57 protein-coding genes and 1 tRNA gene (1 of these 58 running past the window's edge) are annotated in these 57671 nt (G+C 34.8%); 55 read left to right on the top strand and 3 right to left on the bottom strand.

The features are described 5' to 3' along the window. The 21 genes from ilvA to pgeF all read left to right on the top strand — a co-directional run. A protein-coding gene (ilvA, locus tag G634_RS0101220; protein WP_026503758.1) for a threonine ammonia-lyase crosses the window boundary here: on the top strand, window positions 1–536 show its 3' portion. It extends 691 nt beyond the left edge of the window; 536 of the gene's 1227 nt are visible here — the last part of the coding sequence; the start codon falls outside the window, past its left edge; the stop codon is at window positions 534–536. A 25-nt stretch (window positions 537–561) separates the two neighbouring features. Further along, window positions 562–1437 (top strand): YitT family protein, encoded by an 876-nt coding sequence (locus G634_RS0101215; RefSeq protein ID WP_026503757.1) that lies wholly within the window; start codon window positions 562–564, stop codon window positions 1435–1437. Next, a complete protein-coding gene (locus G634_RS19990) occupies window positions 1437–2516 on the top strand; it encodes a glycoside hydrolase family 25 protein (protein WP_051233610.1) in 1080 nt (359 codons plus the stop codon). The genes G634_RS0101215 and G634_RS19990 overlap by 1 nt, the downstream gene beginning before the upstream one ends. A 107-nt stretch (window positions 2517–2623) precedes the next feature. Beyond that, window positions 2624–3565: an AraC family transcriptional regulator gene (locus G634_RS17520; protein WP_051233609.1), complete on the top strand. Its 942-nt coding sequence runs from the start codon at window positions 2624–2626 to the stop codon at window positions 3563–3565. A 239-nt stretch (window positions 3566–3804) separates the two neighbouring features. After that, window positions 3805–4161: a YlxM family DNA-binding protein gene (gene ylxM / locus G634_RS0101195; protein ID WP_035798474.1), complete on the top strand. Its 357-nt coding sequence runs from the start codon at window positions 3805–3807 to the stop codon at window positions 4159–4161. A 24-nt stretch (window positions 4162–4185) separates the two neighbouring features. Further along, entirely contained in the window at window positions 4186–5565 is a 1380-nt protein-coding gene (ffh, locus tag G634_RS0101190; RefSeq protein ID WP_026503755.1) for a signal recognition particle protein, read from the top strand. Window positions 5566–5656: 91 nt separating this feature from the next. Then, complete coding sequence (gene rpsP / locus G634_RS0101185; RefSeq protein WP_026503754.1) at window positions 5657–5905, top strand: 30S ribosomal protein S16; 249 nt, start codon at window positions 5657–5659, stop codon at window positions 5903–5905. Window positions 5906–5978: 73 nt separating this feature from the next. Further along, window positions 5979–6206 (top strand): KH domain-containing protein, encoded by a 228-nt coding sequence (locus G634_RS0101180; protein ID WP_026503753.1) that lies wholly within the window; start codon window positions 5979–5981, stop codon window positions 6204–6206. 125 nt (window positions 6207–6331) lie between these two features. Continuing rightward, window positions 6332–7120: a tRNA (guanosine(37)-N1)-methyltransferase TrmD gene (gene trmD, locus G634_RS17515; RefSeq protein ID WP_051233608.1), complete on the top strand. Its 789-nt coding sequence runs from the start codon at window positions 6332–6334 to the stop codon at window positions 7118–7120. Next, window positions 7107–7628 carry a ribosome maturation factor RimM gene (gene rimM / locus G634_RS0101170; RefSeq protein ID WP_330364723.1) on the top strand — a complete coding sequence of 174 codons (522 nt, stop codon included), beginning with the start codon at window positions 7107–7109 and terminating at the stop codon, window positions 7626–7628. The genes trmD and rimM overlap by 14 nt, the downstream gene beginning before the upstream one ends. A 34-nt stretch (window positions 7629–7662) precedes the next feature. Next, entirely contained in the window at window positions 7663–8436 is a 774-nt protein-coding gene (gene udp / locus G634_RS0101165; protein WP_026503751.1) for a uridine phosphorylase, read from the top strand. 127 nt (window positions 8437–8563) lie between these two features. Further along, entirely contained in the window at window positions 8564–8908 is a 345-nt protein-coding gene (rplS, locus tag G634_RS0101160) for a 50S ribosomal protein L19 (RefSeq protein ID WP_026503750.1), read from the top strand. A gap of 253 nt (window positions 8909–9161) precedes the next feature. Continuing rightward, window positions 9162–9794 carry a signal peptidase I gene (gene lepB, locus G634_RS0101155; protein WP_242826742.1) on the top strand — a complete coding sequence of 211 codons (633 nt, stop codon included), beginning with the start codon at window positions 9162–9164 and terminating at the stop codon, window positions 9792–9794. 20 nt (window positions 9795–9814) lie between these two features. Then, on the top strand, window positions 9815–10693 hold the full coding sequence (gene ylqF / locus G634_RS0101150; RefSeq protein ID WP_026503748.1) for a ribosome biogenesis GTPase YlqF: 879 nt from the start codon (window positions 9815–9817) through the stop codon (window positions 10691–10693). 40 nt (window positions 10694–10733) lie between these two features. Next, on the top strand, window positions 10734–11330 hold the full coding sequence (gene lepB / locus G634_RS0101145) for a signal peptidase I (RefSeq protein WP_051233607.1): 597 nt from the start codon (window positions 10734–10736) through the stop codon (window positions 11328–11330). A 17-nt stretch (window positions 11331–11347) separates the two neighbouring features. After that, the gene (locus G634_RS0101140) at window positions 11348–12112 is read left to right on the top strand and encodes a ribonuclease HII (protein WP_035798472.1); all 765 of its coding nucleotides are present in this window, start codon (window positions 11348–11350) and stop codon (window positions 12110–12112) included. 30 nt (window positions 12113–12142) lie between these two features. Next, window positions 12143–14155 carry a flagellar hook-length control protein FliK gene (gene fliK / locus G634_RS0101135; protein ID WP_026503745.1) on the top strand — a complete coding sequence of 671 codons (2013 nt, stop codon included), beginning with the start codon at window positions 12143–12145 and terminating at the stop codon, window positions 14153–14155. Window positions 14156–14170: 15 nt separating this feature from the next. After that, window positions 14171–14491 (top strand): EscU/YscU/HrcU family type III secretion system export apparatus switch protein, encoded by a 321-nt coding sequence (locus G634_RS0101130; protein WP_026503744.1) that lies wholly within the window; start codon window positions 14171–14173, stop codon window positions 14489–14491. Beyond that, on the top strand, window positions 14488–14859 hold the full coding sequence (locus G634_RS0101125; protein ID WP_026503743.1) for a YraN family protein: 372 nt from the start codon (window positions 14488–14490) through the stop codon (window positions 14857–14859). The genes G634_RS0101130 and G634_RS0101125 overlap by 4 nt, the downstream gene beginning before the upstream one ends. 87 nt (window positions 14860–14946) lie before the next feature. After that, window positions 14947–15552 (top strand): 5'-deoxynucleotidase, encoded by a 606-nt coding sequence (gene yfbR / locus G634_RS0101120; protein ID WP_026503742.1) that lies wholly within the window; start codon window positions 14947–14949, stop codon window positions 15550–15552. 10 nt (window positions 15553–15562) lie between these two features. Next, window positions 15563–16504, top strand: coding sequence for a peptidoglycan editing factor PgeF (gene pgeF / locus G634_RS0101115; RefSeq protein WP_026503741.1), 942 nt, complete (start codon window positions 15563–15565; stop codon window positions 16502–16504). Window positions 16505–16694: 190 nt separating this feature from the next. Here pgeF and G634_RS17510 read toward each other — a convergent pair whose 3' ends face one another. After that, entirely contained in the window at window positions 16695–17894 is a 1200-nt protein-coding gene (locus G634_RS17510; protein ID WP_035798468.1) for a ribose-phosphate pyrophosphokinase, read from the bottom strand. Between the two features lie 198 nt (window positions 17895–18092). Here G634_RS17510 and G634_RS0101105 point away from each other — a divergent pair, with 198 nt between their 5' ends. The 34 genes from G634_RS0101105 (at window position 18093) to G634_RS0100930 (ending at window position 53918) form a co-directional block, all read left to right on the top strand. Further along, window positions 18093–19463, top strand: coding sequence for a DUF512 domain-containing protein (locus G634_RS0101105; protein ID WP_155830481.1), 1371 nt, complete (start codon window positions 18093–18095; stop codon window positions 19461–19463). Between the two features lie 19 nt (window positions 19464–19482). Then, window positions 19483–20835, top strand: a complete 1353-nt coding sequence (gene der / locus G634_RS0101100; RefSeq protein WP_026503739.1) for a ribosome biogenesis GTPase Der — start codon at window positions 19483–19485, stop codon at window positions 20833–20835. A gap of 29 nt (window positions 20836–20864) precedes the next feature. Then, the gene (gene plsY, locus G634_RS0101095) at window positions 20865–21521 is read left to right on the top strand and encodes a glycerol-3-phosphate 1-O-acyltransferase PlsY (protein ID WP_026503738.1); all 657 of its coding nucleotides are present in this window, start codon (window positions 20865–20867) and stop codon (window positions 21519–21521) included. Between the two features lie 29 nt (window positions 21522–21550). Then, window positions 21551–22582, top strand: a complete 1032-nt coding sequence (locus tag G634_RS0101090; RefSeq protein ID WP_026503737.1) for an NAD(P)H-dependent glycerol-3-phosphate dehydrogenase — start codon at window positions 21551–21553, stop codon at window positions 22580–22582. Window positions 22583–22695: 113 nt separating this feature from the next. After that, complete coding sequence (locus G634_RS0101085) at window positions 22696–23286, top strand: hypothetical protein (protein ID WP_026503736.1); 591 nt, start codon at window positions 22696–22698, stop codon at window positions 23284–23286. 39 nt (window positions 23287–23325) lie between these two features. After that, window positions 23326–24561 carry a tyrosine--tRNA ligase gene (gene tyrS / locus G634_RS0101080; protein WP_026503735.1) on the top strand — a complete coding sequence of 412 codons (1236 nt, stop codon included), beginning with the start codon at window positions 23326–23328 and terminating at the stop codon, window positions 24559–24561. Between the two features lie 253 nt (window positions 24562–24814). Then, window positions 24815–25954, top strand: coding sequence for an ROK family transcriptional regulator (locus G634_RS0101075; RefSeq protein ID WP_026503734.1), 1140 nt, complete (start codon window positions 24815–24817; stop codon window positions 25952–25954). Window positions 25955–26276: 322 nt separating this feature from the next. Then, window positions 26277–27749, top strand: coding sequence for a xylulokinase (gene xylB, locus G634_RS0101070; protein WP_026503733.1), 1473 nt, complete (start codon window positions 26277–26279; stop codon window positions 27747–27749). Between the two features lie 94 nt (window positions 27750–27843). Then, window positions 27844–29337 (top strand): L-fucose/L-arabinose isomerase family protein, encoded by a 1494-nt coding sequence (locus tag G634_RS0101065; RefSeq protein ID WP_026503732.1) that lies wholly within the window; start codon window positions 27844–27846, stop codon window positions 29335–29337. Between the two features lie 59 nt (window positions 29338–29396). Next, entirely contained in the window at window positions 29397–30038 is a 642-nt protein-coding gene (locus G634_RS0101060) for a DUF4867 family protein (RefSeq protein ID WP_026503731.1), read from the top strand. A gap of 270 nt (window positions 30039–30308) precedes the next feature. Then, entirely contained in the window at window positions 30309–31436 is a 1128-nt protein-coding gene (locus G634_RS0101055; protein ID WP_026503730.1) for a polysaccharide pyruvyl transferase family protein, read from the top strand. Window positions 31437–31507: 71 nt separating this feature from the next. After that, window positions 31508–32653: a Coenzyme F420 hydrogenase/dehydrogenase, beta subunit C-terminal domain gene (locus tag G634_RS17505; RefSeq protein ID WP_051233606.1), complete on the top strand. Its 1146-nt coding sequence runs from the start codon at window positions 31508–31510 to the stop codon at window positions 32651–32653. 38 nt (window positions 32654–32691) lie between these two features. Further along, entirely contained in the window at window positions 32692–33693 is a 1002-nt protein-coding gene (locus tag G634_RS0101045) for a glycosyltransferase family 2 protein (RefSeq protein WP_026503729.1), read from the top strand. A 124-nt stretch (window positions 33694–33817) separates the two neighbouring features. Further along, window positions 33818–34771 (top strand): glycosyltransferase family 2 protein, encoded by a 954-nt coding sequence (locus tag G634_RS17500; protein ID WP_051233605.1) that lies wholly within the window; start codon window positions 33818–33820, stop codon window positions 34769–34771. A 94-nt stretch (window positions 34772–34865) separates the two neighbouring features. After that, entirely contained in the window at window positions 34866–35876 is a 1011-nt protein-coding gene (locus G634_RS0101035) for a glycosyltransferase family 2 protein (RefSeq protein WP_026503728.1), read from the top strand. A gap of 104 nt (window positions 35877–35980) precedes the next feature. Then, on the top strand, window positions 35981–36937 hold the full coding sequence (locus G634_RS17495) for a glycosyltransferase family 2 protein (protein WP_051233604.1): 957 nt from the start codon (window positions 35981–35983) through the stop codon (window positions 36935–36937). Window positions 36938–36964: 27 nt separating this feature from the next. After that, window positions 36965–37615 (top strand): YczE/YyaS/YitT family protein, encoded by a 651-nt coding sequence (locus G634_RS17490; RefSeq protein WP_035798464.1) that lies wholly within the window; start codon window positions 36965–36967, stop codon window positions 37613–37615. A gap of 138 nt (window positions 37616–37753) precedes the next feature. Next, window positions 37754–38416, top strand: a complete 663-nt coding sequence (locus G634_RS0101020; RefSeq protein ID WP_026503727.1) for a YoaK family protein — start codon at window positions 37754–37756, stop codon at window positions 38414–38416. A 259-nt stretch (window positions 38417–38675) separates the two neighbouring features. Continuing rightward, window positions 38676–40526, top strand: a complete 1851-nt coding sequence (locus G634_RS17485; RefSeq protein ID WP_051233603.1) for a serine hydrolase domain-containing protein — start codon at window positions 38676–38678, stop codon at window positions 40524–40526. A 70-nt stretch (window positions 40527–40596) separates the two neighbouring features. Next, the gene (locus G634_RS0101010) at window positions 40597–42477 is read left to right on the top strand and encodes an ABC-F family ATP-binding cassette domain-containing protein (RefSeq protein ID WP_026503726.1); all 1881 of its coding nucleotides are present in this window, start codon (window positions 40597–40599) and stop codon (window positions 42475–42477) included. A 12-nt stretch (window positions 42478–42489) separates the two neighbouring features. Beyond that, complete coding sequence (locus G634_RS0101005) at window positions 42490–43347, top strand: purine-nucleoside phosphorylase (protein WP_026503725.1); 858 nt, start codon at window positions 42490–42492, stop codon at window positions 43345–43347. Beyond that, window positions 43332–45014 carry a MutS-related protein gene (locus G634_RS0101000; RefSeq protein WP_026503724.1) on the top strand — a complete coding sequence of 561 codons (1683 nt, stop codon included), beginning with the start codon at window positions 43332–43334 and terminating at the stop codon, window positions 45012–45014. Before G634_RS0101005 ends, G634_RS0101000 begins: the two co-directional genes overlap by 16 nt. Window positions 45015–45123: 109 nt before the next feature. Continuing rightward, a complete protein-coding gene (locus tag G634_RS0100995) occupies window positions 45124–45549 on the top strand; it encodes a MarR family winged helix-turn-helix transcriptional regulator (protein WP_035798460.1) in 426 nt (141 codons plus the stop codon). 52 nt (window positions 45550–45601) lie between these two features. Beyond that, window positions 45602–46957, top strand: a complete 1356-nt coding sequence (locus G634_RS0100990) for an MATE family efflux transporter (protein WP_035798458.1) — start codon at window positions 45602–45604, stop codon at window positions 46955–46957. Between the two features lie 90 nt (window positions 46958–47047). Then, window positions 47048–47118, top strand: a tRNA-Gly gene (locus G634_RS0100985). A gap of 269 nt (window positions 47119–47387) precedes the next feature. Next, complete coding sequence (locus G634_RS0100980) at window positions 47388–48509, top strand: phage head morphogenesis protein (protein ID WP_026503721.1); 1122 nt, start codon at window positions 47388–47390, stop codon at window positions 48507–48509. Further along, entirely contained in the window at window positions 48506–48667 is a 162-nt protein-coding gene (locus G634_RS21055; RefSeq protein ID WP_155830478.1) for a hypothetical protein, read from the top strand. The genes G634_RS0100980 and G634_RS21055 overlap by 4 nt, the downstream gene beginning before the upstream one ends. 76 nt (window positions 48668–48743) lie before the next feature. Beyond that, window positions 48744–49154, top strand: a complete 411-nt coding sequence (locus G634_RS0100970; protein WP_026503720.1) for an HK97-gp10 family putative phage morphogenesis protein — start codon at window positions 48744–48746, stop codon at window positions 49152–49154. 193 nt (window positions 49155–49347) lie between these two features. Next, a complete protein-coding gene (locus G634_RS0100965; protein ID WP_026503719.1) occupies window positions 49348–49776 on the top strand; it encodes a phage scaffolding protein in 429 nt (142 codons plus the stop codon). Further along, window positions 49769–50149 (top strand): hypothetical protein, encoded by a 381-nt coding sequence (locus G634_RS0100960; RefSeq protein WP_026503718.1) that lies wholly within the window; start codon window positions 49769–49771, stop codon window positions 50147–50149. The genes G634_RS0100965 and G634_RS0100960 overlap by 8 nt, the downstream gene beginning before the upstream one ends. Continuing rightward, window positions 50124–50348, top strand: a complete 225-nt coding sequence (locus tag G634_RS0100955; RefSeq protein WP_026503717.1) for a hypothetical protein — start codon at window positions 50124–50126, stop codon at window positions 50346–50348. Before G634_RS0100960 ends, G634_RS0100955 begins: the two co-directional genes overlap by 26 nt. 618 nt (window positions 50349–50966) lie before the next feature. Next, window positions 50967–52046: a lysozyme inhibitor LprI family protein gene (locus G634_RS17480; protein WP_026503716.1), complete on the top strand. Its 1080-nt coding sequence runs from the start codon at window positions 50967–50969 to the stop codon at window positions 52044–52046. A 169-nt stretch (window positions 52047–52215) separates the two neighbouring features. After that, window positions 52216–53280 carry a type IV pilus twitching motility protein PilT gene (locus tag G634_RS0100935; RefSeq protein ID WP_026503715.1) on the top strand — a complete coding sequence of 355 codons (1065 nt, stop codon included), beginning with the start codon at window positions 52216–52218 and terminating at the stop codon, window positions 53278–53280. Between the two features lie 59 nt (window positions 53281–53339). Then, window positions 53340–53918 carry a hypothetical protein gene (locus tag G634_RS0100930; RefSeq protein ID WP_026503714.1) on the top strand — a complete coding sequence of 193 codons (579 nt, stop codon included), beginning with the start codon at window positions 53340–53342 and terminating at the stop codon, window positions 53916–53918. A 486-nt stretch (window positions 53919–54404) separates the two neighbouring features. On the opposite strand, the gene dprA is transcribed toward G634_RS0100930, so the two are convergent. Then, complete coding sequence (gene dprA, locus G634_RS0100925; protein ID WP_035798454.1) at window positions 54405–55556, bottom strand: DNA-processing protein DprA; 1152 nt, start codon at window positions 55554–55556, stop codon at window positions 54405–54407. Further along, window positions 55553–57127 carry a YifB family Mg chelatase-like AAA ATPase gene (locus G634_RS0100920; RefSeq protein ID WP_035798450.1) on the bottom strand — a complete coding sequence of 525 codons (1575 nt, stop codon included), beginning with the start codon at window positions 57125–57127 and terminating at the stop codon, window positions 55553–55555. The genes dprA and G634_RS0100920 overlap by 4 nt, the downstream gene beginning before the upstream one ends. Window positions 57128–57671: the final 544 nt, after the last annotated feature.

Here is a 57671-nt window from a genome sequence, read left to right as displayed (position 1 = left end):
CAATTGCTGATGGTACTGCAGTAAAGACTCCTGGAGATAATATTTTCCCATATATTCAGAAGAATATAGACCAGATAATCAAGGTTGACGATGAGGATCTTGTAGTTGCATTTCTTGATATGGTCGAAAATCACAAAATGGTTGTTGAAAATTCTGGATTGTTGACAGTTGCTGCTTTAAAGCAGCTTCGTTGTAAAGATAAGAAGATTGTATGTGTGCTTTCTGGCGGAAATATGGATGTAATTACAATGTCTTCTGTCGTTCAGCAGGGTCTTATTAAGAGAGACAGAATTTTTACGGTTTCTGTTCTTTTGCCAGATAAGCCTGGTGAACTTGCCAGAGTAGCTGAAATAATAGCTACTATTGGCGGAAATGTTATCAAACTGGATCATAACCAGTTTGTATCTATCAATCGCAATGCTGCTGTAGAGCTGCGAATTACTCTTGAAGCATATGGAACTGAGCACAAAGCTCAGATTATCGATGCTCTTGAGAAAAAAGGATATTGTCCTAAGCTGGTTACAACCCAGATTTAAGTAATATGTTTGGGAAAGCTCTTTAATGTTAACCAGAAAAAAATTAACTAAGCTTTTATATAACTATGCGCTTATTACAGTTGGTGCCCTTCTCTACGGCATTGGCACCGCTGTATTTAGCGATCCGAATAACCTTGCGCCTGGGGGATTTACAGGTATTGCTATTGTTCTAAATCGTATTGTAAATATTGGAACAGGTAAATGGTTTATGATATTGAACATACCTGTTCTTGTAATAGGTACATGGAAATTCGGATTTCACTTTATTGTGTCTACTCTTTACGCAACCGGACTAATTTCGGTTTTTACAGATTTTATTGCTCACAATCTTCAGCAGTATTTTGTTACTGATATGATGCTTGCTGTGGCCTTTGGAGGATTTTTCATGGCAGCAGGAATCGGGCTTATTTTCAGGGCAGGTAGTACAAGCGGAGGTTCTGATATTATTATTAAACTCCTTAGAATACGCTATCCTCATATCAAAACGGGCATGATGCTGTTTATAACGGATTTGATAATAATATTTTTTGCAGGAATAGTAATGAGAGACTCTAATGCAGTTCTTTATTCTGTATTAGTGGTTCTTGTTACAGGATGGGTTTTGGACTTTGTTCTTTATGGTCGTGATGAAGCAAAGCTTTTGTATATTATTTCTGACAGAAATGAACTTATAACGGAGCGATTTTTGAAAGAACTTGATGTCGGTGTGACTAATATCTATGGTCAGGGAGCTTATAGTAGAACTGATAAAAAAGTGATAATGTGTGTAATGAAAAAAAGAATTTCTCCGCTTGCGGAGGAAATTGTTCGTCAGGAAGATCCAGATGCATTTATGATAATAACCAGCGCGTCAGAAATTTTTGGAGAAGGCTACAAGAACTATTTTGAGGATAAGATTTGATGAAAAAAAATAATAAAAATCGTATTCTCCATGTTGCTGTTACCACCCAAAATATTATTTCAGTTATTTTTTTGAGTCTTATTGCTATAATGACACTTACATTCTGCATTATAATTTTGCTTAGAAATGCATCTCTTCGCAAACAGAATGAGGCATATCAGCAACAACTTGGTATGCTTCAGGAGAAGGGATATTATAAAGTAGATCAAGTTGATTTGATGTTGGAGGAGGCCAAAAAGAATGCTTCTAAAGAAGCCAGGCAACAAGTGCTTGGTAATATAAAGTCAAAACTTGAAGCTGGAAACAGTACTGCTAGTGTTTTGAGAAATTTGTTCGAAGGACAGATTTTAGTTCAAAAAGATGGGAGATATTATTTTGTTCCAATTGATTCTTCACTTAAAATGAATAATTTTAAGGAAACTGATTTTACCAAAAATGATAAAGGTATTCTTGAATACCATGGAAATAGTGAAAAGGTGTCAGGAACTCTGGGAATTGATGTTTCGAGATTTCAGGAAGATATTGATTGGGAAAGTGTAGCAAAACAAGGGGTTTCATATGCTTTTATAAGAGTTGGAAATCGTGGAACATCTACAGGAAAACTTGTTGAAGATGAGAAATTTAAGCAGAACGTAGAAGGAGCTTTACAAAATGGGATTTCAGTAGGAGTTTATATTTTTTCTTCTGCAATAAATGAAGCTGAGATAAAAGAAGAAGCAGAACTTGTACTTGATGCTATTGAGCCATATGAGATTAAGTATCCTGTTGTTATTGACGTTGAAAGACCAAACTCTAAAGATTATCGTACTCAGGATTTGAGTAAAGATGATTATACTAAACTTGTAAAAAAATTCTGTAATATTATTTCAAAAGCTGGATATACACCTATGATTTATGGTAATATTGAGACTTTTTCGTTGATACTTGATATGAAAGAACTCGAAGGTATTCAGAAATGGATTGCATATTATAATATGCCTCAGTATTTTCCATATGATTTTACTTATTGGCAGTATAGTTCTAAAGGTACAATTGATGGTGTCAAAGGACAGGTCGATTTGAATATCATGGTGAAATAATAAATCAGATAAAAATTGATTATTAAAGTGTGATTAAGCACCAGACTTATTTGATTATTACGAAAATGGTCTGGTGCTATGTTGTGTAAAGGTATTAGGTAATATTTATGGATTTTAATCCGTCTCTTCCTTATGAGCAGAAAGGTTATCTTAATTGCGATTACAAATTTTTCCACATAAATGAGACAAAAAAAGTGCAGACTGATTGGCATTATCATGATTTTGATAAAATTGTGTTTTTTTTGCAAGGAAAAGCCGCGTATGCAATTGAAGGTCGTAAATATGATCTCAAACCATATGATATTGTTTTGGTTCCCAAAAATAATATTCACAGTGTTGAAGCATTAGATAGTTCAAAATACGAAAGATATATATTGTATTTGAAACCTGAAATATATGACCAAATAGAAGAATTTGGCGGAGGTGATAAAAAAACACACCTTTTAAAAAAGTGTTTTGAAATAGCTGCTTTAAAGAAAACAAATGTTGTTCATTTTGATGCGGCTACTTCGGCTTTTCTTCTTAAATGTTTCCAGGAGCTGGAAGAATGCTTAAACAGTTCCCAAAATTCGTGTAAAGAGCCTTTTGCACAGAGTTTAAAAAGTAAGATTATATTAGCAAGACTATTAATTATGCTTAATGAAGCGTGTGTTTCATGTAAGGATGCTTTTATGGAGAAAGCAAGATATAATCGAAAAGTAATTGATATTATTGATTACATAAGTGCTAATCTTGGAAATGATTTATCAATTGATCAGATAGCAGACAGGTTTTATATAAGTAAGTATCATATGATGCGTGTTTTTAAAAATGAAACAGGATATAGTGTCCATCAGTATATAATGGAAAAAAGAATTCTTCTTGCAAGAGATTTGATTATATCTGGAATGCCAGCAATGACAGCTTCACTTGAATCGGGATTTAGAGATTATTCTTCTTTTTGCAAGGCATTTCAGAAACAAACAGGACATCTTCCATCTGAATATGGAAATGAATGCGCAAACAGTTGTGAAAGAGTTTTTTTAGATAGAAAAGGTAATTATGTATGACTTCTTGCTGAGATTTAGGATAATCATCAGCAAGAATCCTGCTTCGCAGGACAAAATTTGTCTTAACGACAAATTTTGGTCTGGTACGGTTCTTGATTTTCCTGATGAAAACAAGAACCTATAACAATATTTGTAGGGGGTAAAGAAAAAATACTTGACACCAGATTGTAACTCGTGTAATATAACAAACGTGGGTTGAGTTTTCATTGCAACTAGGAAAGGTGCACGAGGTTGAACTAATGGAAAAAGTTGAGAAAATCGTTGCACAAGGACTTTTATATGACTTTTATGGGGAGCTTTTGACTAAGCACCAAAGAGAAGTATATGAAGACTTGGTTTATAATGATATGTCGTTAAGCGAGATTGCTGAAGAGTATGGAATCAGCAAACAGGGTGTACATGATCTTATAAAAAGGTGTACTAAGATTTTGGAAGGCTACGAAGACAAATTGCATATGGTTGCGAGATTTGAAGAAATTCGAAGCCGTACCAATGAGATAAAGCAAATACTGATTCAGCAAGAAGAATCTGATTTTGAGGAAAAAGATAAGATTATTTCTCTTACAGACAGTATTATGGAACAGTTGATTAGATAATAAATTAATTATAGGACAGAATATATGGCATTTGAGAGTTTATCAGATAAACTTCAGAACGTATTTAAAAAACTTCGAGGCAAGGGAAAGCTTACAGAAGATGATGTTAAGCTTGCACTTCGTGAAGTTAAAATGGCACTTCTTGAAGCAGATGTAAGCTTTAAAGTAGTTAAAAAGTTCGTTTCTTCAGTACAGGAAAGAGCAATTGGTGAAGATGTAATGAATGGTCTTAATCCTGGGCAAATGGTTATTAAGATTGTTAATGAAGAAATGATTAAGCTGATGGGTTCAGAGACCACTCAGATTCAGTTTAAACCTGGAAATGAAGTAACCGTTATTATGATGGCAGGTCTTCAAGGTGCTGGTAAGACTACAACAGCAGCAAAGATTGCAGGTAAATTAAAAAAAGCGGGTAAGTTCCCGTTGCTTGTAGCTTGTGACGTTTATCGTCCGGCTGCTATAGAGCAGTTACGTGTAAATGCTCAGAAGATGACTGTTGATTTCTTTGAAGAGGGAACAGAAAAGTCACCTGTTGAAATTGCCAGAGATGGTGTAAATTTTGCTAAGAATAATCACAAAAATGTGGTTATTATAGATACAGCCGGTCGCTTGCAGATTGACGATGCTATGATGAAAGAGCTTGTTCAGATTAAGAAGGAAGTTGATGTATATCAAACTCTTTTGGTAGTTGATGCTATGACCGGTCAGGAAGCAGTAAACGTTGCTTCTGAATTTAATGACAAAGTAGGTGTTGACGGAATCGTTTTATCCAAGATGGATGGCGATACAAGAGGTGGTGCTGCACTTTCTACAAGGCAGGTTACTGGTAAGCCTATTTTGTTCGTCGGCATGGGTGAGAAACTTTCTGATCTGGAACAGTTCTATCCCGATAGAATGGCTAATCGAATTCTTGGAATGGGTGATGTACTTACACTTATTGATAAAGCTGTGGAAGCTAACCAGGAAGTTGATTTAGAACAGAGTCAGGAAATGGCTCAAAGGCTTAAAAAGGGTAAATTTGATTTTGAAATGTACCTTGAGAGTATGAAACAGATGCGAAAGCTTGGTGGTCTTGGAAGTATATTATCAATGCTTCCAGGTATGAATAAGATTAGTGATGACCAGCTTCCAGACGAGAAAGAACTTGCCAGAATGGAAGCAATTGTTTTATCAATGACTGTTGAAGAGCGAAGAAATCCTAAGCTTATGAGTCCTACTAGAAAGAAGCGTATTGCAGATGGTTCAGGTAATGATATTGCAGTTGTAAACAGATTTATCAAAAACTTTGAACAAGCACAAAAGCTTATGAAGCAGATGGGCGGAATGAAAAAAGGCAAACGCGGCGGAATGGGTAATCTCATGAATATGAGCCGAATGTTTGGCGGAAATAATAAGTTCTTTTGATTATAAAGTTGTTAATGTTTGAAACAGCCAAATATGACTGATTTTCATAAAATTTTATATTTTTTAGTTTATCTATGGAGGATATTTTAAAATGGCAGTAAAGATTAGATTAAAGAGAATTGGTAAGAAGAAGACTCCTTTCTACAGAATCGTAGTAAGTGATTCTAAGTTCCCTATCGCTGGAAGATTCATCGATGAAATCGGAACATATGATCCAAACACTAACCCTTCTACAACACGTGTAGATGCTGAAAAGGCACAGAAGTGGCTTGCAAATGGTGCTCAGCCTACAGATACTGTTGCTAAGATCTTCAGACAGGCTGGTGTTCATAAGAACTAATTTGTCAGCATATAGCCACAAGATGACATTTAGTGCATGAGATTGTGGTAATTAGCCGGAGGTGGACATCAGTATGAAAGAATTGGTTGAAGTAATCGCAAAGGCTTTAGTCGATAATCCGGAAGAGGTTGTTGTAACTGAGGAAAACGATGGCCGAAATGTGACGATTGAATTACATGTGGCTGCTTCCGATATGGGAAAAGTAATTGGAAAACAGGGACGAATTGCTAAAGCGATTCGTTCGGTTGTTAAAGCTGCTTCCACACGAGAAGATAAGCATGTTGATGTGGAGATTGTTTAAAAGTACAATCCGCGCAGCTTCCGGGAGCTGATGCATAGACGTTATTATTCATATGAGTAGTAACTTGTATCCCGCAGGGTAAACCTGCGGGATATTTAAGTTTTTAGAGGATAGTGACAAAATATATGAATTTTTATGTAATGACTTTATTTCCTGAAATGATAGATCAGGGTCTTAATAATAGCATAATGGGCAGAGCTATTGATAAAGGCTTAATACAACTTGATGCTGTAAACATTAGAGATTATTCTAACGATTTACGACATAAAAAAGTAGATGATTATACATATGGTGGCGGTGCTGGAATGCTTATGCAGGCACAGCCTATTTATGATTGTTATAAAGCAATTGAAAAAAAGATAGAGGAATCTCATTCTGACAAGAAAAAACCAAGAGTAGTATATGTGACACCTCAAGGGCGTGTTTTCAATCAGCAGATGGCAAGAGATTTTGCAAAGGAAGAGGACCTTGTGTTCCTTTGCGGACATTATGAAGGTGTCGATGAAAGAGTATTAGAAGAAATAGTAACTGATTATGTTTCCATAGGGGATTATGTTTTAACTGGTGGTGAACTTCCTGCTATGGTTATGATAGATTGTATCTCAAGACTTGTTAAAGGAGTTTTGAATAATGATGTCTCATCAGAGACAGAGTCATTTAATGATGGACTTCTTGAATATCCTCAGTATTCAAGACCTGAAGAGTGGATGGGACGAAAAGTTCCGCCGATACTACTTTCGGGAAATCACAAGAAAGTTGATGAATGGAGACTTGAAAAAGCCATCGAAAGGACGAAGGAACGTCGCCCTGATATGTATGAGGAATGGATAAAATTACATCCAGTAAAGCCGCCTAAAAAGCGTAGAAGAAAACATCATGCAGATGAGAATGGAGATAAAAATGGCAATAACTGAGAGATTTCAGGTAGGAGTAATAGCTTCTACACATGGTATTGGTGGAGAACTTAATGTTTTTCCTACAACTGATGATCCACAGCGCTTTAAGAAACTTAAAGAAGTAACAATGGAGAGTGAACGTGGTGAATCGACACAGCTTCATATTGAAAAAGTAAAGTTTTCTAAGAAGTTTGTTATTGTTAAATTTAAAGAATTTGACGATATAAATCAAGTGGAGAGATTTAGAGGTAATAAACTCACTATTCCAAGAGCGGATGCTGTAAAACTTGAGCCTGGCAGATACTTTATACAGGATCTTCTTGGTATGGATATAATTGATGAAGATGGAAATAAGCTTGGTAAACTTGTAAATGTATTGCAAATGGCTGCCAATGATGTTTATGAAATGGAAAGGGCTGATGAAGGAAATAATGTAATGATTCCTGCTATAAAGCAATGCATTTTGGAAACTAATATTGAAGAAAATTACATGAAGATTCATGTTATGAAAGGTCTTATGGACTGAAAAACGCATTATAAATTAGGATTGGAGAGAAAAAATGGTTGATTACACAGAAGGAGCTGGCATCGAATATCACATTCATACAAACGCAGACATGGTCGGTGAGTATGTAATTTTACCTGGAGATCCTGGTAGGTGTGAGAAGATTGCTTCATATTTTACAGATGCAAAAATGGTTGCTAGCAATAGGGAGTTTACAACATATACTGGAATGCTTGAGGGAACAAAAGTTAGTGTGACTTCAACTGGTATTGGAGGTCCATCTGCAGCGATTGCTATGGAAGAACTTGTTCATTGCGGAGCAAAGAATTTCATAAGAGTTGGAACTTGTGGTGGTATGCAGACAAATGTCTTAGGTGGAGATATTATTATTGCCAGTGGTGCTGTTAGAATGGAAGGAACCAGCAAAGAATATGCGCCTATTGAATTTCCGGCAGTTGCTGACTTTAAGATAACTAAAGCATTAGTAGATGCGGCAGAAGCTAAAGAATTTCCGTATCATGTAGGTGTAGTAGAGTGTAAAGATTCTTTTTATGGACAGCATGAGCCTGATAAGAAACCAGTTTTTTATGAATTGGAAAATAAGTGGAAAGCATGGATGAGATGTGGTGTGCTTGGTTCCGAAATGGAATCAGCTGCGTTGTTTACTGTTGCAAGCACACTAAAAGTTCATTGCGGAACAGTTCTTTTAACAGTTGCTAATCAGGAAAGAGCAAAACTTGGTCTTCCAAATCCACAGGTTCATGATACTGGAAAAGCAATTGAAACAGCTGTTGAAGCTATTAAGATAATGATTAGAGAAACACATTGACGATTATAAGACAATATGATATTATTACAATGTTGTCAAAAATCAGACGGTCCTCTGTTGCTAGTCTCTAGTGTTATTAGAGCGAATACATGGCATTATAGAACGTCCAATTATAAGGAGAATTAAAATGAGCACAATTATTGCAGACATCGAGAAAGAGCAGCTTAATGCTAATGCACCTCAGTTCCAGACAGGTGATACAGTTCGTGTATATGGTAAGATCGTAGAAGGCGACCACACACGTGTACAGGTTTTCGAAGGAACTGTTAAGAAGATTCAGGGTGGTTCTAACCGCGCTACATTCACAGTTCGTAAGATTGCTTACGGTGTTGGAGTTGAGAAGACATGGCCTATGCACTCTCCACTCGTTGAGAAGGTTGAAGTAGTACGTAAAGGTAGAGTAAGACGTGCTAAGCTCAACTACCTTGTTGGTTTGACAGGTAAGAAGGCAAAGGTTAAGGAAGCAAGATAATTTATCTCGCATTTTTAAATTTGTCATTATTTTTTCAGTGAAAATGGCAATTACTATAGAACACTTAAATATTGTGTTCTTTTGTAATTGCCATTATTTTTTATAGTGAAGTTTTTGTCGCTGTGTTCCGAAAAACTACGCAAACCGGACAGTTAAAAAGGCTTCGCCTTGGATCAGTTTACAATTTGACGTTTGTTCTCACGAAACTCTAGTCAATAATAAAAAATAACACGCTATTAAAGGAGAGTTAATTATGAGACGTAAGTATAGAAGGCATAGAAAGATGGAATATCATCTTATAGATGATGATAAGAAGAAAATTACTCCAGAAATGGTTAGAGAAGCTTTTTCTTGGATTTTTTATACTATTATAGCTGTTGTAATTGCAGCCATGTTTTCTTTTGCATTTGGTAAAACGGTAAATGTGGTTGGTAATTCTATGGAACCAACTTTAAATAATGGTCAGACAGTTTTAATTAATCGCGTAAATGGTTATTTGAAAGGAACTTCAAGGGGAGATTTGGTTGCATTTCTGCCTAATGGCAATACAAATCTTCATTATTACATAAAAAGAGTTGTGGCTATCCCAGGTGAAACTGTGCAGATAAAAGGCGGAATTCTTTTTGTAAATGGTGTAGAACAGACAAAAGATGCAAAGGAATTTGACAAAATGGAAGATGCTGGAATTGCATCATCACCAATAAAACTTAAGGAAGATGAATATTTTGTCTTGGGAGATAGTCGAAATAGTTCAGAAGATAGTAGAAGTGCTAATGTTGGAGTTGTCAAAGCAAGCATGATTATAGGTAATGCATGGTATGTGTATGGTGGAAATTTTGAGAATAAAGGTTTTATACATAATAATTACCTGACAACTACAAAATGATTTATTGAATGGAGAGAATTATGAATTATCAATGGTATCCTGGTCATATGACAAAAGCTGTTCGAATGATGAAGGAGAACATCAATCTTGTTGATATGATTATTGAAGTTATAGATGCAAGAATTCCAGTTGCAAGTAGAAATCCTGATATTGATGAACTTGGTAAGGGGAAAGCCAGACTTTTAATTTTAAATAAGGCTGATTTATCTGATCCGGTTCAGAATAAGGCATGGACGGATTTTTATAAATCTCAAGGCTATCTTGTTATGGAGATGGATTCACGTACAGGAAAAAACATGAAAGATGTAAAAAAATGCATGACTCTTGCTTGTGCAGATAAGATTGAAAGAGATAGACAAAGGGGAATAAAAAATCGTCCGATTAGAGCTATGGTTGCAGGTATTCCTAATGTTGGAAAATCTACATTTATAAATCATCTTACAGGAAAATCATCTGCTAAAACCGGTAATAAACCTGGGGTTACCAAAGGAAAGCAGTGGATAATGCTAGGATCTTCATTGCAGTTATTAGATACACCGGGGATTTTGTGGCCGAAATTTGAAGATGAAGAAGTTGGTGCTCATCTTGCTATGATTGGTTCTATGAATGATGAAAAGATTGATAGTGGTGAGCTTGCAATTGATCTTCTTCGTACACTTGAAAAAAGCTATGCAGATATAGTCTTTAAGAAGTATAATATTAGTGATACTCAGGTCGAGGAAGAAGTAGAGAGTGAACAGCTTTTAAGTAGTTATGCAGGTATTCTTACATGTATAGCTAAGAATAGAAATCTTGTTTTATCTGGAAATAGAGTTGATTATACAAGAGCTGCTGATTTACTTTTGGATGATTTCCGATCTGGAAGACTTGGACGTATTACATTGGAAAGACCAGTGTAAATTTAATGTAATATAAAACATTCAAAAGGGAGATGACGGAATGAATGAACTACAGGAAAAAGAAATGTTAGAGAACACAAAAGAAGATACAAACAGAGAGAATCCTGTGAAAGAGTTTTTCTCATGGCTTTTATATGTGGCAGGTGTTATTCTTCTTACTTTTTTATTTATAACTTTTGTTGCTCAGAAAACAGAAGTAAGTGGTAGATCAATGCTTAATACCCTGCATGATAGAGATTCTCTTATTGTTTCGAAGATTTCTTATGAACTGGGTACTCCGAATCGTTTTGATATTGTTGTTTTTCCGCATATCAATAAGGCAACAAATGAGAAAACTTTTTTTATAAAAAGAATTATAGGTATGCCTGGTGAAACTGTTCAGATTGACTTTAACGGTAATATTTACATAAATGGTGAAGTTCTTGATGAACATTTTGGAAAAGAAACAATTCAGAATCCAGGAAATGCTATAAATCCTATTGTATTAGGTGAAGATGAGTATTTTGTCTTAGGTGATAATCGTAATGATTCATTAGATTCAAGATTTACTGACGTCGGTAAGATAAAAAGAGATGAACTTGTAGGAAAAGCTGTTTTCAGAATCTACCCTTTTGATACTTTTGGAAAGCTTAAATAATAAGGAATGACCAATTAATGAGTGAATCAATAGCTAATATTAAATCTTTATATAAAAATAAGACAATAGATGAACTTCCTCTTTTTATTGCAGAATTTGAAGCTGACGAAAGGGCTGGAGTTAAACAGATAGTTAATTCTGCTAAAAATAAGCTTCTTGCTCTTGAAAAAGAAAAAAAACGCGTAAAAATTATGCGAGAATATGACAATAAGGTTTGCCCGAGCGGATATTTGTGTGGTATAGATGAGGTTGGGCGTGGTCCTTTAGCTGGACCGGTATGCGCTGGCGCAGTCATTTTACCAAGAGATGAAGAAATATTATATCTCAATGATTCGAAACAATTATCCGAAAAAAAGAGAGAGGAACTATATGACATTATAATGGATAAAGCGATTTCTGTTTCTGTTTGCTTTAGGAGTCCTGAAAGAATTGATGAGATCAATATTTTAGAGGCAGATTATGAAGCAATGGAAGAAGCAGTTTCGAAGCTTACTGTGAAACCAGATATTTTACTTCTTGATGCAGTGCATGTTCCTCAGCTTGAGAGCTACGAGCAGGTTTCTGTTATAAAAGGTGATACTCTTAGTGCATCTATAGCAGCTGCGAGCATAGTAGCCAAGGTGGTTAGAGACAGGTATATGGTCGAAATGGATGCAAAATATCCTGAGTATGGCTTTGCTAGCAATAAAGGATATGGAAGTGCACAACACATTGCAGCATTAAAAAAATATGGCCCATGCGAAATCCATCGTAGATCATTTATAGGTAATTTTATAAAGTGACAGTTCATTTTATAAAAAATAGGTGTGAATATGGCTGGTTCGATTGGAATTTCACAAGATCCGTACCAAAGGCAAGTACAGATTCAAAATAATCGTCAAGTTGAGCAGCAGAGTGTTTCTAATGCAGATAAAGACACTCTGCGCTCTTTTCATGCAGGAGATACTATTAGTGGAAAAGTAGTTTCTATTTCGATGCAGCCGGATGGTCAGAGAACGGCTGAAATTGATATTAGCGGTAGGAATATAAGTGCTCGTTTGGATAATGGGATGCAATTATCGCAAGGTCAAAATATTTCTTTTCAAGTTCGAAGTACTGACTCAGGTACATTAACATTAAATCCATTATATGAAAATACGGCAGCGCTTAATCAAACAGCAGTTAAAGCGCTTAATGAGGCAAATATTTATCCATCTGATGATATGAAGCAGATGGTTACAGAGATGATGCGTAATGGAATTGGCATTGATAAAGACAATCTAACTCAAATGAGCCAGATTGTAAATGACAATCCGGGTAAGAACATCGGAATGTTAGTACAGCTTAAAAATATGGAAATTCCTGTTACGGATGGTAATATTAGTCAATTCCAAAATTATATGAATTATGAGCATCAGTTAGTTGCAGGTGCAAAAGCTATTATGGAGGAACTTCCTCAAGCTTTTGCAGATATGAGTGCTCAAGGTCAGCAAACTAAAGCATTAGATTTGTATGGAGATTTGATGAAGCTCTTTACAGCTGATATAACAGCCAAAGGGCAAGCCCCTTTAAATAGTGTTGTTTCATCCTCAGCAGGCGAAGGTGGTAATCAGAGTGGCCTTTTGAATTTTGACATAACACCACAGGTTCATCATACAAGTCAATCTGAAAATAATAGTTTGCAGCAGTTTATGGAAAGTAGCCAGGATAATTCCGATAATGCAGCTTTAAATAATATGTCTTCTTCTTTTTCAAATGCAATAACAGAAGCTGCAAATGATATGGGAGTAATGCCAGAAACAATTCAAAACTACTCTGGTGTGAATGCGGAAGAAGGTCTCAGAGAACAGATAAATGAAGCTAAACTAGCACAGCAAAATGCTGATGGTCAAAACACTGTTGAAGCAAATGCTATAGAACAACAGCAAAATGTTGAAACAGTTAACAGAGTTATTTCTGGAATAGGGACTGAAAATGTGGTCAAAGTGGATTCGAACATTGATTCTAATGCTACATATAATTCGCTTTCTCCTAATATGCAGGATATTGTGAAAGGATTAAAGGATATTGGGATATCTTCTCGCGATATAAGCAGGTTTTATACTGGAGATATGCAGGCAGAACCAGTAAGACTTATGAAAGAACTACTTAATCTTTATGAACAAAGTGCCCATACTTCTGCACAAATAGATAGAGGATGGAGTCAGCTTTTTTCATCAAAAGGCTTCACAGATCTTTTGAAGGAAACTATAGTTGCGCAGTGGTTATTACAGCCCCAGGATGTATCTGAAAAGAAAAATGTAGAAGATTTATATAGAAGGTTAAACGAGCAGTCTAAGCAGTTAACTTCATTGTTAGAAAATACGGTAGGTGATAAAAGCAGTGCTTTTCAAAGCTCTCAGAATATGTCTCAGAATCTTGATTTTATGAATCAAATGCAGCAGATGGCAAATTATATTCAGCTTCCGCTGAAAATGGCTGGAAACGAGGCACATGGCGATTTGTATGTTTATTCAAACAAGAAACATATGGCATCTTATGATGGAAGCGTGAGTGCATTACTTCATCTGGATATGGCGAATTTAGGACCTACAGATATTTATGTAAAATTGAAAGGACAAAAAGTAACAACGAATTTCTACATGGCTGATGCATCTTGTATAGATTTGATTGAAAAGCACATAAGTATTTTGTCAGAAAGACTTGAAAAACGTGGCTATTCTATGAAATGTGAAGTGTTACAGAGTGGTCAGGATGCATCTTTAGATGCTCCTGTTGATGAAATTCTTAGAAAAAGCGAGCGAATTAGTATAATTTCGCAGACATCATTTGATGCAAGAGCATAAGGATAGGTAGATGATATGTCAGAGTATTATAAGAACAGTAATAATAAAAAAGAAAAGATAAAGACTGCAGTTGCTCTAGGATACGATCCTAATAACGACAATGCACCAAAAGTTATAGCTTCAGGAAAAGGTTATCTTGCAGATAAAATAATAGAAGAGGCTAAAGAGAATAATATTCCTCTTCATTCTGATGGAAAGCTTGCTGATACATTATCAAGGCTTGACATAGGAGAAGCAATTCCACCAGAATTATATGAAGTTGTTGCAGAAATACTTGTTTTTGTTGATGCAATGGATAAAATCAAGGCAAAAGATAAAGGTAATAGTTTTAAATGAATAAACATGAAATTGGCATGCGAGGTGAAGACCTCGCATGCAATTATTTAGAGAAGCATAAATGTATCATTTTAGAGCGTAATTTTCGTTTTAAAGGTGGGGAAATAGATATAATAGCCAAAGATGGTGAGTATTTTGTATTTATTGAAGTAAAATATCGATCGTTATCTGCATTTGGAATGGCAAGCGAAGCTGTAAATTATCCCAAACAAAAAAAGATATGCAGAGGTTGTGATTTTTATAGAATGAAGCGGGGGCTAGGAGATTTCGCACCTATAAGGTTCGATGTTATAGCTCTTGATGTAAATTCTGCGACAGGAAAAACGCAGATACAGTGGATAAAAAATGCATTTGATTATGCAAGATGATATAATTATATAGAATTAAATTACTGTTTAGAAAGGATTTGTTGCCAGGTACAGAAGAAAAGCTGTAATTAGTAACGGGTGTTATTTATGTTAAAAGGTACACATACATTTTTTGCAACTGTTTCAAGAATGAAATATATTGAGAGATGGGCACTTATGAGAAATTCTCGTCCCGAAAATCTTTCAGAACATTCTTGTGAGGTGGCGATGATTGCTCATGTTCTTTGTACAATAGGGAATGTTAGATATGGAAGGAATTTAGATGCAGATAGAGCAGCAATGATAGGTCTTTATCACGATACTACAGAAATAATAACAGGCGATATGCCTACCCCAGTTAAGTATTATAATGAAACCATACAGAGTGCATATAAAGAAGTCGAAAAAATTGCAGAGGAAAAGCTTCTTGAAAGACTTCCAGAGGATTTAAGACCGACTTATGAACAGATTTATCATCCATCTAATTCAGTAGAAGATGATTACCTTCGTCAGTTGGTTAAGGCAGCAGATAAAATATCAGCTTTAATCAAATGCATTGAAGAAGAAAGAAGTGGAAATACAGAGTTCAGAACAGCGAAAGAGACTACTCAAAAATCAATTAATGAATTACAGGCAAAATATCCTGAAGTGCTAGATTTTGTTAATGAATTTTTGCCGTCTTACGGACGTACTCTGGATGAACTTAGCGATTGAGGAACAAGAGATGGATTTTAACAGAAAAACAAATAAGAGGATTCTTGAAGAAAAAACAGAATATCAAATGACTTATCTTTCGTTTCCAATGCTGGATGAGACTAATATTGTTAAAACTGCGTTTAGTACTAGAATGGGAGGAGCATCTAAAGGATGTTTTGGAGAAGCTAATTTTTCATATACTAGAGGAGATATAAAAGAAAACGTAGATGAAAATTATCGAATCATGTCAAAAATTTTCGGATACAAAGGCAGCTTAGATAATTTTGTGACTACTTATCAGACGCATACTGCAAATGTTAGACGTGTAACAGAAGATGACAGAGGAAAAGGTGTATGTAAGTTGCGTGATTATGTAGATGTTGATGGTCTTATAACTAATCTAAAAGATGTTATACTTGTTACTTTTCATGCTGATTGTCCACCTGTTTATTTTGTTGATCCGGTTAATAAAGCAATTGGTTTATCACATTCGGGATGGAAGGGGACTGTTTCAAGGATAGGAGCTAAAACTGTCCTGGCTATGGTTCAGGAATTTGGTACTAATCCTAAAGATTTATTATGTGCAATAGGCCCGTCCATTTGTGCAGATTGTTATGAAGTTAGTGTGGACGTTGCTGATAGATTTATAGAGGAATTTGGGTTAACCTATTCTAATGAAATGCTTTCAGAGGATCAAGTGTGTGATTGTAATAAAATATATCAATGCGAACAAGGTATTTCTTTGGAAAAGGGTGGTAGAAAGCATCAGATTTTATGGAAAAAGTCGGATGGAAAATTTCAATTAAACCTGTGGGCGGCTATTGAAAAAACTTTAATAGAAGCTGGCGTTTCAAAAGAAAATATTTTTACAACAGATATTTGCACAAAGTGCAATTCTGATTTATTGTTTTCTCATAGAGTAATGGGAGATAAACGAGGAAATCTTGCTGCTTTTATTGCTTTAAAATAATTATTGGTATTGTTATACTATAGGTTATTGTTTTCATCAGGAAAACAGGTAACCGTACCAGACCAAAATTTGTCGTTAAGACAAATTTTGTCCTGCGAAGCAGGATTCTTGCTGATGATTATCCTAAAATAAAAAACGTTCTTTAAAACCAATAGGCTTTAAGGAACGTTTTTTGAATTTCGAAAATTAATTATCCTCTTAGTTCTGTAAGTGTATGATCACCTTCATTGTATTTTTTAACAATCTCACGAATCTTAGATGTAGGAGTTAATATATTGACTGTTGAAGAATCGTGGTTAAAGAAATCAATAATAGTAGCAATGAATTTGCTCATGTCAGCTACAAGGTAATAAGGTCTCTTTACAAATTCAGGATTCTGATAAGTAAGGTTAGTAGAAATAATGTAGTCAAATTCTCTTCTGTCATATGCTTCATCAAATTTATCCATTCCATCTGTGAATAAACCAAAAGTACAGGCAATGAATACACGTTTGGCACCCATGGCTTTGAGCTGACGGCTGGTATCAATCATAGAAGCACCAGAGGAAATCATATCATCAACGATAATAACATCTTTTCCCTTGATATCAGAGCCAAGGAACTCATGAGCAACGATAGGATTAGTTCCGTTAACAACATGAGAGTAATCACGTCTTTTATAGAACATACCAGTATCTGCACCAAGTACATTTGCAAAGTATACAGCTCTGTCGAGCGCTCCTTCATCAGGACTTATAACTATAAGATGTTCCTTATCCACAATAAGGTCATCGATGTTGCAAAGAAGTTCCTTCATAAACTGATAGGTTGCCATGAAATTATCAAATCCGGTTAAAGGAGCTGAATTTGAAATTCTCGGATCATGAGCGTCAAAAGTAATGAAATTTGATACACCCATTTCGCTAAGTTCATGAAACATAACAGCGGCATCAAGGGATTCTCTTTGTGTACGACGATGCTGACGTCCTACATAGAGGAAAGGCATGATAACGTTTAATCTTTTTGCCTTACCATTTATTGCGGCAATTACACGCTTTAAGTCCTGGTAGTGATCATCAGGAGATTTATAGTTTATAAAACCATTCATTTTATAAGGACAATTGTAATTGACAACATCCAAAAGAATAAATGCATCTTTTCCACGACAGGTTTCTTTGAACATTGCTTTTCCTTCGCCGCTACCAAAACGTTCAATGCAGACATCTGTTAAATATGAATCTTCGCAGTATCCTTTGAAAGCAGGATCATTAGCAGGAGCTTGATGAAGATTATGACGAAAGTCAACAAGGTGACGATTAACAGCTTTACCAAGATCAGCAGCTGAATCTAAAGCGATAAGTGATAAAGGGGCAACAGGAATTGAAGCCTCAAGTTTGCGGAAATCAGGCATTTTTAATTCTCCAATCATGAAAATGATATTTGTTGTTACATTATAATTTGCATGCAAAACATATGCTTATTATGTTTTATCATTTGATAGGTGGCACGTCAAGATTATTCGTGTTAAAATAACTTTGTATGTGTAATTACTGTTCGAATGTAAAAATAATTATTTTACCTTTGAATGCATATTATAATAAGGATTTTTATGGATAAAAGAAAAGGACATTTAATAAAAGAAATTATACCTGGAAGTATTGCTGAAGAAATTGGTATTGAGCCAATGGACTATCTTCTTGCAATAAATGATCAGGAAATTAAAGATATTTTTGATTATCAATATCTTACTGAAAATGAAGAATGTAATATTTTAATAGAAAAGCCTGATGGTGAACCGTGGCTTTTGGAAGTTGAGAAAGATGAAGATGAAGACCTAGGAATTGTTTTTGATAATGGTCTTATGGATAGTTATCGTTCCTGCCATAACAAGTGCATCTTTTGCTTTATAGATCAGATGCCTAAGGGAATGAGAGAAACATTATATTTTAAAGACGATGATTCTCGGTTGTCTTTTTTACAGGGAAATTATGTGACACTTACCAATATGTCTGATGATGATGTTGATAGAATATTGAAATATCATCTTTCACCTATTAATGTTTCCATTCAGACGACAAATCCTGAACTTCGTAACATGATGCTGAACAATCGGTTTGCAGGCGCTGCTTTGGAGAAATTCAAGAGACTTTGTGATCCTGAGTATGGAATTAAGCTCAATGCACAGATTGTTTTATGTAAAAATGTTAATGACAAAGAAGAACTTCATAGAAGTCTTTCTGATTTGTATAAGTGCAGACCTAATCTGCAGAGTGTTTCAGTTGTACCTGTTGGGTTATCCAAATTTAGAGAGGGACTTTATCCTCTTGAACCTTTTGAAAAAGAGGATGCAAGAGACGTTGTTAAAGAACTAAGTTATTGGCAGGAGAAGAGTTTAAAAGAATATGGTGATCATTTTGTTCACGCAAGTGATGAATGGTTTATGATTGGTGACTTACCAATTCCTGAGGCTTCTATGTATGATGGCTATGGACAGCTTGAAAACGGAGTAGGTATGGTGCGCCTTCTTTTGGATGATTTTCATGAGTCATTGGAACATTTGAAACAAAAAGCTCAAAAAGATAAAAAAATATTTGATTATTTGAATAACTTTGAGTATCATTATTCCATTGCCACTGGAAGACTTATTTATCCATATATTTGCCAAATTATGGAAGAAGCGCAGAATTTCTGCAAAGGACTTAAAGTTGACGTGCATGGTATTGTAAATAATTTTTTTGGAGAACGTATAACTGTAACCGGACTATTGACCGGTCAAGACATTATCGAACAGTTAAAGGGCAAAGACCTTGGGAAAAGTCTGTTTTTGCCTATGAATGTTCTCAGAGCCGGAGAAAATTATTTGCTTGATGATGTAACAGTGCCTCAAATTGAAGAAGCACTGGGCGTTCCAATAGAAATAGTTAGCTGCGAGGGAGATGACCTTGTGGATAAACTATTTAGACTTTCCGAAATTGAATGAAGTAGTACAAGGAGTAATAATGAGTAGAAAGCAGATAGTTGCCGTTGTGGGCAGACCTAATGTGGGAAAATCTTCCCTATTTAATGCGCTTGCAGGAAAGCGTATTTCCATTGTTAAAGACACCCCAGGTGTAACAAGAGATAGAATTTATCAGGATGTTGAATGGCTAGGAAGAACATTTACAGTTATTGATACAGGCGGAATTGAACCAGATTCGAAAGATATTATTCTTTCGCAGATGAGAGAACAGGCTCAGATAGCGATTGATACCGCAGATGTAATTATATTTTTATGTGACTTGAAAACAGGTGTTACAGATGCAGATTCTCAGGTTGCTGATATGCTCAGAAAGAGTGGTAAACCAGTTGTTCTTACTGTAAATAAGGTTGATAACTTTAAACGAGACGAAATGGATATTTATGAATTCTATAACCTCGGAATTGGCGATCCAGTACCGATTTCAGCTGTTAACAGTCAGGGAATAGGTGATCTTCTTGAAGAAGTTGTTAAGTATTTTCCAGATGAAAAAGATGACACAGATGAAGATGATGACTCTATAAAAGTTGCTGTAATTGGAAAACCAAACGTTGGAAAATCCAGTATTATTAATAGATTGATTGGAAAGAACAGACTGATTGTATCAGATATAGCAGGTACAACAAGAGATGCTATTGACACCAAGATTGCATACAATGGACAGGAATACACCTTTATTGATACCGCAGGAATCAGAAGACAGAATAAGATTAAAGAAGAACTTGAACACTTTATGATTGTTAGAACTGTCGGAGCTGTTGAAAGAGCTGATGTGTGTGTAATTGTAATAAATGCCGATGAAGGCGTAACAGAACAGGATGCCAAGATTGCAGGAATAGCACATGAAAACGGTAAAGCTGTAATTGTAGCTGTCAATAAGTGGGACTTGATTGAAAAAGATAATAAGTCAGTGCAGGAGTTCACAAAAAAGGTTAGAAATACACTTTCTTTCATGCCTTATTGTGCTATTATTTTTATTTCCGCAAAGACAGGTCAAAGACTTACAAAGTTGTATGAACTTATCGATGCGGTTTATCAGAACCATTGTCTTAGAGTCGCAACAGGTGTACTTAATGAAGTACTCATGCGTGCTCTTGTTATGCAGCAGCCGCCAACAGATAAGGGACGTATGCTGAAAGTTTTCTATATGACACAGGTTTCTGTAAAACCACCAACCTTTGTTGTATTTGTTAATGAAAAGAAGCTTCTTCATTTTTCTTATCTTAGATACTTGGAGAATCAGCTTAGAGATGCCTTTGGATTTGCAGGTACGCCGATTAGGTTCATCGTAAGAGAGAGAAAAGGCGATAATTCAATAAAAGGCACTAATAAATAATAACAATTATAAAGGCGGAGGAGACAGAAATGATTAGGCTGATATGTATTTTAATCGGCTATTTGTTTGGAATGATTCAGACAGCTTACTTTTATGGGAAAATGAAAGGAATTGATATTCGCAAGTATGGAAGTGGCAATGCAGGGACCACTAATACTCTTAGAGTATTAGGACCAGAGGCTGGATTTATAGTACTTGCTGGAGATATGATAAAATGTGTGATTGCTGTTTGGCTTGTTAGTGCTATTTTTAAAGGAAGTTATGGTAATGAGATTTACCTTCTTAAGATATATACAGCTTTTGGGGCAATTTTAGGACATGATTTTCCTTTTTACATGAACTTTAAAGGTGGAAAGGGAATTGCTGCTACATGCGGTTTTATGATTGCATTCCATTGGACGTTTATTCCAATGTTTTTGATTGTTTTTCTTGTAATTTTTAATTTGACTCATTATGTATCGGTAGGTTCATTATCCTTATATGTAGGATTTGTACTTATGTTGATTTTCGAAGGGCAAAAAGGTTTGTTCGGATTTCATACTATGTCTCAAATTCAATTGTTTGAAACGTATAGCATTGCGATAATTATGACTTTGCTTGCTTTTTGGAAACATCGCAGTAATATTGTTAAACTAATTAACAAAGAAGAGCGTAAAACATATATTTTCAAAAAGAATAAACTTTGATTCAAATGATATGAGGGGGATTATATTTAATGAGTAAAGAAAAAGTGGGCATTATTGGTGCGGGAAGTTGGGGAATGGCACTTGCTTACCTGATGTCTAATAATGGACACGATGTGACAGTATGGTCTAGAACTAAAGAAAATGTTGAAATTCTTTCTAGAGAGCACGAGAACAAAGAAAAACTTCCTGGAGTTATCTTGCCGGATGATGTTAAGTTTACCTTTGATTTGATAGAAGCTATCAAAGATAAGAAAATCATAGTTCTAGTAGTTCCATCTGCTCACGTTAGGAAAACTGTTGAGCAGATGAAGCCATATCTTAAAGATGATCAGATAATAGTGAACTGCGCAAAAGGAATTGAAGAAAGTTCACTTCTTGTAATGAGTCAGGTCATACGAGATGTTCTTGGAAATGATTTCCCTAAGAAGAATATTGCTGTCTTGTCTGGCCCGTCACATGCTGAGGAAGTTGGTAAAGGACTTCCGACGTTAATCGTTATTGGAGCTTTTTCGGAGAGTGTTGCTAGGTTTCTTCAAAATGCTTTTATGAACAAGACATTTAGAGTTTACATCAGTCCTGATATGAAAGGAATAGAAATAGGGGCTGCGTTAAAAAATGTCATAGCTCTTGCATCTGGAATTGCTGATGGACTTGGATATGGTGATAATACAAAAGCAGCTATTATTACGCGAGGAATAGCTGAAATTACAAGGCTTGGACTTGCAGCAGGCGGGCAGCCTGAAACATTTTCTGGTTTGACAGGAATGGGAGATTTGATTGTTACTTGCGCTTCAATGCACAGCCGTAACAGGCGAGCCGGAATACTAATAGGACAAGGAAAGAGTTTAGAAGAAACTCAAAAAGAGGTTCACATGGTCGTAGAAGGAGCTTTTAGCGCTAAAGCTGCTCTTAAATTGGCAAAAGTTTATGATGTTGAAATGCCAATTGTCGAACAGGTTTGTGAAGTGTTATTTTACGGAAAAAAAGCTTCTGAAGCAGTGGAAGAATTAATGCTACGAGATAAAAAAATAGAAAGTCATTTGCTTAAATTTCAGGAATAATGATTCTTTTTCAAATAAATTTATATAAAGTCTTTCTAAATTTCTCGGTTTGTATTACAATAGTCTAATCTGCGATAAAAAGGGTGACCTTGTGAGGAGGGTTTTTATATATAATGATAGAGCATAGAGCTTTTTTATTTGATACGGACTTATTCGATCGGGAGTGCCGTGATTTGATTTTGAATAGCGGTGTAAAGGATGAGCCAGGGACGGTAAAAAAGTTTGTAGAAGACAATTCCAAAAGAATAAAATCTCCATATTGGGGAGACGATATCGATCAGGATTGGGAAGATGAGATGGAAACAAAAGACGTGCAGGAATACGCAGATTTTGCAATGACAGCCTATTACAATCCAAGTGATGATATCGGTCTCGAAGAGCAATGGGATATTGTTCTGGAAGCGCTTAACAGATTAGGTTTTGAACAAGCGCAGGAGGCTGTTTTGGGAAAAACAGTCAGTAAAGATGGATTTACTCTTGATCCTGGCCGATGTGGTTTTGGTATCTTAACTGCAGAGGAAGTGAGCAAGATTTTTTATAAACTTAAAGAACTTGAACCCAAAATTGATAAAGCTGATATTGAAGAAATGGATTTAATGTTGGATGACATGGATGAATCTGATTTGAGTGAGGCTTTTCAAAGGCTATTAGATATATATCGTTCTGCAAAGATTGAGAATAAAGGATTATTGCTGACTTTTTAAAGTAATATCTATAACGAAGTGTTTTGATGAGGTGCTAAGATGGAGATTTTTGAAGAATTAAGTGCAAGAGGACTTCTTGCACAGTTTACTAATGAAGAAAAGATAAAGGAAGTTATTAATAATGGTAAAGCAACTTTCTATATCGGCTTTGATCCTACAGCTGATTCACTTCACGTAGGTCATTTTATGGCACTTTGCCTTATGAAGCGCTTGCAGATGGCTGGCAACAAGCCAATTGCTCTTGTAGGCGGCGGAACTGGAATGATTGGAGATCCTTCAGGACGTTCTGATATGAGAAGTATGCTTACAAACGAGATTATTGATCATAACTGCGAGTGCTTCAAGAAACAGATGAGTAAATTCATCGAATTTGGTGAGAACAAAGCACGTATGGTTAATAATGCAGACTGGCTTCGTGATATGAATTTTATGGAATTCATGAGAGAAGTTGGTGTTCATTTTAATGTTAATAACATGCTTCGTGCAAGAGCTTATGAGAATCGTATGGCTCGTGAAGGTGGTCTGACATTTTTCGAAATGAGCTACATGCTTCTTCAGGGTTATGATTTCTATATGCTTTACAAAAAATATGGTTGTAACATGGAGTTTGGTGGTGATGACCAGTGGTCTAATATGCTTGCTGGTACTGATCTTATTCGTAAAAAGCTTGGAAAAGATGACGCATATGCAATGACAATAACTCTTCTTACAAACTCTGAGGGCAAGAAAATGGGAAAAACAGCCAAAGGAGCAGTATGGCTTGATCCTGATAAAACATCTCCATATGATTTCTATCAGTATTGGAGAAATGTTACGGATGCAGATGTTGATAAGTGCTTAAGAATGCTTACATTTATTCCTCTTGAACAGATTGAAGAGATGGAGAAGTGGGATGAGAGCAGAATTAATGAGCAGAAGGAAATTCTTGCTTATGATTTAACAAAACTTGTTCACGGTGAAGACGAGGCTAAGAAGGCACAGGTTGGTGCGAAGGTTCTCTTTGCAGGTGGTGGAGATGATATTTCTCAGGTTCCAGCAACTCCTCTTAAAGAAGAAGATTTCCGCGATGGCAAGGTTGACATTCTTCAGGTACTTGTCTCATCAGGTCTTGTTCAGACAAGAAGCGATGCTAGAAGAAATGTTCAGCAGGGCGGTGTTACTGTAGGAGATGAGAAAGTAACAGATCCTAAGACCCTTTATGATAAGGATTTTTTTGCTGGTGATGGTGTTATGGTTAAGCGTGGAAAGAAGGCATTTAAGAGAATCACATTTTAATGCTATCGTGTCATATGCTTAAAAGCTGTCATTAACTTCTGTGTTTATGATATAGTTGGTGGTAGATTAAGATAAATGTATAAAAGTTACTGTTTGCCAGTTTTACGGCAGGCGGTAACTTTTTGTTTTGAAAAAACAATTGACAATTTCATAAATGAATTATATAGTAAAAGTAGTTTTGTAAAATACATTTATAAAACTACTTTTGCTTACTAAGCAAATGTTGTTACTTGATGCAGAAGGGGAAAGTAATATGATGGAGCTTCAGAAACCGGTCACGGAGAGACGGCGTCAAACTAGAAACAGTATTTACAAATTCATTTATGACGCGCCGAAGCCGGTTAGTAAACAGGAAATATCAGAAAGTCTCGGATATAGTCTTCCGACAATTCATCAGAATATAACGGAATTATTAGCAGCAGGTCTCATAAGAGTTGGTGTTATAAAAGAATCTACTGGCGGACGTCCTCCTGTTGGATATGAAGCGGTAGGAAGTGTAAGATACGCTATCGGAATTGCTGTTTCAGCTAATTATCTTAGATTCTTGGTTTGTGATGTTAATCAGCAACAGCTCAATTATAAAAGGATACATATTGAAGCAAATCTTGCAGATGAGTTTGCTCGTCAGATACAGCGTGAATTGGATTTGTTTATGAGAGAGAATAAACTTGATTCATCACAGCTATTAGGGGTAGGACTTACAATTCCGGGTATTATTGATCATGAGAAAGATGAGATTATTCTTTCACCTACAATGAATATCCGTAAGATGAGTCTTGGCATTATTCGTAAACTTATCCCTTATCCATTATATTTTGAAAATGATTCACATTCAGCAGGTTACGCAGAATGGATTTGCAGTGAACAAAAGGAAAAAAACCGTAATATGGTTTATCTGCAGCTTGAAAATGGTATCGGAGGAACTGCATTTATTGGGGGACACCAGATTATGGGTAACAATAATAGATGTAGTGAATTCGGACATATGCGAGTAGAACCTGGTGGGCTTTCTTGCAGTTGCGGGCAGAAAGGCTGTCTTGAGGCATATTGTAGTGCTTTTAGATTTACAAGAGATTTAGGAATTCAAATTGAAGAATTTTTTGATGGATTATCTAAGGGAAATATTGAATATGCAAAACTTTGGGATGATGTATTGGAACATTTATCTATTGGGATTTGCAATCTAAGAATGGTTTATGATAGTGATATTGTTCTTGGTGGATTTGTTTCTGAATATTTAGAACCATATCTTCCTAGATTGAGACAAATGGTTGCTGAAAGAAGTCCGTTTGATGATGATGGAAGTTTTATATACATAGGTAAACATCCAAGAAATGCAGCTATGATGGGTGTCGCATGGCACTTTACAAGTGAATTTATAGAAAATGTTTAATAAAACAGGTTGGTTAATGATGTTTCTATATACATTTGCCAGCCTGTTTTTCTATTGTTAAAGCAAAAATATGTAGCACAAAAATATACTTATGACAAGTATATTTATAAAAAAACATTATCTTCATTGAATCTCACAAAAATGAGACTTTATTTCTGTACAAACTATCAAAATTGAACTTTTTATTATAAAAACAATTGACAGTTGCAGTACTAAAGACTATTATAAAGTTGCATTTGAAAAGTAATTTTATAAAAGTATGTTTCAAAACAGTTATTGCTTATAGAAATTGAGTATTGCAATAGACTTTTGGAGGAGAGAAATGTATTACATTGGAGTAGATCTTGGTACATCAGCCGTTAAATTACTGATGATGGATGAGAAGGGTAAGATTGAGAATATTGTTTCTCGTGAGTATCCTTTAGAGTTCCCTCAGCCAGGCTGGTCACAGCAGAAGCCTGAAGATTGGCTTAATGCTGTAATTGATGGAATTAAAGAACTTACAGAGGGCTTTGATCGTTCTAAAGTTGCAGGAATCGGCGCTGGTGGACAGATGCATGGTCTTGTGGTTCTTGATGAAAATGATAACGTACTTCGTCCTGCTATTCTTTGGAATGATGGACGTACACAGGCTGAGACCGATTATCTCAATAATGAAATCGGAAAAAAGAAACTTAGTGAACTTACAGGTAATATCGCATTTGCAGGTTTTACAGCTCCTAAGATTCTTTGGATGAAGAAGAATGAACCTGAACTTTTTGCAAAGATTGCAAAAATCATGCTTCCTAAGGATTATATCAACTATATGCTTAGTGGAGTTTTCTGCACAGATTATTCTGATGCTTCTGGTATGCTTCTTCTTGATGTTAAGAATAAATGTTGGAGCAAAGAAATGCTGGATATTTGTGGCGTTTCTGAGAGCCAGATGCCAAAGCTTTTTGAAAGCTATGAGGTTGTAGGAACACTTAAGGAAGAGATGGCCAAAAAGCTTGGTCTTTCAGCTTCTACAAAGATTGTTGCAGGTGCTGGTGATAATGCAGCAGCAGCAATTGGTACAGGAACAGTTGGAAATGGTGCATGTAACATTTCTCTTGGTACATCCGGTACAATTTTCATTTCCAGCGATTCTTTCAGCGTTGATGAAGGTAATGCAATGCATTCATTCGACCATGCTGATGGTGGATTCCATCTCATGGGATGTATGCTTTCTGCTGCATCTTGCAATAAGTGGTGGATGGATGAAATTCTTAAGACAACAGAATATGCAAAAGAGCAGGCTGATATTGATGAGTCTAAGCTTGGAAAAGGTCATGTTTATTATCTTCCATATCTTATGGGAGAGAGAGCACCTCACAATGATCCTCAGGCAAGAAGCTGCTTTATCGGAATGACAATGGATTCAACAAGAGCAGATATGACTCAGGCAGTTCTTGAAGGGGTAGCTTTTGGTATCCGTGATTCTCTTGAAGCTGCAAAGGCAATGGGAATCGATGTAAAGCGAAGCATGATTTGTGGTGGTGGTGCTAAGAGCCCATTATGGAAGAAGATTTTTGCAAATGTTCTTAACATTGAGCTTGACAGCCCAGAGACAGAACAGGGACCAGGATATGGCGGAGCTATTCTTGCTGCAGTAGCATGTGGAGAGTATGCATCAGTTAAGGATGCATGTGATGCTCTTATCAAGGTTACTTCTACTCAGAAACCTGATCCTGAAATTGCAGCCCTTTATGAGCAGCGTTATCAGGTTTATCGCAGCCTTTATCCAGCACTTAAGGATGCATTCCATAAGATGTAATTTTAATTTTGTATGCACAGTCTATAGATTTTTAAATCTGGACTTTAGCAGAATATATTTGGCAATCTTTTTTAGAGAAGGAGATTATAAGACAATGAATAACATTCCTGAAATGAAAGTTGGTATTGTCGCAGTTAGCCGTGACTGCTTCCCAGCTTCACTTGCACAAAACAGAAGAGAGGCACTTGTTAAAGCTTATACACAGAAGTATGATGCAAAAGATATCTATGAGTGCCCTATTACAATTATCGAGAGCGAAATCGATATGGTAAACGCTCTTGAAGATGTTAAGAAGAATGGTTGTAACGCTCTTTGCGTATACCTTGGAAACTTCGGACCTGAAATTTCTGAGACACTTCTTGCTAAGCACTTTGATGGACCTAAGATGTTCTGTGCAGCAGCAGAAGAGAGCCAGAAGGATCTTATGGACGGACGTGGAGATGCATATTGTGGTATGCTCAACGCTTCTTACAACCTTGCTCTTCGTAACACAAAGGCATATATTCCTGAGTATCCAGTAGGAACAGCTGATGAGTGTGCAGACATGATTCATGACTTCCTTCCTATCGCTCGTGTAGCATATGGTCTTGACAACCTCAAGATTATCAGCTTCGGACCACGTCCAGCAAACTTCCTTGCATGTAATGCTCCTATCAAGCAGCTTTACAACCTTGGAATTGAAATTGAAGAAGAGTCTGAGCTTGATCTTTTCGAAGCATACCAGAAGCACGAGAACGATGAGAGAATCGCTGAAGTAGCTGCTGATATGGCTAAGGAAATGAACTATGCTGATGGCAAGCAGCCTGAAATGCTCAAGAAGCTTGCTCAGTATGAGCTTACACTTCTTGATTGGGTTGAAGAACACAGAGGATATCGTAAGTATGTTGCTCTTACAACAAAGTGCTGGCCTGCATTCCAGGATATGTTCAAGTTTGTTCCATGCTATGTAAACAGCCGTTTAATGCGTAGAGGTATTCCAGTATCTTGTGAAGTAGATATCTATGGAACACTTTCTGAGTACATTGGTCTTTGCATCAGCGGATCTGAGACAACTCTCCTTGATATCAACAACAGCGTACCAGCTGATATGTACAAGGCAAGCATCGAAGGCAAGTTCGATTACAAGCACACAGATACATTCATGGCATTCCACTGTGGAAATACATGTTCTAACCTTCTGTGCAGCCCTCACCTTTCCTTCCAGAGAATTATGGCTCGTACACACCCACAGGATTGGTGCGAAGGAACAATCGAAGGCGATATCAAGCCAGGCGAAATCACATTCTACAGACTTCAGAGCACAGCTGATAACAAGCTTCGTGCATATGCTGCTGAAGGTGAAGTACTTCCTGTTGCTACACAGTCATTTGGTTCAATCGGTGTATTTGCAATTAAGGAAATGGGACGTTTCTATCGCTACTGGTTGATTGAAAAGAACTTCCCTCACCACGGTGCTGTTATGTTCGGTCACTATGGAAAGGCTCTTTACGAAGCACTTAAGTACATCGGTGTTGATGCATCTGAAATTGGATACAATCAGCCAGCTGGTGTTCGTTATGCTAACGAGAATCCATGGGGTGAAATCTAATTTTTAGATAAAATCTCATTGATTGTCACTAGATTAATTAGTGAAAAGGTGAATGACAGATGAAAATTTATAGCGTTTATGATCCTGAATTTAAAGAATTCGGACACGTTATTGATGGATATGAAAAAGAATGTGAAAAGATTGTTGAAGCTTTGAATGAATACACTCCACTTCCTGAAGGAGTAGATTATGTTCCAGAAGAAGCTGCTCTGCAGTCCCTTACAGAAGCAGAAGTTCTTTCTAGAACAATCTTTGGTGGCATTCCGGCTCAGTTTGGATGGTGCAATGGCCACAACACAAAGCTCAACTGCCTCGAGTATCATAGAAGTAGCGAGTTCAATCTTGGAACAGAAGATTTTGTTCTTATTCTTGCAAAACAGAGTGATATGGAAAACTTTAAGCTTGACTCTTCTAAGGCTATGGCTTTCCGTGTACCAAAGGGTGTATTAGTTGAGGTTTATGCTACATCTCTTCATTATGCTCCATGCCATACAGATCCTGATAAGGGCTTCCGTGTATTGGTTGCTCTTCCTAAGGGAACAAATGTTGGTACAACAAAGACTGAGAACAAAACAAGTGAGGATAAGCTTCTTTGGGCTAGCAACAAATGGCTCATTGCTCATCCTGAATCTTCAGAGGCTTCTCAGGGAGCTTTCGTTGGAATTACTGGAGAGAATCTTGATATTGCAAAAGATATCTAATCGGAAATTTTGATGAAAATGTTACTGTCTTGTTTTTATTTTATCTTCGAAATAAAAGCTTGTAGTAACACATTTGTAAAACTTTCACTGATATAAACATTTTTGATTATAGTTTTCTTTTTGGATAATATTAATTTGTACATGGTAAAATACACAGAGAAAAGAAAACATATTTGCATTATAAGCAAATATCAATTATAATCTTTAGATGTTGAGCCCTCGAAGTCTCACGAGTTCGGGGGCTCATTTTTTAGGAAGGTGGAGAAAAAAGTGAAAGTTGGAATAATGTCAATGCAGAGAATAGTCAATTATGGCTCTTTTTTGCAGTCTTACAGTTTAAAGAAGAATCTTGAAAAAATGGGGGCAGAGGTATGCATGGTAGATTATCATGTCGGGAAACCTCTGGTATCTGAGAATAGATCCAAAAAATCAATTATAAAAAAGAAAATTAAAAGTTTAAAGGATAAATACTTGTTTCCGCGCGAAAAAAGTATGGATGTTTATGATAAACATTGGAAAATGGAGTATAAGATCACATGTGATTTTATAAATGAAATACAGCCAATGATTGGTGTTACAAAAGAGAGAAATTACACTCCTGATCTTGATTTACTTATTGTTGGAAGTGATGAAGTTTTTAACTGTCTTCAGACAAATCCAGATGTTGGTTATTCAAAAGAATTATTTGGGTATGGGAATAAGGCAGATAAGATTATTACATATGCAGCTTCTTTTGGTAATACCAAGGAAGAAGGACTCAAGAAGTATGGAATATACGATGAAGTTAAAGATATGATTCTTAAATTCGATGATATTTCTGTTAGAGATGATAATTCTTCATTAATTATCAGTAACATGGGTGTAAATAATATCCATAAAAATGTTGATCCGGTTTTCCTGTATGATTACGAACAAGAAACTGATATAGAAGTTCCATATACTAATTACATTGTTGTTTATTCTTATAGCTGCAGAATTAGTAAAGAAGAAGCAAGGGCGATTAAAAAATTTGCTAAAAAGTATAATAAAAAGGTTATTTGTGTTGAAGGACATCAGAAATATTTTGATGAATATATTGCCATTAATCCTTTTGAGGTACTGGCTTATTTTCGTAAGGCAGATTTTATAGTGACAGATACTTTCCATGGAACGGTATTTTCTATTAAATACAATAAACAGTTCGTTACCTTGATTCGTAAAGGTGTCGAGCAGGTTTATGGAAACAGCGAAAAGCTAGAGGATCTTTTAAAAACATTCAACTTGGGAAATAGAGAGTTGACTAATGTATCTGATTTAGAAGATAAACTCCTTGAAACAATTGATTATGAACCGGTTAATATGAAAATAAGCAGCGAAAAACAGAAAGCTCTAGATTATTTGAGAAATTTTGTAGAGTAATCTCTGTTCTTCTATTTTACTTATTTCATTGTTTTTTACGAAATAAGAATTGTTTTTAGGAGATTTATTAAATGAATTTATGTGATAAAGATAAGTGCACAGGATGCAGGGCATGTCTACAAGCTTGCCCAAGAAATGCTATTACTATGACTCTTACTAGTCAATTTAAGACTATTCCTAAGATTAATAGTGAGATATGTGTTGATTGCGGACTTTGCAATAAAGTGTGTCCTGTACTAAATGAGAGCAGGTTTGAAGAACCTAAACAATGTCTTGCTTCATGGACTTTAGAAAAAGAAGACAAAGAAAAATGTGCGTCAGGTGGTATAGCTACAGGACTTTACAGGAAAGTATTACAGGAAAATGGTGTGATTTATGGCTGCAGGTATGATAAAGATTTAAAGCCTATTATCTGCAGATCAGAAACTGAAGAAGATTTGGAGGCATTTAGATCCTCTAAATATGTTCAGAGTTCAACAGAAAATACTTATGTAGAAGCAAGAAAAGATCTTGAAGAAGGTCGCATGGTGTTATACGTGGGAACTCCATGTCAGATAGATGGACTTAAGCATTTTCTAAGAAAAGAATATGACAATTTGTATCTTGTAGATATTATATGTCATGGAACACCGCCATATAGATATTTACAGGATTATGTCAAAGCTTTAAAAGGCAAGGAAAACATAACATCAGTTTCGTTTAGAGGACAGAATAATTATTTCTTTTCTTTATATAGTGGTGATAAAACAGTATTCATGAGACCAAGTATACATGATTACTATTATCAATCTTTTTTGAGTGGAATTATCAGTCGCGATAATTGTTATTCATGCAGATATGCAAGAAGGCAGCGTGTGTCTGATTTATCAATTGGAGATTTTTGGGGACTTGATAAGTCTACTTTGTCTGTAAAATATGATGGCAGAATTTCTTCAATTTTTGTAAATTCATCAAAAGGGCAGAAGCTTCTTGATATGTCAAAAGAATTTTTACATATGGAAGATAGAGAAATTGAAGAGGCTGTGAAATACAATGAACAGCTAAAAGCACCTATGCCTGTGCATAAGGACAGAAAAGTATTTTTAGACAATCTTGATAAAGGTTTTTACAAAGCACTTTTGAAAACTGATACGGGTAAAAGTATTTCAAAAGAATTATTTAAGATTAAAATAAAAAATATTATGAAAAGCACGGTGATATATAAGATTTTTCGCTGAACGGGTAAAAGATAAGTAAATAGTGGGAGGATAATCTGATGAGTAATTTTGAGAATGAATTAATTACTATTATTGTTCCTGTATATCAGGCTGAAGGATTCGTCGGCAGATGTCTTCAGAGTATTGCAAATCAGGAATATTCTAATTTCAGGGTATTGATGATTGATGATTGTTCTAAAGATAGATCTAAACAGATTTGCCAAAGTTGGGCAGACAAAGATTCACGATTTGAATTAATATCATTGAAAAAAAATGGCGGAATAGCAAATGCGAGAAATATTGGATTAGAGCATGTAAATTATTCTGACAGTTATATTGCATTTGTGGATTCTGATGATTATCTTCATCCGCAGTATTTTTCATACCTTCATAGCTTGTTGAAAGAGTATGATGCGGATTTTTCATGGTGTGGTGTACATAATACTTTCGAAAAGGAAAAACTGGATTTCGAAGAATTGCCTAAAGAAGATAATATATATACGCTTACTGGAAAGCAGCTTCTTCTTCGTGAAGATCTTCGAATTATGTACAGCATGGTATGGGGAAAGCTATTCAAAAGTTTCCTGTGGAAAAATATACGTTTTGATACCAGCTACAAATATTATGAAGATGGAGCTACCACTTTTAAAGCAATTTATAATGCAAGGAAAGTAGTAGTTACATCTAAAAAGCTTTACAATTACTATTATTCAGAGAATTCTAGTACTAGAAGTGAGTACAATTCTAAAAGGATAATGGATGGAATAGGCACGGAGACCGATAAAATAGCCTTTTATAAAGAAAAGGGAGAAGAAGAGCTTATAGAAATGGCTTATGTAGCTTATTTAAATACTCTTCTTAAATCGTACATTAGAGTCAGATTTGAGAAATATGACAAAGAAATGTGCCAAAAAATTAGGTCAATGTACATATCTAATTACAAAAGAGTTTTAAAAAATAATTCTTTGAAATATACGCAGAGATTAAAATATATAATCTATAGATTTTTTCCAAATGCGCAGCATAGATATATTAAGCTTAAACTTAGACTAATTGGATAAATAGCATAGACTAATCATTATCAGATTATTCTATAACGATTTAGCGATAATGTCTGATTTGTTACTGCAAACTTAAGATTATCGTTAGAAAGTATTAGTGAAACTTTTTATAGAGGATATAGCTATGAAGAACAAAGTGACAGTTAGTGTTATTATGCCTGCTTATAATACAGAGGATTATATTGATCAGTGTATAAAAAGTATATTAAATCAAACTTTTACAGATTTTGAATTACTTATAGTAGATGATGGTTCTACTGATAAAACAGGTGAGATTATAGATTATTATGCTGATAATGATAAACGAATTAAAGTGTTTCATCATGTAAATATGGGAATTTCTTTTTCTAGAAACTTTGCAATTGCGAAATCAATAGGAGATTATATTTGTTTTATAGATTCTGATGATTATATAGCGGAAGATTATTTGGAGAATCTTTATAATGCTATAGTAGCAAACAATTGCAAGCTATCTATTTGTGAATATACTAATTTTCAAGATAGTGAAGATTTTGCTTTTTCTGATAATAAAAGAGCTTGTAAGGTCAGAACAGAAGATGACATTTTAAATTTTGGATTAAATCATCTTGAAAAGAATGAATATTCGGTTGTTTGTTGGAATAAAATGTATTCAAAATCTCTTTGGGAAGGCATTTCGTTTCCTGAGGGCAAGATATTTGAAGATACATATGTGTGGTATAAAATCTTTGATAAAGCAGGAAAAGCTGCTATTGTCGATAAAGTTGAATATGCAAGAAGATTAAATAAAGCTTCGATAACACATCAAAAGTATTCATTGAAAGAATGGAATATGTTTGATGCCAAAAGAGAACAGCTTCTGTATTTTGCTGATAAAAAGCAACAACGTTTTATTGAGATATCATACAATTCGATGTTTTATTTATTCTGGTGTAATTATAATAAAATGAAGGAAAACAATCTTTTTGACAAGAAGGTTATTGAAGAAAAGAGAAATCAGTTCAGGGAGTGTTTAAGGTATATAAAGGTTTCTTTAACTTTTCCTTTGAAAGAAATAGTAAAACAGTATTACGTTTGGTATTTAAAACGAATAAAATAGATTTTATTAATTTTGATATATTTATCTTCTGGGAGTAAAGAAGGGGTTGTATTTTTATAATCAATGTGAGAAAGTGAGTTGGGAGTTAGAAAAAATGGGTGAAAAAATTTCAATTGTTGTCTCGATATACAATCAGCATGCATATTTGCATGAATGTATCGATAGTGTTCTAAAACAAACTTATGATAATTTCGAATGCATATTGGTAAATGATGGTTCAACTGATGATAGTCTTGATATATGTAATGAATATGCTAAAAAAGACAGTCGTTTTCAGGTTATAGATAAGGAAAACGGAGGACTGACAAGTACTAGAATTGCTGGATTTGATGCGGCTACGGCCGAGTATATCTGTTTTCTTGATGGAGATGATTTCCTTCATAAAGATTTTTTGAAAAAGAATATGGAGGCTTTATCGAAGGAAAATGCAGATATGTGTACTTGTAGCCATTTCCAGTACAAGGAAGGAACTATTATTACCAATACTTATGACTTTGATTATGCAGTTTACGAAGGGGAAGATATAAAGAATAATCACATTCTTCCAATTATTGGGAAGCTATATTCTGGGAATTATAAGAATCTTCCGGGATATGTTTGGGGCAGAATCTATAAAAAAAGCTGTATAGTTAAAGAGTGCTTTGTTTCTGAACGAAAAACTTATCCTGAAGATGATGTATTTCAGGCTTATTTGTATCCGCAGCTAAAAAGAATAGTATATATTCCGGATAAACTGGTTTTTTATCGCGTTAATGAGGCATCTCTTACTCATACATATAGAAAAAATGTTTGGAATAAGCTAAAGAGTAGACATGAAAAAATAGAAAGAGTATTTCAAAACGATAGTTCTAAAGAAGTTACTCAAAGGCTTCTTGCATCAGCGTTTTACACTATTTACGTAACTTTAACAAATGCATATGAACTTTCTGGATATAATCTGTTTAGAAAAGATGTCAAAGATATGCTTACAGATGAGTTTGCTTTAAAAACGCTCAAAAATCTTCCAGGCAAAATGCTTAGTCCAAGACAGAAAATAATGGTGTTTTTATTAAAACATAAGCAGTACTTTGCACTATATTATTTTAAAAGAGTTATGTTTAAATAATTCTTGTACTTATTTAACTTAATGACATGTATTTTTTTAATGTTCTTTGTCATAATTTTGCATACTGAGGAAAATAGGGTATATCAGAGGGAATAAATGAAAAGATGAATAGTAATAAAATTGAAGAAATAAAAGTTTCTGTAATAGTGCCGGTATACAACGCGGAAAAATACATAAAGAAATGTGTGAATTCGGTTGAATGCCAGACACATACCAATTTAGAAATAATACTCGTTGATGATGGTTCGAAAGATTCAAGCGGTCAGATTTGTGACAATTTTGCACATAATGATGATAGAATCATTGTATTACATCAAGAAAATATGGGACAGTCAGTAGCAAGGAACAATGCAATGAAGATTGCAACAGGAGAGTATTTTGTTTTTGTTGACTCTGATGATGTAATTTCTCCGGTTATGATAGAGAAATTATTAGAATGTGCTATTAAAACAGACAGCGAAATCTGCATGTGTGATTTCATAATGTTTTTTGATGAAGTATATTTTGAGAAAACAAAAGCTAATTCTAAAGAAAAGATATACCAGGGAAAGAAAGCTATAGAGTTTATTCATACTGTACCTGGAGAAAAATATGTTGTATTGTGGGCAAAGATATTCAAGAAAAGTTTATTTGAGAAAATAACATTTCCAGAAGGAAGAATTTGCGAAGATCTTGCTGTTTTGTACAAGCTATATTATAAAGCTAATCGCATTTCTGAGATAGATGAAGCCTTGTACGGATATTATAGGGCAAATGAGTCAAGTTCTACTTTTAATCTTTCAGAAAAGTATTATAAGGATGTTTACCTTGCACTTGATGAAGAAATGGATTTTATGCAGGAAAACTGTCCGGAGTATTATGAATTTGCCGCAAAAACGAACATGTATTGGCATATGGATGAATACAGAAAACTTTTTAGGCAAAAAAAAGAAAAAAAATACAGAAAAGAGTTGTACAAAGAGTATAAAAGACTATATTATATATCTCGTGACTTACCAAAGGAAAAATTTTATAAGTACTTTAGGTTTGCACCAAAAGTATATAGTTTATTAAAAAAGTAATAGGAGTAGGAAGGTTTTAAGTTAGAAATGAATGGTTTGAAAACAAATGCAGCGAGTTATTTTTGCAGAGAAGGTGTGAAGAAAAAATTTGCATTGATGATGGCTGGGGTATTATTGATGGGATTCTTCGTATCTTTTTTGATTGATGTCAATTTAGGAACTGACCCGTGTACATTTATGAATGTTACAATTTCTGAGAGACTACATTTATCTTTTGGAAACTGGCAGGCAATTTTTAATATAGCCCTGCTGCTCGTTGTGATAGCTTTTGATAGAGAACAGATTGGTCCAGGAACAGTTGCCAATATGTTCCTTATTGGATATGTTTCAGATTTTTTTAGAATGATCTGGTCTAGAACTCATTTGAAAGAAGTTTTCTTGACAATGCCTTATAGAGGAATCATATTTACAATAGCTTTGTTGGGATTCGTAGTGGCAGCGTCATTCTATATGAATGCTGATATGGGAGTTTCTCCATATGATGCAGTACCAAATATTTTATATAAAAAGATTTTTAAGAAATTCCCATTTAAATTTGTTCGTATGGGCTTTGACTTTACTATTATCCTCATTGGATGTCTTTTTGGAGGAATACCTAATGTCGGTATTATTGCAATGGCACTTCTTCTTGGACCAACGATATCATTTGTTGGTAACAGAATAAAAAACTGGATATAAGAAGAGGCTTTGATTATATATTTATAAACTATTCTAGCTTTATTTTGCATATAATGCGCTTACAAATACAAAGAAATCAAAAGATACCTCGCTGTTTACGGTGAGGTATTTAATATATAAAGAAAAGAAGTGGATACAATGACAGCAAACGAAGTGAAAAAAATTCAGGCATCAGAAACAGTTTTATTGAGTGCAGTTTTATCTTTTTCAGGTGGCTTTCAAGATGCGTATACCTATAATTTAAGAGATAAAGTCTTTGCAAACGCTCAGACGGGTAATATTGTTCTTATGAGTCAGCATTTGATGATGGGAGAAAACTTTAAGGCAATTCACTATTTGATTCCAATTTTATCCTTTGCAGTTGGTGTTTTCATAGCAGAGCAAATTGGACATAAATACAAACATTGTCAAAAAGTTCACTGGAGACAAATGATTCTTTTAATTGAAATATTAGTATTAGGAATTGTTGGTTTTCTTCCGGAATCCTGTAATACACTTGCTAATATGTTGGTTTCTTTGTCTTGCGCGATGCAGGTTCAGACATTTAGAAAGATAAATGGATTTGCATATGCTAGTACTATGTGTATAGGTAATCTTCGAAGTGGAACAGAGAGTTTTTCAGTCTTTATAAGAGATAAAAATGTAAAAGCTTTGTATAAGGCTTTTCACTATTATGGGATAATTTTTATTTTTGCTATTGGAGCAGGTCTTGGCGCTATATTGTCTATAAACTTGGGATTTAGAGCAATATGGGGGTGTTTAATTTTCCTTATTTTCGGAATTTTTCTTATGAGAAAGTAAATATAAAGACTGTTTTTGTGGTAACATATAAAAAATGGGATGATGTTGTATGACTTCTTGCTGAGATTTAGGATAATCATCAGCAAGAATCCTGCTTTGCAGGACAAAATTTGTCTTAACGACAAATTTTGGTCTGGTACGGTTATTGATTTTCCTGATGAAAACAATAACCTATGAATTCTAGCATTAACAAAATGTGTTTATAATATAGATTGTTAAGTATATAAATATTATCAAAAAGTGTATTGAGAGGTAAAGTATGCCGATATCATCTGATTTGTATGTTGCACAGTTACTTATGAAATTGGCAAATCGAGAAACTGGCGAAATCAGCAAGGTTGATTATAGACCTCAAAAACCAGCTTTTCCTGCCCAAAATATAATAAGAGAACAGTCATTACCAAGGACAAGTCCCGAGCAGCAGGGAGTACAATCTGGTTGGCTTAGGAGTCTTTTTGATACATTAGGAAGTTCAAATGCTTCTCATATGCATAAAATTATGGTGCTTAGACATGGAGTGGTAGTAGGAGAGACAGCCTATGCACCGTATGAAATGGATCAGTGGCATGTCACACATTCAATGTGTAAATCAATAACAGGAATGGCAATCGGCATTTTAGTAAGTGAAGGGAAACTTAACTTGAATGACAAAGTCATAGATATTATGTCGGATAAAAAGACCTTAACATCTATGATTAGGTTGCGTGATTTAACAATTGAACATCTCCTTACAATGCAAAGCGGAGTTTCATTTAACGAAACCGGAGCAATATCTGGAAACGATTGGATAAAAGGATATATGGATTCAGGAACTGATTTTGCGCCAGGAACTCGTTTTGCGTATAATTCTATGAATTCATATATGCTTTCTGCAATTGTATCCAAGATTACAGGTATGAGCTTGTTTGATTTTGTAAATGCCAGAATTTTTGGACCTATGGGTATTACTAGAGTTTGTTGGGAATCCGATCCTAATCGAATTACCAAAGGCGGTTGGGGACTTTTTATGCGAATTGAAGACATGTGTAAACTTGGTCAGATGTATTTGCAAAAAGGTATGTGGAAAGGTAAACAAATAGTACCTGCAAACTGGGTAGAATCATCAATAGCAGGTCACGTTGCAACAGAAGTTGAAGGTGCTACAGAATACGGGTATCATATTTGGGTAGATGATGTTAGAGAAGGCACTTTTGAATTCAATGGAATGCTAGGCCAAAATGTATATGTTTTTCCGGATATTGATATGGTTATTGGAATAAATGCTGGAAGTACAGAAATATTTCAGACTGGAGAAATGACAGAGATAATCTATGACCATATCAGAAAAATTCAGGTTTTTGACGAGTTACCTGAAAATGAAATTGAGCTTACAAAATTAAAAATGACTTGTAAGAGACTTCAGGGAAGAAATCTAACTACTCCTGTCATAAAATATGGAGGATGGTCAAAAACAGTTGGAAGAAGATCTAAAAAAGCCGGCAAAGATTTCGACATAGATCATCAAATTCAGAAAATAATAGGTAAAACTTATGATGTTGGTAAAAGCGGAGTAGGTATTTTTCCACTTTTAATGCAGATTTTTCATAACAATTTTACTGATGGAATAACAAAGATTGGTTTTGTTTCACTAAGTCATCACATTTTTGGTGTACAGTTTTATGAAGGGAATCAGATTTATACAATTCCATGTGGTAGTAATTTCAAGCATAATAAAGCAGATATTAATATGCATGGAGAAATATATCACACTGTTAATAGGGCGAGATTGTCTGTTGATGAATGGGGCAGAATTGTTATAATGATGCGTCTGGTATTCTTGGAAGAAGCAACAGAAAGACATATATATTTGTATGTGGGTAGAAAAAATAAACTTGAAGATGAAGGAATGTCGTTACCACCCGAAAACTATGAAAATTTAACTGTTCAGTTTTCGGAAATGCCAGGAACTGATATTTTGATGTCATCACTTTCTAATGTGACACCAAGTACTGGAATCGAAGGCTTTTTTATGCAGACTATTGAAAAGACAGTAGCAAAAGTTGCTTTGAATCAGACAATGTCAGCAACTATAAGACCTAGAATATATGGTACTTTAATAAAAAATAATTAGAAATACTCTTTGCTTTATTTTTGGGGGTAAGGCAAAAATAAGTGGTAATTAAGTAAGGAATACATAAATTATGAATCTTTTATCAATGAAGGACGTTTCAAAAGCTTATACAGATAAGGTACTTTTGAAAAACGTAGCTTTTGGAATCGATAGCGGAGATAGAATAGGTGTCATCGGAATTAACGGAACCGGAAAATCAACGCTTTTAAAACTAATAGCAGGACTTACAAGTGCTGACGAAGGCGAAATTATTAAAGGAAATTCAGTGGTAGTTTCATATTTGCCTCAGAATCCGGAATTTGACATGGATTATACACTGTATGATTACGTTGTATCAGAAAATGTTAAGTTGAGAAGACCAAGTGATGCTTTTGAAGCAAAAGAACTGACCTATGAGCTAGAAGGAGAAGCTAAGAAGATTCTTACAAAGCTGGGATTTTCTGATATTTATGAAAAAGTATCGCATCTTTCGGGTGGACAGAGAAAAAAAGTTGCACTTTGTGCATGCCTTCTTAGAAACAGCGACATTTTACTTCTTGATGAGCCTACAAACCATTTGGATAATGCTATGAGTGAATGGCTTCAGATTTATCTTGAGAATTATCGTGGAGCACTTGTAATGGTTACTCACGATAGATATTTTCTTGACCTTGTATGCAATAAGATAGTTGAAGTCGATAAAGGTGATTTATACACTTATAACACTAATTATGAAGGGTATCTTGAATTAAAGAAACAGCGTATTGAAATGGCTCTTTCAACTCAAGATAAGCATGCAAATATTCTTAGAAAAGAAATTGCATGGATGCAGAGAGGTGCAAGAGCAAGATCCACTAAACAAAAAGCTCATATTCAGAGATATGAAGCATTGCGTGATGAGGAAAAGATAAAGCTTGATGGTCAGGTAGAAATAAAGGCTCTTTCTTCAAGATTAGGCAAAAAAACTATCGAACTTAAAAATATATCTAAATCCTATGGCGATAGAACTCTAATAGATGATTTTACATTTACTTTTACAAGAGATGACAGAGTAGGAATTCTTGGGCCTAACGGCTGTGGAAAGACTACACTTATGAAAATGATAGTAGGCAGTCTTTCTCCAGATTTAGGACATGTGGAAGTTGGCGAAACAGTTAAAATAGGATATTATGCTCAGGAATGGACGACCATGAAAGATGATCAGAGAGTAATTGACTATGTCAAAGATACTGCTGAGTATATTAAAACAGACGATGGATATATAACAGCTTCAGCAATGTGTGAAAAATTTCTTTTCGAAGGAAGCATGCAGTATCAGCCAATAGGTAAGCTTTCTGGAGGAGAAAAAAGAAGACTGTATTTGTGTAAAGTCTTAATGGAAGCTCCTAATGTTCTTATCCTTGATGAGCCTACTAATGATCTTGATATTTCAACACTTCAGATTCTAGAAGATTATTTAGATAGCTTTGATGGAATTGTAATTGCAGTTTCACATGACAGATATTTTTTAGACAGAACCAGTAGAAGAATGCTTACGTTCGATGGATATGGCAAGATTCATTTGTATAATGGTACATATACAGAGTTTTTTGAGGAACATAAAGAAGGTGTAGATGGAAGCCTATGCTGGAATTATTCTGATGAGAGTAGTTCTAAAAAAGAGAATGAGGCCGAAATAGAGAAAACCAAAAATAAGAAGCGTCTAGATGGTAAGAGATATGAAGGACAAGGAACTCATAAGCTTAGGTTTACATATAGCGAGCAGAAAGAATATGACACAATAGAAGATGATATTGCTGCTCTTGAGGAAAAAATTAAAGAATATGATGATCTTATTATGAAAAATGCGTCAGACTTTGTAAAGTTAAATGAACTAACAAAGAAGAAAGAAGAAACAGAAAAAAAGCTTGAAGAAAAAATGGATAGATACGTTTATCTTGAAGAAAAAGCTGAGGAAATAGCAAATCAATAAAGGAGAAATACTATGGTAGAGAATGTAATATTAGATAAAATAAGTAAATGTGTTAATTCAATCAGAAAAAGGACTTCTTTTGTACCAGATGTTGCACTTATTCTTGGCTCTGGACTTGGTGACTATGCAAGTAACATCAAAATCGAGTGCGAAATTCCATATTCTGAAATTGAAGGAATGCCAACTTCTACAGTGCAGGGACATGATGGAAGATTCATATTTGGAACAGTAGGCGATACAAAAGTTGTCTGCATGAAGGGAAGAGTACATTTTTATGAAGGATATTCTATTTCTGATGTTGTCATGCCGACAAGAATTATGGCAAAACTAGGTGCAAAGATTCTCTTTCTGACAAATGCAGCTGGCGGAGTGAATTATAATTTTAAAGCTGGTGATTTGATGCTTATTACAGATCACATTTCATGTTTTGCACCTAATCCGCTCATAGGACCAAATATTGATGAATTTGGTGTTAGGTTTCCGGATATGAGTCATGTATATGACGTACATCTTCAGGATATTCTTAGAAAAGTAGCAGTTGAAAACAAGATTCCGCTTAAAGAAGGAGTTTACTGTCAGCTTACTGGTCCAAGTTATGAGACTCCTGCAGAAATCAGAATGCTCAGAACTCTTGGAACAGACAGTGTCGGTATGAGTACAGTAGTAGAGGCAATTGCAGCAAATCATATGGGAATGAAGATTTGCGGAGTATCTTGCATTTGTAATCTTGCAGCCGGAATGAATGCGCAGCCTTTGTCTCATAAGGAAGTTCAGGAGGCAGCAGATATGGCAGCACCTCGTTTTACAAAACTTGTGACAGAATTTTTAAAAGCTATCGATAAGGAAGGATTGACATGCAAGTCTATTTAATGGTTATTGGAATTGTAGTTCTTTTTCTTTTTATAGCATTTTTGCTTGGGATAAGAAATGAAATAGTTGCAGAACGTGAATTTATTGCTGATAATCGAAAAAACATGGGCAAGGCACCAAATTTGAAACTTTCAAAGGCGCGCCTTGCCGCTATTCCAAGGTATTCAATTACTCACCGTGATGACAACACAATAGATGACATTACATGGAATGATCTTGGACTTGATGCAGTTTATGAAAGAATAAACTATTGCAAATCTGGAGCAGGACAGGAATATCTTTACCATAGATTAAGAACTCCAAAGCAAAGTGATGATTTTGTGAGCGAGGAAAAACATATAGAGCATTTTTCAAAAAATCAGAAGTTGAGTGAAAAGTGCATGCTTATCCTCGCTAAAATGGGGAATTCTGGAAAGTATTCACTTTATGAATACCTTGACAGGCTTGACGAATTAAAAAATACAAGTAATAAATCACATATTTTACTTGATGTATTGCTTTTGTTGTCAGTTATTGGTACATTTTTTTATTTTGGGGTTTTCTTTGTACTTTCAATTGCGCTTCTTTTTGTGAATATTGTTAGATATTTTGCTTATAAAGGAGAAATAGAGCCATATCTTGAAACATTCAGATATGTTATTAGAATTTCAGACTGTGCATCTATGATATCCAAAATTGACGATGAAGTTCTTAGACAGGAAACGCAGACCTTAAAGGAAGATGCTGAGAAAATGGCATCTTTTAAACGCGGAAGTTTTATTATAATGTCTCCTACAAGACTCTCGTCAAGTGGTGATCCTATTAATGTACTGCTGAATTATGTATGTATGATTACACATCTTGATTTAATCAAGTTCAATCAGATGTATGCTCAGCTCAAAAATAATAAAGACATAATTGACAGAATGATAACAACCATGGGGCATATTGATATGGAATTATCTATTATGATGTATAGAGCATCATTAAATGATAATTATTGTCTTCCTGTTTTTGACAATAGCTCAGAAAAATATAATGCTGAAAATCTGTATCATCCGAATATGAATAATCCTGTGCTTAATTCTATTCACACCGATAGAAGCGTTCTTCTTACAGGATCAAATGCATCAGGAAAGTCAACTTTCTTAAAAACAATTGCTATATCAGCTGTTATGGCTCAGTCTATTCACACCGTACTTGGGACAAGCTATAATGCACCAATGTATAGAGTTTATTCTTCCATGGCACTTAGAGATGATTTAGTTTCAGGAGATAGTTATTATATTGTTGAAATCAAGTCATTAAAGAGAATACTAGATAGTGCTCAAAGAGATGGAAACAAGATTCTATGCCTTATAGACGAAGTTCTTAGAGGTACTAATACAGTTGAAAGAATTGCAGCTTCAACACAGATATTAAGATTTTTAAAACATGATAAGATTCAATGTTTTGCAGCAACTCATGATATAGAACTTACAGAACTGCTCAAAGAAGATTATGAGAATTATCATTTCGAAGGAACAGTAACAGGTAACGATGTTAAATTTGATTATACTTTGAAAAAAGGACCTGCTACAAATCGAAATGCGATAAAACTTTTAAGTATGATAGGTTATGACAGCGGAATTGTAGATGCGGCACAGGCTATGGCTGACAATTTTGACAAAACAGGTTCATGGAAGTAAAGTCTACTGCTTAGTAAAACAGAAAATGGTAAAATAGTAGTTGACATTAAGTCCGAAATCGTACTAATATAATTGTACGGTTTCGGACTTTTATTAATGTGAGGTGTTTATGGAAGTAAAATTAAAAGAACTTAACATGATAATGGAAGGCACAGATGCGTTGTATCATGAAGCGGCTAGACGACTTGGCTTATCTGATGCCCAAATGTGCATTTTGTATATTTTATTTGAAAGAGGAGAAGGATATGCACAGAAAGATTTTTGTTCTCTAACTGGAATAGGGAAGACTACAATCAATACAGCTGTAAAGAATATGGAAAAAGATGGCTATCTTATATTTAAAGCTATAAATGGTAGAAGTACAGGAGTATATCTGACGGATAAAGGTAGAGAATTAATGAATAACACTGTTGCACGGCTTATTGAAATCGAAAATCAGATTTTTGATAGCTGGACAGAAGAAGAAAGACAATTGATTATAAAGTTAAATAGAGACTTTATGAATAAACTGGATTTTTTAGTGAAAAAACTATAGATTTCATTTTTTAGAGATGTTTTGTTTAGACGAGATTTTTGGTAAGGATGATATGAGTAGAAAAGATATAATTCAATTATCGGATCATTTCGATTATAAAAGACTTTTAAGGTATTGTTTACCAACAATATTTATGATGGTACTAACATCAGTTTATGGTGTAGTTGATGGCTTGTTTGTTTCAAATTTTGTGGGTAAAAATGCATTTGCAGCTATAAATATGGTAATGCCTTCTCTTATGATATTGGGAGGATTTGGAACAATGTTTGGAACAGGAGGAACAGCCCTTGTTGCCAAGACATTAGGAGAAGATAAAAAAGAACTTGCGAACAAATATTTCTCAATGATGGTTGAAGTTGCAATAATAATTGGTGGAGTTCTAACCATTGTTGGTTTTGGGTTGATGCCAGAGATTATAAAAATACTTGGAGCATCAAATGTGATTTTTGATGACGCAGTAATGTACGGAAGATGTGTAATAGTGTTTATGGTAGCTTTCGAACTTCAGTATATTTTCCAAAGCTTTCTTGTAGCAGCTGAAAAACCAAAACTAGGGCTTATAATTACAGTTGCAGCAGGTGCTATAAACATGGCATTAGATGCTCTGTTTATAGCAGTTTTTAAATGGGGAGTAGTTGGAGCGGCTCTTGCTACAGGAACGAGTCAATTTATTGGTGGAGTAATCCCGCTTATTTTTTTCATGAACCCAAATAAAAGTTTGCTAAGATTTACCTTAACACCAATTGATTGTAGTGCGGTGAGTAAAGCTGCGTTTAATGGCGTATCAGAACTTATGACAAGTGTGGCTTCTTCTGTTGTCAGTATGGTGTATAACAGGATTCTCATTTATTATGCAGGAGAGAATGGTGTTGCAGCATACGGAGTAATAATGTATGTTCAATTTATTTTTATTGGAATTTTATTTGGATACTCACTTGGAACATCACCAATAGTAAGTTTTCACTTTGGTGCAGGTAACAAAAAAGAACTCGCAAATGTATTCAAAAAAAGCTTTATAATAGAGTATATTGGCGGAGTTTTAATGTTTTTACTGGCACAACTTCTTGCAAGACCAATATCTATGATATTTGTTGGATATGATGCAGATCTTCTAAATATGACAATTGGAGCGTTCAGACTATTTTTGTTTGCTTTTCTTTTTGCAGGAGGCAATATATTTGCTTCTGCAGTGTTTACAGCGCTTAATAATGGACCTGTTTCTGCTGTAATATCTGGACTTAGAAGTCTTGTATTTGAACTATTGTCAGTAATATTTCTTCCCAAAATATTCGGAATAAATGGGATTTGGTGTGCAGTTGCAGTTGCTGAAATAGCAGCATTTTTGGTTTCATGGACATTTTTAATTGCCAAAAATAAAAAATACGGATATTTTGAAAAAAATATTTGAATATAGCCTGCTAAAGCGTTGAATTTTAAAAAATAATGTGATAGAATTTTCTTTGTTGACAGAGTTATTCTGATAATTCACATTATTTTTGCAGATGTAGTTCATCGGTAGAACACTAGCTTCCCAAGCTGGTGAGGCGGGTTCGATTCCCGTCATCTGCTTATATTAGGAAATGTAGCAATTATGCGGTTTTATGTTGTAAGTCGCATATTTGCTACATTTTTTGTTGTTATACATTATAAACGATTTTCGCTATATGAAAGCGTTATGCAAAATGAAATGCAAAACATTCATTCTTCTTTTTGCTTATTCTTCTCTACCAAATTATCAGCAAAATATTTATTTGCTTTATCAGTATATTAAGCAGATTTTGATTTCAATTGATTAACATATATTTTCTGTAAAACGTTTGATGCTAGAAGAACCCGACTTGTTCCCGAAAAATTTGAAAATAAACGAAAAGAAGGATGTTGTTTGGAACAAAAAGAAGCTTAACAATGCTCTTACAAGTGCTATTGTGCAAGGCAAGACTTTGAAAGAACTTGCAGATTCGTTTCAGCATGTAACCGATATGAACAGAAACAGTGCCATAAGAAACGCACGAACAGCAATGACAGGTGCACAGAATGGCGGCAGACAGAAAACTTTTAATGATGCGGCTAGCATGGGAATAGAACTGCAAAAGGAATGGATAACAGCAGGTGATGCAAGGGTAAGAGATTCACATGCGGCACTTGATGGAGTAACAGTTGGAAACGAAGAAACATTTCCTAATGGCTTGCGCTTCCCTGCTGATCCTAACGGCTCACCATCAGAAGTTTATAATTGCAGATGCACAATGCAGGCTTATATGCCGAAATATAACCAGAAGAGGACAGAAAACACAGTAGAATCATATAGAGAATGGCTTGAAGAAAAAGAAGCAAGTGTAGACAACATGGGAATGGCTAAAAACTTTTCTTCTGGTTCTTTAAAAGTTAAAGGTTATAAGCTAAAAGGCTTTGATAATGTTTATGTTCAGCATTATTCTAAAGATACAATAGAAACAGTTAATATGATTGAAAAATTCAAGAAAAATATTCCATTGTTAAAAGAAGTAGATAATGTTGTGATTTTAAGAAATTCTTCATTTGTAGCCGCATATGACCATGGGGATAATAGTTTATATGTTAATAGCAAACTTAGTGATGCAAAATACATCAAACAAGAAGTTAATAATGGTTATTATGCCGCAAAAAATGCAGAAGAAACGTTAAAACATGAAATGTATCATAAACAACATTGGGATAAAATTTTTTCACTTTCTGTATCATCTGGGAAAGACAGTGATATAATTAAGCAAGAGTTAGAAAACGATTTACGGAAATATGTAAAAGAACAACAAGTGTATGAAAGAAAGTATATTCAAAAAAATATTAGCAAAAATGCGCAAAAAGCATTTAATAGAAATGAAAATTTGAATGAACTTATTGCAGATGTTATGGTGCTAGATGATAAAAAAGCAATAGATGATATCAGATTGATTGAATTAGTAAAGGAAGTGATAACATGACAATAGCACTTACCAAAGAAGAAGTAAAAAAACTTGATGAAATTGAGGAAAAGTGGGTTTATTATGATGAAAAAGGGCGGCATCTGAAAACAAATATTCCAAGAGATTTAAAAGAACTTGATGAAAGAGTGACTAAGCTATATTCAATGTTTGATTAAGAAGGGGAAAATGAAAGATTTTAAAGATATGGCAAAGCTATTGTCTGCAATTAAAGCACTATAAGGAGCATAAACAATGGAGTTTGATTTCAAGGATAACAGTGAAGAAGTAAAAAGAGCCTTGGAAGAACAAGTAAAGAAAGCCTTAACAGAGTGCGTATTGTTTGCACAACGTGAAGCGGCTTTAAATCTTGGAAAAACACCAAGGCGAATTTATACAGGTCCACTTCGTAATAGTATCGCCACTAAGGTTGATATGAACGAAGGATGCGTGTATATTGTTTCTAACATGGAATATGCACCTTATGTTGAGTTTGGAACGGGTATATATGCTAATGGTGGCAGGAAAACACCATGGGTATTTAAAGACAGTAAAGGCGAATGGCATAAAACTTCTGGTATGCAACCTTCGCATTTTCTTAAAAAGGCAATCGAAGAAAACAAATCAACATACAACCAAATCATTAGGGATAATTTAAAAGGCTAAAATTTATGTTCTAACATATAGGTAAGAGTATCTAAGAAATTAGATGCTCTTATTTTTTATGCAAAAGTTTGTCTAAGTGAGCCTTAAAAGCATGTTTAAATGTTAAACAGAGATTCAAAGAACCGAATTTCGGAGAAACACAGAATCGAATGTGTAAAGAAAATCACACCGAAGAAAAGGAGATTCAAAGAAAATGGCATTAACAAGAAGCATGCTAAACGGAATGGGTCTGACAGCAGACCAGATTTCAGCAATCATTGAAGCACACACTGAAACAGTGGAAGGTTTAAAAGCATCTGTAAAAGAAGCAGAGAAAAAGGCAGAAGGCTATGATGCGTTAGTAGCCGAAAAAGGAAAGCTTGAAAAGAAGTATGAAGCGCTTAAAGAAGCTAGCGGTTCTGATGATTGGAAAGCTAAGTATGAGAAAGAAAAGGCTGATTTCAAAGCTTACAAGGATGAACAGGCAAACAAGAAAGCCATGGATGATAAGAAGGCTGTTTATACCGAACTTTTGAAAGATGCAGGTATCAGTGAAAAAAGGATTGATTCAATCCTTAGAGTAACAGATTTCACTAACATGGAGTTAGGTGAAGATGGCAAATTGAAAGATATTTTTGCGTGACATTGATAAAGGCGAAATAGAAGCATTAGTAGGTTATAAGGAGTATCTTAAAATGTATCACAGAACAAAAGATGAATTTATAGGCTTAACAACATCAAATGGTATCGAAATCAAAGATGTTTCAATACATCTTACAACAAGAATTTTCGGGCATATGTGGCATGAAAATAATCCCAAAGTGCTAAGAGGTGTTACAATAGAGAAGATAAAAGAAACATTAATAAATAAATATACAAAAATAGGCACAGAAAAAAAGAACAAATACGGACCAACACAGTCTTTTCGTTTTGGCAGTGTAGAAACAAGAATAAACGTTGATACAAGAAAGGTTGTACAGGCAAATCCAAATGATAAAAATTCAAGAAAAAGATAGAATTAACTTAAAGAAAATCATCTCTAATTTTGAACATTATCTTAAAGATGATGATTTTTGGGGATTGATTGATGAGTTAGACGATAGGTATGATGAAGAAGCTATGAGCAATAATGATGAACCAACAGATTTCGCTTATATCATTGAAAGAACAAGGGATAACATATACTATGATAATGTTGAAGATTATGTTGAATGACATTAGGAGCAACCATGGATTTCGATATAACAGCGAAGAAGTTAAAAGAGCCTTGTAAGAACAAGCAAAGAAAGCTTTAACAGAGTGCGGATTGTTTTCACAACGTGAAGCGGCTTTAAATTTTTGGAAAACACCTTGGGTATTTAAAGACAGTAAAGGCGAATGGCATAAAACTTCTGGTATGCAACCTTCGCATTTCCTTAAAAAAGCGATTGAAAAAACAAATCAACATACAACCAAATCATTAGGGATAATTTAAAAGGCTAAAATTTATGTTCTAACATATAGGTAAGAGTATCTGAGAAATTAGATGCTCTTATTTTTATGACTTCTTGCTGAGATTTAGGATAATCACCAGCAAGAATACTGCTTTGTAGGACAAAATTTCTCTTGGCGACAAATTTTGGTCTGGTACGGTTATTGATTTTCCTGATGAAAACAATAACCTATGCAAATTTGTCAAAAAGTTTCAATTGGCCAAAAGAAGGAAAACACATTATCAATATAATCGTTAACGGCATTAAAATGAGGAAAAGCATCATCAAAAAATGCTATAATGTAGAAGAATTGCGTCAATATATTTGGATATAAAACAAACAACATGGGAGAACTAAAGAAATGAAGAAAAAAAGTATTAATCTATTAGGATTATTTACTGGCTGCATGCTTATTGCCGGTTGCAGCCAAACAGGGATAGATAAAGGAAATGTTGGAGAATCTGGATTTGGAAGTATTGCAACAATTGCAGATACTGGAGCTGAGAATTCTTCAAGTTCAAAAACAGTAATATCAGGAGATAATTCTAACACTCAGAATAGCATTCAGACATCAGAAAGTGGGAATTTGCAATCATCAGATGGGAGCGTCGATTCGTCTGATGATGAAGATACAGAAAACCGTCAAAGTACAACGGCTGGAAGTGAATTTAAAATTGATTTTGAACATGATTATTCTGAGGAAATAAAAGCTGATGTAGAGGCAGTTGTATCCTCTGCATCTAATCTTACAGAAGAATTTACTCTTGTTGATAAGCTTGTTAGTGATAAATATGGACGTATGATTAACTCTGCAGTGACCCAGTTTGAATATAATGTCGCAGCTGGTTGGGAGCATCATGTATGGGATTGCGAACTAAATAATCTTTGGGGGAGATTTACTAAGCTGGCAGATCAGCAGACAAAGGAAAGAGTGCTTGCAGATGAGAAAAGCTGGATAGCCATGCAGGATGAAATTTTTTTGGAATATTTAGGAACACGAGAAGAAAATGGAAGCATTTATCCTCAGGAAAGGCAAGAACTTCTTGAAAATATTGCTAAAACAAGATGCTATATTATTGCAAATGAAATCGCTAAGATAAAGGGTGAGTCATTTACTATGAAGCCTGTAATGTCAGATAATGCAGGAATATTTATTGACAATCAGGGAACCGGAAGTGTATATAGTTCTCTTTTATTAAGACTTGATTGGGAATTTAAGAATGAAGCAGTAATTTCTATTTACAGAACAGGGACTATAAGTGGTTCATATAAAGATAATGGTAATGGTGAAATCCAATTCACAGCTAAGGATTCAAGTATAGAAGGTATTATTAGGATAAACGGCTTTGATGGCGCTTCATTTGAAGTTACAGCAAGTAATGGTAATTCAAGTTTTAATGTTGGAGATAAGTTTCAGTTTCCATTTGTATATTTGAGATAAACTGAATTTTTGCCTAACTTGTTAATGATGGAATTTCGTTGTACAATATTATTTATTGAGAATTCTTTTTAATATTTCAGAAAGTACTACTTTTTAATCGGGCATTATATAAGTGATAAAATTCAAATTTTATTTACTATTAAACTACACTAATTTTAGGGGTTAAAATATGGCAGATATAAAAGAAATACTTGAAGAAGCTAAGGTAAAGAATGCATCAGATGTTCATATCACAGTCGGAATACCGCCTAAAATGCGTATAAACGGTCAGTTGATTTCAATGGAAAAATATGGAAAAATGCTTCCGCCAGATACGCTTGAACTTGCTGAAAAGATTATGAACGAACAGCAAAAAGAGTTTTTAGATAAAAATGGTCAACTTGATCTTGCATTTTCAATAGCTGGAATTGGAAGATTTAGGTTGAATGTTTTCAAGCAAAGAGGATCTATAGCGCTTGCTTTTCGTTTGGTAGCAACAACTGTTCCAGATGCAATTGAGCTTGGAATTCCTCAGTCTGTTATTGATTTATATCAAAGAAAAAGAGGTCTTGTTTTAGTAACAGGTCCAACAGGTTCTGGTAAATCTACAACACTTGCAGCAATTATTGATAAGATTAATAAGAATCGAGAATCACATGTTATAACATTGGAAGATCCAATCGAATACTTGTATCACCATGATAAATCAATAGTTAACCAAAGAGAAATCGGTATTGATTCAAGTTCGTATTCAGATGCGTTAAGATCTGCATTAAGAGAAGATCCAGATGTAATCTTGGTTGGAGAAATGCGTGACCTGGAAACAATTTCTACAGCTATAACAGCTGCTGAGACAGGTCATCTGGTTTTATCAACACTTCATACAATAGGAGCTGCCAGTACAGTTGATAGAATAATTGATGTTTTTCCACCGCATCAGCAGCAACAGATTAAGGTCCAACTAGCGAATGTATTAGAATCAGTAATATCGCAGCAGCTTATACCAACTCTTGATGGCAGGTCGAGAGTTGCTGCTTTTGAAGTCTTGCATGTAAACAGCGCAGTCAGAAATATGATACGTGAGGGGAAGACTCATCAGCTTATTACAATAATGCAGACTAATCGCAAACAGGGCATGATAACAATGGACGAAGCAATAATAAATCTGTATCAGGCTGGTAGGATAAGTAAAGAAATTGCATCGACGTTTGCGCAGGATCCAGACACAATGCGTGTCAAATTAGGGGTATTTTAATTATTATCTTCTGAAAAAATTAGTGAGTAGATAGTAATGTATAATGGGAGATGGGCTATATGGAAAGTAGGGTAGAGAGTTTTAGGTTTGATCATACGAATCCTAAAATTATTATGAGTAGTAATATTGCGGCATTTGAAAAAATAATCGGGATAAGTATGGAACTACTTGGACTGGCAATAACTATCATAGAATGTTTGTTTTCTCACAAAAATAAAAGTCTTACAAATATGTTTTCAATGACTCTTTTTATTGTATTTCTGTTCATCATGGGTGGATGGATGATTTATATGTCATATAAAAGAATACAGAACATAATTAAGTTTCGAGATTATGTTGCTATTCTTCAAAATGATGAAAGTGGCTCTATCAAAAGACTTAGTAGTCTTAAAAATGAATCATATTCTGATACATTGAGTAATCTACGATATTTTGTGGATATAGGTTTTTTCCATAATGTTGTAATAGACGAAAGCAGTGCAACTATTCAGTTTCCAGAGCGTATTCGCAAGTATTCCTCTAATGGGTATGTTACAGTTACATGTAATGGTTGCAAAGCAACAAAACTTCTTCCTAAAGGAACTGTTGTTAGATGTGAATTTTGCGGAAATATACTTTGTACAAAGGAAGAGAATTAAGAAGTCATGACTTCTTGTCACTTATAATCAGAAACTCGCATTTACTGCGAGTTTCGTGAGAACAAAAGTCAAGTGGCAAACTGGTCCAAGGCGAAGCCTTTTCAAATGGCCAGTTTGCGTAGTTTTTGGAAAACAGTGACAAAAATCTATAGGTTTTTGTTATTTTAACTAATTAGATGAGTTCTGATGGCTTGTAATATTTCATGAGCAGAACTGTTTATAAACGTTGGTTCTTATGCGCTGTTTTTTTAGCGCATTACGAACCATTACGTTTATAATCAAGCGAAAGCGTGTCTGCGACGAAATATACAAACATCAGAACAGATTATATAAAACAAAAAAGTATGACTTCTTGCTGAGATTTAGGATAATCATCAGCAAGAATCCTGCTTTGCAGGACAAAATTTGTCTTAACGACAAATTTTGGTCTGGTACGGTTATTGATTTTCCTGATGAAAACAATAACCTATAATTTTCTGTTAATTTTTAATCCAGCGTGATGAAATAGTTTGATCCGCTGGATTTTATAATCCCTTTTAATTCCATCATAGTGAGGTTCTGCATGACTATTTCAGGAGATATTGCATCACCTTTTCTATTCAAATCTGCAATTATATCTGCGCTGTTTTTTGGATTTATATCCAGAACAGAGAAGATTTTTTTCTCGTGTTCATTTAGAGGAATCTTCGGAAGTGATATTTCTTTACTACTGTTTTGTAAAGAGTTACATGATGCTTTAGCTGTGTTTGTGCAATATGAAAATTCATTGATAATATCTTCAGGCGAAAGAGCAATTCCAGATCCCTGTTTAATAAGATAGTTGCATCCATCACTTAATCTATCAGTTATTCGACCAGGAACAGCGAATACTTCTCTTCCTTGCTCAAGAGCCATATCAACAGTAATTAAAGTGCCGGATTTTTTCCTTGCTTCAATGACTAGTACAATGTCTGACAAAGCACTGATAATTCTGTTCCTTGGAGGAAAAAGTCTAGAAGAAGGCGGGGTTCCAGGAGGATATTCTGAAATAAGTCCACCAACATTACTATCTTTTTCTGCGAGTTTATTATAAATTTCTATGTTTTCAGAGGGATAACATATATCAACACCGCTCCCAAGAACAGCAAATGTTTTCCCACCTGCATTTAATGCTGCTTTTTGACTAATGCCATCAATTCCAAGAGCCATACCGCTTATAATCTGGATGCCTGCTCTTGCAAGTTTCAACCCAAATTCTCTTGCTTCAAATCTTCCATACTCTGAGCACATTCTGGCACCAATTATTGCAACACTTGGTGCATTGGGATCAGGAAGACTTCCTTTTACGAATATTGCACAAGGCATGTCAGGAATATTTTTTAATTTATTTGGGAATTCTTTGTCAAGATATGTAATCATTTTAATTCCCTGCTGTTCCATATGCTCATAGCTTTTTAAAGGATCGAAGTTTTTTCGGAAAGAAAGAAATTTTTCAGCCTGTTTTGGTTTGAAAAGCTTTTTTACAGATTCTTCATCCATATTCCAGACTGTTGAAGGATTAGCATAACGTTCCATAAGATGAAACATTGCTTTTTTTCCTATACCCGGAGTAGAGAACAAAGCATAAAAATCTATTTTTTCTTTTATTTCATTAATCATTTTCTTAAACTTTCTTTATTTACATTGAAAATAGCATCATTCATGCGATAGCAAGCCGCTTCAGTTATATGGTGAGATAGAATCTTTTCTGAATTATCAAGATCAGCGATTGTTCGTGATAGTTTGATAAGTCTATGATAAGATCTTGCTGAGAGGTCAAAAGTTTTGTAGATTTGTTCTAAAAGATTTTGCTCATTTGAACCAAGTATGCAAAATTTTCTAATATCAGAGGGACTCATTTCGCTATTGAATTTTATAGAGGAGTCCTTAAATCTTTCTTCTTGTATTTTTCTTGCTTTAAGAACCCTGTCTCTTATTTGAGAGCTGGATTCATTGACAGTTCCGCTTCCTGCAAGGTCGCTATAATCTATGCGGGGAGCTTCAACGCAGATGTCTATTCTATCTAGAATTGGACCGGAAATGTGACTCATGTAATTTCTTATTTCTTTTTCAGAGCATCTGCATTTGCCTCTATCAGGATAATATCCGCATGGACATGGATTCATTGCGCCAAGAAGCATCAGATTGGCTGGATAAGTAAAAGTTCCGCCTAGTCTGGCAATATTAACTTCATGATCTTCTAGAGGTTGTCTCAATAAATCGAGAGTAGTTCTGTTGAATTCAGCAAGTTCATCAAGAAATAAAACACCTCTGTGAGCTAAAGATATGACACCAGGCTGTGGAATTTTGCCGCCACCAGTCAGTGCAGAAGGAGTAATTGAATGGTGAGGTGCTTTGAAAGGACGTTTCGTAATAAGGGGCTGCTTAGGTTTCATTAATCCTGCAACAGAATAGATAGTTGAAACTTCAAGACTTTCCTCTTTTGTCAAAGGAGGCATGATAGTTGGAAAACGTTTTGCAATCATGCTTTTGCCTGTACCTGGAGGTCCTACCATAAGTACGTGATGAAAACCAGCTGCAGCTATCTCCATGGCTCTTTTTAACGCAGACTGACCATTAATATCTTTAAAATCCAGATTGTCTTCCTCAGTGTTTTGTTCAAAAAGATTTGAAATATCAATGAGAGTAGGAGAGATAATACTATTTTTTTCAGAATCATCAGCTTTAAGGTAATTGATACATTCGATAAGATTTTTTACACCAATAATATCAATTTGAGAGCTTAGAACAGCACCTTCATAGACATTTTCGATAGGTAGGATACAACGTTTTATTCCATGATCAACTGCCATCTGAACGATTGGAAGAACGCCTCTTACGCCCTTAACATCCCCGTTAAGTGCCAATTGACCGATAATAAGTGTATTTTCAATGCATCTTTGAGGAATTTTGCCACTTGAAACCAGTATTCCGATTGCAACAGGCAAATCAATAGTAACACCTTCTTTATGAATGTCAGCTGGAGACAGATTTATGGTGATATGCGAAGGTGGGAGACAGATTTCACAGTTTTTCAAAGCAACTTTTACTCTTTCAGAAGCTTCTCTTACTTCAGCTCCCGGTAGACCAACCATAGTAAAAGATGGCAGACCATTTGAAACATCGACTTCGACTTGCATTAGATAACTGTGGATGCCGTGAATAGCACCAGAAGTTACAGTACTGAACATATAGATGGATTCCCTTCCGTTTAGATATTTAAATCTATGTTTTGTAAAGTCAGAAAAAACATAGAGCATCGATTACTATATCAGAAAAGTTAATTTTGTGCAACAATCTTCTGTGCGCAACTTTGCGCAATAAATTGTTGATATTACTTAAAGATAAATCATTTAAGCACAAAAAAGTTTGGTTACATTACAGAATTGATTTAGGGAAATAAGAATCTTATATTATAACTAGAACAACCGATTGCACAAGTAGCATTCATGAAAATGTTACTACAGCTTACTATAGCCAAAATAGACTATAAAACGATGGCGTAATAAGAATTATATGACTTCTTGCTGAGATTTATGATTATTATCAGCAAGAATCCTGCTTCGCAGGACAAAATTTGTCTTAACGACGAATTTTGGTCTGGTACGGTTCTTGATTTCCCTGATGAAAACAAGAACCTATAGTTTTTTGTCACTACGTTCCAAAAACTACGCAAACTGGCCATTTAAAAAGGCTTCGCCTTGGACCAGTTTGCCGCTTGACTTTTGTTCTCAC

This window comes from Butyrivibrio sp. NC3005, assembly GCF_000424545.1.
Lineage (GTDB): Bacteria > Bacillota > Clostridia > Lachnospirales > Lachnospiraceae > Butyrivibrio.
Note: the sequence above shows the minus strand (reverse complement) of the source record. Positions and strands in the feature narration are given on the sequence as shown.

Coding starts and splice junctions, on each gene's coding strand:
- ffh (WP_026503755.1), top strand. CDS start 4,186: ATGGCATTTGAGAGTTTATCAGATAAACTTCAGAACGTATTTAAAAAA.
- G634_RS0100995 (WP_035798460.1), top strand. CDS start 45,124: ATGGAAGTAAAATTAAAAGAACTTAACATGATAATGGAAGGCACAGAT.
- G634_RS0100930 (WP_026503714.1), top strand. CDS start 53,340: ATGGAAAGTAGGGTAGAGAGTTTTAGGTTTGATCATACGAATCCTAAA.
- G634_RS0101075 (WP_026503734.1), top strand. CDS start 24,815: ATGATGGAGCTTCAGAAACCGGTCACGGAGAGACGGCGTCAAACTAGA.
- tyrS (WP_026503735.1), top strand. CDS start 23,326: ATGGAGATTTTTGAAGAATTAAGTGCAAGAGGACTTCTTGCACAGTTT.
- G634_RS17485 (WP_051233603.1), top strand. CDS start 38,676: ATGCCGATATCATCTGATTTGTATGTTGCACAGTTACTTATGAAATTG.
- G634_RS0101130 (WP_026503744.1), top strand. CDS start 14,171: ATGTCAGAGTATTATAAGAACAGTAATAATAAAAAAGAAAAGATAAAG.
- G634_RS0100965 (WP_026503719.1), top strand. CDS start 49,348: ATGGCATTAACAAGAAGCATGCTAAACGGAATGGGTCTGACAGCAGAC.
- pgeF (WP_026503741.1), top strand. CDS start 15,563: ATGGATTTTAACAGAAAAACAAATAAGAGGATTCTTGAAGAAAAAACA.
- fliK (WP_026503745.1), top strand. CDS start 12,143: ATGGCTGGTTCGATTGGAATTTCACAAGATCCGTACCAAAGGCAAGTA.
- der (WP_026503739.1), top strand. CDS start 19,483: ATGAGTAGAAAGCAGATAGTTGCCGTTGTGGGCAGACCTAATGTGGGA.
- G634_RS0101045 (WP_026503729.1), top strand. CDS start 32,692: ATGAGTAATTTTGAGAATGAATTAATTACTATTATTGTTCCTGTATAT.
- G634_RS17480 (WP_026503716.1), top strand. CDS start 50,967: ATGAAGAAAAAAAGTATTAATCTATTAGGATTATTTACTGGCTGCATG.
- yfbR (WP_026503742.1), top strand. CDS start 14,947: ATGTTAAAAGGTACACATACATTTTTTGCAACTGTTTCAAGAATGAAA.
- G634_RS0100990 (WP_035798458.1), top strand. CDS start 45,602: ATGAGTAGAAAAGATATAATTCAATTATCGGATCATTTCGATTATAAA.
- ylqF (WP_026503748.1), top strand. CDS start 9,815: ATGAATTATCAATGGTATCCTGGTCATATGACAAAAGCTGTTCGAATG.
- G634_RS17520 (WP_051233609.1), top strand. CDS start 2,624: ATGGATTTTAATCCGTCTCTTCCTTATGAGCAGAAAGGTTATCTTAAT.
- G634_RS17505 (WP_051233606.1), top strand. CDS start 31,508: ATGAATTTATGTGATAAAGATAAGTGCACAGGATGCAGGGCATGTCTA.
- G634_RS21055 (WP_155830478.1), top strand. CDS start 48,506: ATGACAATAGCACTTACCAAAGAAGAAGTAAAAAAACTTGATGAAATT.
- G634_RS17510 (WP_035798468.1), bottom strand. CDS start 17,894: ATGCCTGATTTCCGCAAACTTGAGGCTTCAATTCCTGTTGCCCCTTTA.
- G634_RS0101090 (WP_026503737.1), top strand. CDS start 21,551: ATGAGTAAAGAAAAAGTGGGCATTATTGGTGCGGGAAGTTGGGGAATG.
- rplS (WP_026503750.1), top strand. CDS start 8,564: ATGAGCACAATTATTGCAGACATCGAGAAAGAGCAGCTTAATGCTAAT.
- G634_RS0101125 (WP_026503743.1), top strand. CDS start 14,488: ATGAATAAACATGAAATTGGCATGCGAGGTGAAGACCTCGCATGCAAT.
- rimM (WP_330364723.1), top strand. CDS start 7,107: ATGGCAATAACTGAGAGATTTCAGGTAGGAGTAATAGCTTCTACACAT.
- xylB (WP_026503733.1), top strand. CDS start 26,277: ATGTATTACATTGGAGTAGATCTTGGTACATCAGCCGTTAAATTACTG.
- G634_RS0101035 (WP_026503728.1), top strand. CDS start 34,866: ATGGGTGAAAAAATTTCAATTGTTGTCTCGATATACAATCAGCATGCA.
- G634_RS0100970 (WP_026503720.1), top strand. CDS start 48,744: ATGGAGTTTGATTTCAAGGATAACAGTGAAGAAGTAAAAAGAGCCTTG.
- G634_RS17490 (WP_035798464.1), top strand. CDS start 36,965: ATGAATGGTTTGAAAACAAATGCAGCGAGTTATTTTTGCAGAGAAGGT.
- G634_RS0101105 (WP_155830481.1), top strand. CDS start 18,093: ATGGATAAAAGAAAAGGACATTTAATAAAAGAAATTATACCTGGAAGT.
- rpsP (WP_026503754.1), top strand. CDS start 5,657: ATGGCAGTAAAGATTAGATTAAAGAGAATTGGTAAGAAGAAGACTCCT.
- lepB (WP_242826742.1), top strand. CDS start 9,162: ATGAGACGTAAGTATAGAAGGCATAGAAAGATGGAATATCATCTTATA.
- G634_RS0101065 (WP_026503732.1), top strand. CDS start 27,844: ATGAATAACATTCCTGAAATGAAAGTTGGTATTGTCGCAGTTAGCCGT.
- G634_RS0100935 (WP_026503715.1), top strand. CDS start 52,216: ATGGCAGATATAAAAGAAATACTTGAAGAAGCTAAGGTAAAGAATGCA.
- G634_RS0101215 (WP_026503757.1), top strand. CDS start 562: ATGTTAACCAGAAAAAAATTAACTAAGCTTTTATATAACTATGCGCTT.
- trmD (WP_051233608.1), top strand. CDS start 6,332: ATGAATTTTTATGTAATGACTTTATTTCCTGAAATGATAGATCAGGGT.
- G634_RS0100955 (WP_026503717.1), top strand. CDS start 50,124: ATGATAAAAATTCAAGAAAAAGATAGAATTAACTTAAAGAAAATCATC.
- ylxM (WP_035798474.1), top strand. CDS start 3,805: ATGGAAAAAGTTGAGAAAATCGTTGCACAAGGACTTTTATATGACTTT.
- G634_RS17495 (WP_051233604.1), top strand. CDS start 35,981: ATGAATAGTAATAAAATTGAAGAAATAAAAGTTTCTGTAATAGTGCCG.
- plsY (WP_026503738.1), top strand. CDS start 20,865: ATGATTAGGCTGATATGTATTTTAATCGGCTATTTGTTTGGAATGATT.
- G634_RS0101020 (WP_026503727.1), top strand. CDS start 37,754: ATGACAGCAAACGAAGTGAAAAAAATTCAGGCATCAGAAACAGTTTTA.
- dprA (WP_035798454.1), bottom strand. CDS start 55,556: ATGATTAATGAAATAAAAGAAAAAATAGATTTTTATGCTTTGTTCTCT.
- G634_RS0101085 (WP_026503736.1), top strand. CDS start 22,696: ATGATAGAGCATAGAGCTTTTTTATTTGATACGGACTTATTCGATCGG.
- G634_RS0101010 (WP_026503726.1), top strand. CDS start 40,597: ATGAATCTTTTATCAATGAAGGACGTTTCAAAAGCTTATACAGATAAG.
- lepB (WP_051233607.1), top strand. CDS start 10,734: ATGAATGAACTACAGGAAAAAGAAATGTTAGAGAACACAAAAGAAGAT.
- G634_RS0101140 (WP_035798472.1), top strand. CDS start 11,348: ATGAGTGAATCAATAGCTAATATTAAATCTTTATATAAAAATAAGACA.
- G634_RS0101005 (WP_026503725.1), top strand. CDS start 42,490: ATGGTAGAGAATGTAATATTAGATAAAATAAGTAAATGTGTTAATTCA.
- G634_RS0101000 (WP_026503724.1), top strand. CDS start 43,332: ATGCAAGTCTATTTAATGGTTATTGGAATTGTAGTTCTTTTTCTTTTT.
- udp (WP_026503751.1), top strand. CDS start 7,663: ATGGTTGATTACACAGAAGGAGCTGGCATCGAATATCACATTCATACA.
- G634_RS0100920 (WP_035798450.1), bottom strand. CDS start 57,127: ATGTTCAGTACTGTAACTTCTGGTGCTATTCACGGCATCCACAGTTAT.
- G634_RS17500 (WP_051233605.1), top strand. CDS start 33,818: ATGAAGAACAAAGTGACAGTTAGTGTTATTATGCCTGCTTATAATACA.
- G634_RS0101060 (WP_026503731.1), top strand. CDS start 29,397: ATGAAAATTTATAGCGTTTATGATCCTGAATTTAAAGAATTCGGACAC.
- G634_RS19990 (WP_051233610.1), top strand. CDS start 1,437: ATGAAAAAAAATAATAAAAATCGTATTCTCCATGTTGCTGTTACCACC.
- G634_RS0101180 (WP_026503753.1), top strand. CDS start 5,979: ATGAAAGAATTGGTTGAAGTAATCGCAAAGGCTTTAGTCGATAATCCG.